45 protein-coding genes and 2 pseudogenes (2 of these 47 running past the window's edge) are annotated in these 57,671 nt (G+C 66.9%); 18 read left to right on the plus strand and 29 right to left on the minus strand.

From position 1 onward, the window contains the following. From OG520_RS00875 to OG520_RS00905, 7 genes are all read right to left on the minus strand, one after another. Window positions 1-451, minus strand: partial view of an ISL3 family transposase gene (locus tag OG520_RS00875; protein ID WP_406011779.1) — the beginning only. It extends 860 nt beyond the left edge of the window; 451 of the gene's 1,311 nt are visible here — the first part of the coding sequence; the start codon lies at window positions 449-451; its stop codon lies off the left edge, out of view. A 380-nt stretch (window positions 452-831) separates the two neighbouring features. Next, the gene (locus OG520_RS00880) at window positions 832-1,050 is read right to left on the minus strand and encodes a hypothetical protein (protein WP_406011780.1); all 219 of its coding nucleotides are present in this window, start codon (window positions 1,048-1,050) and stop codon (window positions 832-834) included. 41 nt (window positions 1,051-1,091) lie between these two features. Next, window positions 1,092-2,936: an alpha-keto acid decarboxylase family protein gene (locus tag OG520_RS00885; protein ID WP_406011781.1), complete on the minus strand. Its 1,845-nt coding sequence runs from the start codon at window positions 2,934-2,936 to the stop codon at window positions 1,092-1,094. Next, window positions 2,933-5,044 (minus strand): flavin monoamine oxidase family protein, encoded by a 2,112-nt coding sequence (locus tag OG520_RS00890; protein ID WP_406011782.1) that lies wholly within the window; start codon window positions 5,042-5,044, stop codon window positions 2,933-2,935. Before OG520_RS00890 ends, OG520_RS00885 begins: the two co-directional genes overlap by 4 nt. 16 nt (window positions 5,045-5,060) lie before the next feature. Further along, window positions 5,061-6,551 carry a Dyp-type peroxidase gene (locus OG520_RS00895; protein ID WP_406011783.1) on the minus strand — a complete coding sequence of 497 codons (1,491 nt, stop codon included), beginning with the start codon at window positions 6,549-6,551 and terminating at the stop codon, window positions 5,061-5,063. 100 nt (window positions 6,552-6,651) lie between these two features. After that, window positions 6,652-6,867, minus strand: coding sequence for a hypothetical protein (locus OG520_RS00900; protein ID WP_406011784.1), 216 nt, complete (start codon window positions 6,865-6,867; stop codon window positions 6,652-6,654). Further along, complete coding sequence (locus OG520_RS00905; protein WP_406011785.1) at window positions 6,864-7,058, minus strand: hypothetical protein; 195 nt, start codon at window positions 7,056-7,058, stop codon at window positions 6,864-6,866. Before OG520_RS00905 ends, OG520_RS00900 begins: the two co-directional genes overlap by 4 nt. A 277-nt stretch (window positions 7,059-7,335) precedes the next feature. Between OG520_RS00905 and OG520_RS00910 the strand changes: the two genes are divergently transcribed. Then, complete coding sequence (locus OG520_RS00910) at window positions 7,336-7,539, plus strand: ATP-binding protein (protein ID WP_406016387.1); 204 nt, start codon at window positions 7,336-7,338, stop codon at window positions 7,537-7,539. Then, window positions 7,479-7,852: pseudogene (locus tag OG520_RS00915) on the plus strand (ATP-binding protein); the annotation flags it as partial. The gene OG520_RS00910 and the pseudogene OG520_RS00915, both read left to right, overlap by 61 nt. Window positions 7,853-8,065: 213 nt before the next feature. Here the strand turns inward: OG520_RS00915 and OG520_RS00920 are convergent. Next, window positions 8,066-8,614 carry a GNAT family N-acetyltransferase gene (locus tag OG520_RS00920; RefSeq protein WP_406011786.1) on the minus strand — a complete coding sequence of 183 codons (549 nt, stop codon included), beginning with the start codon at window positions 8,612-8,614 and terminating at the stop codon, window positions 8,066-8,068. Window positions 8,615-8,785: 171 nt separating this feature from the next. Here OG520_RS00920 and OG520_RS00925 point away from each other — a divergent pair. The 3 genes and pseudogenes from OG520_RS00925 to OG520_RS00935 form a co-directional block, all read left to right on the plus strand. Beyond that, window positions 8,786-9,016: pseudogene (locus tag OG520_RS00925) on the plus strand (IS1182 family transposase); the annotation flags it as partial. Between the two features lie 382 nt (window positions 9,017-9,398). Next, window positions 9,399-10,190 (plus strand): IPT/TIG domain-containing protein, encoded by a 792-nt coding sequence (locus tag OG520_RS00930; protein WP_406011787.1) that lies wholly within the window; start codon window positions 9,399-9,401, stop codon window positions 10,188-10,190. A 163-nt stretch (window positions 10,191-10,353) separates the two neighbouring features. After that, on the plus strand, window positions 10,354-11,412 hold the full coding sequence (locus OG520_RS00935) for an IPT/TIG domain-containing protein (RefSeq protein ID WP_406011788.1): 1,059 nt from the start codon (window positions 10,354-10,356) through the stop codon (window positions 11,410-11,412). Window positions 11,413-12,298: 886 nt separating this feature from the next. Here the strand turns inward: OG520_RS00935 and OG520_RS00940 are convergent. From OG520_RS00940 to OG520_RS00960, 5 genes are all read right to left on the minus strand, one after another. Next, the gene (locus OG520_RS00940) at window positions 12,299-12,931 is read right to left on the minus strand and encodes a transposase (protein WP_406016388.1); all 633 of its coding nucleotides are present in this window, start codon (window positions 12,929-12,931) and stop codon (window positions 12,299-12,301) included. Then, window positions 12,838-13,281, minus strand: coding sequence for a transposase (locus OG520_RS00945; protein ID WP_406011789.1), 444 nt, complete (start codon window positions 13,279-13,281; stop codon window positions 12,838-12,840). Before OG520_RS00945 ends, OG520_RS00940 begins: the two co-directional genes overlap by 94 nt. Before the next feature lie 201 nt (window positions 13,282-13,482). After that, window positions 13,483-13,758 (minus strand): hypothetical protein, encoded by a 276-nt coding sequence (locus tag OG520_RS00950; protein ID WP_406011790.1) that lies wholly within the window; start codon window positions 13,756-13,758, stop codon window positions 13,483-13,485. After that, window positions 13,755-14,102 carry a transposase gene (locus OG520_RS00955; protein WP_406016389.1) on the minus strand — a complete coding sequence of 116 codons (348 nt, stop codon included), beginning with the start codon at window positions 14,100-14,102 and terminating at the stop codon, window positions 13,755-13,757. Before OG520_RS00955 ends, OG520_RS00950 begins: the two co-directional genes overlap by 4 nt. Before the next feature lie 233 nt (window positions 14,103-14,335). Then, on the minus strand, window positions 14,336-14,473 hold the full coding sequence (locus OG520_RS00960; RefSeq protein ID WP_406011791.1) for a hypothetical protein: 138 nt from the start codon (window positions 14,471-14,473) through the stop codon (window positions 14,336-14,338). Between the two features lie 545 nt (window positions 14,474-15,018). Here OG520_RS00960 and OG520_RS00965 point away from each other — a divergent pair. Next, on the plus strand, window positions 15,019-16,284 hold the full coding sequence (locus OG520_RS00965) for a beta-propeller fold lactonase family protein (RefSeq protein WP_406011792.1): 1,266 nt from the start codon (window positions 15,019-15,021) through the stop codon (window positions 16,282-16,284). Between the two features lie 652 nt (window positions 16,285-16,936). Continuing rightward, window positions 16,937-17,140, plus strand: coding sequence for a hypothetical protein (locus OG520_RS00970; RefSeq protein WP_406011793.1), 204 nt, complete (start codon window positions 16,937-16,939; stop codon window positions 17,138-17,140). A gap of 151 nt (window positions 17,141-17,291) precedes the next feature. On the opposite strand, the gene OG520_RS00975 is transcribed toward OG520_RS00970, so the two are convergent. The 5 genes from OG520_RS00975 to OG520_RS00995 all read right to left on the minus strand — a co-directional run bounded on the left by OG520_RS00975 (window position 17,292) and on the right by OG520_RS00995 (window position 27,798). After that, window positions 17,292-17,933, minus strand: a complete 642-nt coding sequence (locus OG520_RS00975; RefSeq protein ID WP_406011794.1) for a nitrilase-related carbon-nitrogen hydrolase — start codon at window positions 17,931-17,933, stop codon at window positions 17,292-17,294. Window positions 17,934-18,836: 903 nt separating this feature from the next. After that, window positions 18,837-19,202 (minus strand): hypothetical protein, encoded by a 366-nt coding sequence (locus OG520_RS00980; protein WP_406011795.1) that lies wholly within the window; start codon window positions 19,200-19,202, stop codon window positions 18,837-18,839. Window positions 19,203-20,377: 1,175 nt separating this feature from the next. Next, the gene (locus tag OG520_RS00985) at window positions 20,378-20,617 is read right to left on the minus strand and encodes a relaxase domain-containing protein (protein ID WP_406011796.1); all 240 of its coding nucleotides are present in this window, start codon (window positions 20,615-20,617) and stop codon (window positions 20,378-20,380) included. After that, complete coding sequence (locus tag OG520_RS00990) at window positions 20,593-20,880, minus strand: hypothetical protein (protein ID WP_406011797.1); 288 nt, start codon at window positions 20,878-20,880, stop codon at window positions 20,593-20,595. Before OG520_RS00990 ends, OG520_RS00985 begins: the two co-directional genes overlap by 25 nt. 291 nt (window positions 20,881-21,171) lie before the next feature. Beyond that, window positions 21,172-27,798, minus strand: a complete 6,627-nt coding sequence (locus OG520_RS00995; RefSeq protein WP_406011798.1) for a beta strand repeat-containing protein — start codon at window positions 27,796-27,798, stop codon at window positions 21,172-21,174. A 1,076-nt stretch (window positions 27,799-28,874) separates the two neighbouring features. Here OG520_RS00995 and OG520_RS01000 point away from each other — a divergent pair. Then, window positions 28,875-29,111, plus strand: a complete 237-nt coding sequence (locus OG520_RS01000) for an IS30 family transposase (protein ID WP_406011799.1) — start codon at window positions 28,875-28,877, stop codon at window positions 29,109-29,111. Window positions 29,112-29,261: 150 nt separating this feature from the next. Here OG520_RS01000 and OG520_RS01005 read toward each other — a convergent pair whose 3' ends face one another. Together OG520_RS01005 and OG520_RS01010 are read right to left on the minus strand one after the other, a co-directional pair. Further along, window positions 29,262-29,429, minus strand: a complete 168-nt coding sequence (locus OG520_RS01005; RefSeq protein WP_406011800.1) for a hypothetical protein — start codon at window positions 29,427-29,429, stop codon at window positions 29,262-29,264. Window positions 29,430-29,873: 444 nt separating this feature from the next. Beyond that, the gene (locus OG520_RS01010) at window positions 29,874-31,619 is read right to left on the minus strand and encodes a phage/plasmid primase, P4 family (protein WP_406011801.1); all 1,746 of its coding nucleotides are present in this window, start codon (window positions 31,617-31,619) and stop codon (window positions 29,874-29,876) included. A 2,203-nt stretch (window positions 31,620-33,822) separates the two neighbouring features. On the opposite strand from OG520_RS01010, the gene OG520_RS01015 reads away from it, so the two are divergent. Next, complete coding sequence (locus OG520_RS01015) at window positions 33,823-34,317, plus strand: ATP-binding protein (RefSeq protein ID WP_406011802.1); 495 nt, start codon at window positions 33,823-33,825, stop codon at window positions 34,315-34,317. A 179-nt stretch (window positions 34,318-34,496) separates the two neighbouring features. Continuing rightward, window positions 34,497-34,697: a hypothetical protein gene (locus OG520_RS01020; protein ID WP_406011803.1), complete on the plus strand. Its 201-nt coding sequence runs from the start codon at window positions 34,497-34,499 to the stop codon at window positions 34,695-34,697. Window positions 34,698-34,850: 153 nt separating this feature from the next. Here the strand turns inward: OG520_RS01020 and ltrA are convergent, their stop codons facing one another. The 5 genes from ltrA to OG520_RS01045 all read right to left on the minus strand — a co-directional run bounded on the left by ltrA (window position 34,851) and on the right by OG520_RS01045 (window position 38,708). After that, window positions 34,851-36,113, minus strand: coding sequence for a group II intron reverse transcriptase/maturase (gene ltrA, locus OG520_RS01025; RefSeq protein ID WP_331749232.1), 1,263 nt, complete (start codon window positions 36,111-36,113; stop codon window positions 34,851-34,853). Window positions 36,114-36,625: 512 nt separating this feature from the next. Then, window positions 36,626-37,159 (minus strand): hypothetical protein, encoded by a 534-nt coding sequence (locus tag OG520_RS01030; RefSeq protein WP_406011804.1) that lies wholly within the window; start codon window positions 37,157-37,159, stop codon window positions 36,626-36,628. A gap of 88 nt (window positions 37,160-37,247) precedes the next feature. Further along, window positions 37,248-37,586 (minus strand): IS3 family transposase, encoded by a 339-nt coding sequence (locus OG520_RS01035; protein WP_406011805.1) that lies wholly within the window; start codon window positions 37,584-37,586, stop codon window positions 37,248-37,250. Between the two features lie 30 nt (window positions 37,587-37,616). Further along, entirely contained in the window at window positions 37,617-37,871 is a 255-nt protein-coding gene (locus OG520_RS01040) for a hypothetical protein (protein WP_406011806.1), read from the minus strand. Between the two features lie 252 nt (window positions 37,872-38,123). Further along, window positions 38,124-38,708, minus strand: a complete 585-nt coding sequence (locus OG520_RS01045) for an IPT/TIG domain-containing protein (protein ID WP_406011807.1) — start codon at window positions 38,706-38,708, stop codon at window positions 38,124-38,126. A 1,284-nt stretch (window positions 38,709-39,992) separates the two neighbouring features. On the opposite strand from OG520_RS01045, the gene OG520_RS01050 reads away from it, so the two are divergent. The 4 genes from OG520_RS01050 (at window position 39,993) to OG520_RS01065 (ending at window position 48,948) form a co-directional block, all read left to right on the plus strand. After that, window positions 39,993-40,286 (plus strand): DUF5988 family protein, encoded by a 294-nt coding sequence (locus OG520_RS01050; protein WP_406011808.1) that lies wholly within the window; start codon window positions 39,993-39,995, stop codon window positions 40,284-40,286. A 178-nt stretch (window positions 40,287-40,464) separates the two neighbouring features. Further along, the gene (locus OG520_RS01055) at window positions 40,465-41,748 is read left to right on the plus strand and encodes a beta-ketoacyl synthase N-terminal-like domain-containing protein (RefSeq protein ID WP_406016390.1); all 1,284 of its coding nucleotides are present in this window, start codon (window positions 40,465-40,467) and stop codon (window positions 41,746-41,748) included. Between the two features lie 170 nt (window positions 41,749-41,918). Continuing rightward, a complete protein-coding gene (locus OG520_RS01060; protein ID WP_406011809.1) occupies window positions 41,919-48,269 on the plus strand; it encodes an SDR family NAD(P)-dependent oxidoreductase in 6,351 nt (2,116 codons plus the stop codon). Between the two features lie 556 nt (window positions 48,270-48,825). Continuing rightward, the gene (locus OG520_RS01065) at window positions 48,826-48,948 is read left to right on the plus strand and encodes a hypothetical protein (protein WP_406011810.1); all 123 of its coding nucleotides are present in this window, start codon (window positions 48,826-48,828) and stop codon (window positions 48,946-48,948) included. On the opposite strand, the gene OG520_RS01070 is transcribed toward OG520_RS01065, so the two are convergent. From OG520_RS01070 to OG520_RS01085, 4 genes are all read right to left on the minus strand, one after another. After that, complete coding sequence (locus tag OG520_RS01070) at window positions 48,945-49,256, minus strand: NIPSNAP family protein (RefSeq protein ID WP_353793704.1); 312 nt, start codon at window positions 49,254-49,256, stop codon at window positions 48,945-48,947. The two genes, OG520_RS01065 and OG520_RS01070, sit on opposite strands and share 4 nt — an antisense overlap. A gap of 7 nt (window positions 49,257-49,263) precedes the next feature. After that, a complete protein-coding gene (locus tag OG520_RS01075; protein WP_406016677.1) occupies window positions 49,264-49,443 on the minus strand; it encodes a hypothetical protein in 180 nt (59 codons plus the stop codon). 357 nt (window positions 49,444-49,800) lie between these two features. Next, window positions 49,801-51,951, minus strand: a complete 2,151-nt coding sequence (locus tag OG520_RS01080; RefSeq protein ID WP_406011811.1) for a DUF6351 family protein — start codon at window positions 51,949-51,951, stop codon at window positions 49,801-49,803. 240 nt (window positions 51,952-52,191) lie between these two features. Continuing rightward, the gene (locus OG520_RS01085; RefSeq protein ID WP_406011812.1) at window positions 52,192-53,334 is read right to left on the minus strand and encodes a mandelate racemase/muconate lactonizing enzyme family protein; all 1,143 of its coding nucleotides are present in this window, start codon (window positions 53,332-53,334) and stop codon (window positions 52,192-52,194) included. Window positions 53,335-53,569: 235 nt separating this feature from the next. Between OG520_RS01085 and OG520_RS01090 the strand changes: the two genes are divergently transcribed. The 4 genes from OG520_RS01090 to OG520_RS01105 all read left to right on the plus strand — a co-directional run. Next, window positions 53,570-54,571, plus strand: a complete 1,002-nt coding sequence (locus tag OG520_RS01090; protein ID WP_406011813.1) for a LacI family DNA-binding transcriptional regulator — start codon at window positions 53,570-53,572, stop codon at window positions 54,569-54,571. A 119-nt stretch (window positions 54,572-54,690) separates the two neighbouring features. Next, a complete protein-coding gene (locus tag OG520_RS01095; protein WP_406011814.1) occupies window positions 54,691-56,031 on the plus strand; it encodes an ABC transporter substrate-binding protein in 1,341 nt (446 codons plus the stop codon). A gap of 7 nt (window positions 56,032-56,038) precedes the next feature. Further along, complete coding sequence (locus tag OG520_RS01100) at window positions 56,039-56,989, plus strand: carbohydrate ABC transporter permease (protein ID WP_399330632.1); 951 nt, start codon at window positions 56,039-56,041, stop codon at window positions 56,987-56,989. Beyond that, a protein-coding gene (locus tag OG520_RS01105) for a carbohydrate ABC transporter permease (RefSeq protein ID WP_406011815.1) crosses the window boundary here: on the plus strand, window positions 56,986-57,671 show its 5' portion. The gene runs 193 nt beyond the window's last position; only the first 686 of its 879 coding nucleotides appear in the window; its start codon is at window positions 56,986-56,988; its stop codon lies beyond the right edge, outside the window. The genes OG520_RS01100 and OG520_RS01105 overlap by 4 nt, the downstream gene beginning before the upstream one ends.

Genomic DNA, 57,671 nt, shown 5'->3' on the forward strand with positions numbered 1-57,671 from the left:
GTCGGCCCACGACGCGTTCGACTGCTTCGGCCAAATTGTGCAGTAGGTGCCAGGCGTCGGCCACCTGCCGGGTCTGCGGAGCACCCGCTTGGGCTCCGTCGCGGAAGGAGCCGGCGCGGTCGCGGCAGATCATCCGCACCTCGGGATGATCTCGCAGCCAGGACGCGAAGGTGCTCGCAGCGCGATCGGCAAGCACGTCGACCGGACGGTGGGTGGACATGTCGATGAGGATCGTCGCGTAGGTCCGTCCGCGTCGCACGGCGAACTCGTCGACGCCGAGAAGCGGGACCGGGCCCGAGGACGGGAGCGGCAGCGCGCGGATCAGCCGGAGCAGAGTGTGTGGAGGGCTGACGGAGTGTGATGTCGGTGGTGTGTGGTGGGATGGCCGGGCTCTACTGCCGTGGCCTGCTGGGAGCCCGCATTGATGTCCGTGTACTCGACTCTGAGCCAAGCCCTGACCGAAGCCTTGGTCGACGTCTTGTGGTTCGTCGAGGGCAGCGAAGACGAGCAGATCGATCCGGACGACGCGGTCAAGGTCCGGGAGGGTGTCGCGCCCACTTGGCCGGCAAGTTGTCGAGCGGCCAGCGGAGCGAATTGATCGACCTGCTCGGGATGACGGCCGAAGCGGAGTCCGACCTCGTGCGGCGGGAGTTCTTGGAACTGTCCCCGGAGGGCTTCGGGCTCCTTGACCGTGTGGTCTTACCTGTGCTTCACGAGTAGAGCAGGACGCGTTGACGGAGTAGGGCGAAGCCGGCTGGGCCGAACGTCTGGCGTTTGAGCATCTTGATTCGGTTGACGTGGCCCTTGCCGACGCCTATCTCCAGGGCAGGGTCAGGCCGACGACGACAACGTCGCGATCGTGGCCCGCGGCGAGGGTGCGGAGGCCGGACAGGTCGTCTTGGCGTACGGCGTCGAGCCACTCGGGGAGCCGTTCGCCTTGGCTAACTCAGGCCGGGTCGCGAGCGGTTCGTCGTGGAGCCGACGGGCGGCGCCGGTCCTGCGCCAGGGAGTGCGGACCATCAGTTCGCTGAGCGCGGACGCAGCGCGCACCGGCCCTGTTCCTTGGACCGGGGCCGGTGCGCGTACGGCGGCTATTTGCACTTTTCGTCGATCTTGTACTGGAGTGCCCGCGGGTAGTCGTGCCGGTTGAGCCGGACCCGGACCAGGATCGGGGCGTGGTTGATGTCACTGCCCGGATCGGCGATGTCGAGCAGCAGTGACTCCAGCTCGGTGTGGGTGGTGAGCTCCCGCCCGTGCATCCGGTCCTTCTCCGAGCCGAAGACCTCTGCCAGCTTCTCGTACTGCCACGGGTGCAGCACGTTGTAGAAGTCGGCCCCGTCGGACGGCTTCTCCTTGTAGTAGCAGGGGCTGACCAGCATCTGCTCGATACCGTAGAAGCCCTCGTTGTCCAGGACGAAGACCACCGGCCGCAGGTGGTGGCGCACGTGCGTGGACAGCTCCTGGCAGGTTTCCTGGAACGATCCGTCCCCGACGAACACCAGCGGCCTCTTGAGCGGCTGCTGGCGGGCCAGCGCCACCCCGGTGGCCGCGCCGACCGAGTAGCCGATGGACAGCCAGCTGTTCTGCGCCACGAAGCTCGCCCGCTCCGCCATCTGTAGATTCATCGAGCCCAGCAGTGCGAACGCTGCGTCCGAGACCACCGTGAACGGCGAGGTGGCCTCCGGGCCGTCGCCCTGCGCTTGGCTCAGCAGGAAGGCGTTCATGTGCTGGAAGAACCCGTCGTACGTGAGCTCCTCGGGGTAGTCCGTGCTGCTCAGGCCGGTCAGGAAGGCGATCGTGCTCGCCGGGACCTGCCGGTCCTTGGCGTGTGCCAGCGCGAAGAGGTCGGTTTCGAACGCCCGCTTACCGAAAGCGACACCCAGCGCGTCCCGCAGTGCCGGGACGAACCGCGCCAGCTGGACGTCCGGGAAGTACTGCGCGCCGACGCTGACGCCCTCGTGGGCGGCCACGATCCAGTCGTCGCCGATCGACTTCTCGCCGCCGAGGTTCTTCGACGTCGACCAGGTGCCCAGGCCGATCCGGCACCCGGCGGCCTTGAAGGCCTTGCGCACCTCCGGCAGGCTCGCCTTGCCGTTGTAGACGCCTGTGAAGCCCGGGGTGTTCTCGGAGACCACGGACTTCGCGCCGACGGTGGTGCAGAACGGGATGCCGGTCAGCTGCACCAGCGAGACCAGCTCCCGCTCCAGCCGGTTGCGCTCGATCTCCTCGCCCGCCCACAGCACCGGCGTGCCGAGCCGTTCGACCAGCTGCACCGAGGCCTCCACCGCCTTGGCGAGCATTTCCTCGTTCTTCTTGGTGAACGGCCTTTCCTGACCACGGAGTTCTCCCTGCGGCTCGGCGCACGGGGCATTCCAGAGGTCGTCCATCACCTCCAGATAGACCGGCCTGCACTCGGTCAGGCCGGCGATGATCGCGCTGTCGATCTGCGAGGGCGCGAGCCCGGGGTTGGAGATCACCTGCGCGTCCACCGTGACCTGCCGGTAGACCTCCAGATTGCTCTCCCGGCGCTGGCTCATGTGCGAGGTGAGCAGACCGACCGCCTGGTAGTTGAGCCACTGCTCGTACGACGGCGCCGCGTTGATCGCGATCACCGGCACGTACTCGACGTAGGCGCCGCCGATCGGGTTGAGCAGGCTGAACGCGCCCACGCCGTAGGTGACCGCGACTGCGGCGACGCCCTGCTCGCCCTTGGCGAGGTCGGCGTCAGCGGCCCGCACCCGGGCGTAGGCGTCGGCGGCGTAGCCGCCACCGATCTCGGTCGGGGTGCCGACCCAGCGCACCCCGGTGGTGGCGTGCATGATCGTCAGGAACGGGCCGAGGTGGTCGCCCGGCACCCCGAACAGGTGCCGGATGCCCAACTGCTCAAGTCTCGTGGCCAGGTAACGGCCCACCGTCCATTCGCCGTTGCCGCTCATCCGCTCAGCACCTCCGCTCTGCGTGCGCGTCCGGCCCGCACCTCTGGAACGAACTCCGGTTTGGCGCGGGGTGGTGGTGTGGGCGCCTCGTGCACGGCGATCGCCGCGCGGACGGCGGTCTCCACCGCGCCCTCGATCCAGGCGTGCTTGAGCGAGACGTGCTCGCCGGCGAAGTGCACCGGGCCCTCCGGCTTGACCACGTCGAGGTGGAAGCTGGTCATCTGGTGCGGGGTGTACACCGCCGCCTCGCCGAAGGCGTACGGGTCGCGCAGCCAGCTCTGGGTCTGGCCATAGCCGGTGTAGAACACCTCGATCCGCCGGCCGTGCACCGACTGGAGGTTGCGCAGCGCGTACACGTACCGCTCGGCGTCGGCCATCGAGTCCCAGCGCACCGCGTCATCCGACCAGCTGTAGCTCGCCAGCACCACGCCGCCGCCGTCGCTGTCGGGCACCGGGTGCGAGGGATAGTACATGAAGCGGTTCGGGTTGTCGGTGGTCGAACCGCCGCCGAAGCAGTTGGTGGCGGGGCGCACGCTCGCCCGGCGCAGCGGGGTGTGCCGGAAGACCTCCAACTGCTCCTGGCTGATCCGGCTGGAGTCCACGCTCCGGTGGGCGCCGAGCAGCACCCTCGGTAGATTGGGCGGTGGCCGGTGCCCGTTGTGCGCGGCCAGCGCGGCCGCCTCGGCGTCCTCCTCGCCAGCCCGCTGGTAGTACTCGTACAGGCCGGGCTCGATGGAGTCGAGCTCGTCCTTCCAGTCCGCCTCGGTGAACTCCCACCACCGGCGGGAAAACTCCAGCAGCACCTTGGTGGCCTGGTCGTAGTGTGTCTCGATGATCGCCCGGCGCTTCTTGTACGAGTACGGGGGTGAGACCTGGACGAACCGCAGCGCCGAGAACGGGACGGTGACGATCGCGAAGTCACCCTTCCAGACCGAGGGTTCGGCTTCTGGGTCGCCCTCGGGCACGGTGTGGACGGCGACCTGGGGCCCGTTCGGCCCGACGTCTTGGCCGGCCCCGCCGTCGCGGCGCGGATCCCAGTACTCCATCCGGATCATCCGCTCGCCCATTTCAAGTTCGTCCTGGAGCTCATCGGCGAGGGCGTAGGGCAGCTGCCAGCTGCCGCCCTCGATCTCCCAATAGGTGGCGTCCGGGTTGATGTCGCTGCGGCCCAGGAAGGTGTGGAAGAAGGACAGGTGCAGCCGCGAGGTCATGTTCTCGATCGTGCCGATCGCCTCGATGGCCTCGTCACTGAAACCCGCGTACTCGCGCAGGAACCGGCCCATCGAGTAGCCGTCGAAGTCGCGGATCACCCGGGCCCAGCCGTCCAGCCACTCGGCGAACGGCTTGCGCACCCGCTTGCCGTTCTCGATGTACGAGTAGTAGTCGCGGACCGGCTCCAGCGCCTGGTTGACCATCTCGCCGGCTGTGATCCGCACCTCGTCGCCGGTGAGGTGGAAGCCCTCGTTGACGCTGCTCGGGTCGGCGGCGTACTCGCTGCGGCGGGCCTGGATCCGGTTGGTGCGGATCCAGCTGTTGAAGCGCTTGACCGGCTCGCGGAAGTCCGGGCTGTCCTCGCCGTACTTCCAGACCTTGCCGTCCTCGAAGGACTCGTAGACCACCGGCGGGACGGGCGTGTTCTGGTTGCCGGTGTCGGGATCGACGTCGACGTTGCAGAACAGCTGCCGTTCCAGGCCGAGTCTGTCGACCAGGGCCAGGGTGAGCGGGTGGAAGCTGGGCAGCCGCATCGCTCCGGCCTCCCCGTACTGCACCGGGTCGTAGAACGGGCCGTCCTGCTCGTCATCGGTGGAGCGGAAGGTCTTGATCCGCCCGCCGACCCGGTTGGCGTTGGCCTCCAGGATGGTGACGTTGTGCCCGGCGTCCTTGAGTAGCTTCCCGGCAACCAGACCGGCGATCCCGGCGCCGACGATCAGCACGTCCTTGGGCTCGTCGGTCTCCGGGATTCCCTCCTTGATCAGGATGTCGAGGTAGCGCAGCTTCAGGTCCTTGTCGTCCGGACCGACCAGCAGCAGCTCGCGGGCCAGCTGCCAGCAGGTCTGCTGGCGGGCACGGTCGTTGGCCGTGCCCTCGTCGGTGGGTCTCTCGTTCATGGCTTCTCCTCGCCGCTCAGGAGCCGATTGGCTTGTTAGGAAGGTCCTCGCCCTCGGCGAGCAGCCGCAGCGTGCTGATCGAGGGGGTGAAGGCGTAGAGCGCGCCCGCGGTGCGGACGAAGCGCTTCATGTCGACCGTGCCGAAGGTGCCGTCCGCCAGCTCGATCGAGGCCTTGCCGGCGAGGCCGGTGACCTTGTCGAAGCCGTTGGCGACCACCTGGTCGGACCGGCTTTCCCCGGGGGTGAACGCGTCGTCGTTGGACCAGTGCTGCTGGACCAGTTCGAACTGCTCTTCCAGCGAAGTGCCGTAGCAGACGAACATCAGCCCGCGGTCCTTGCCGTCGTCCGGGCCGCCTTTGAACTCAGGGCCGTACGGAATGCCGCGGCGCATCAGGCGGTGGCTCTTCGGCTTCTTGTCGACGATTCCGGCGAAGGCACGCGGATGGGTGCGGCGGATGTGCGCGGCCCAGGGGGTGTGCTGGCCGATGGGGTCGTTCGCGTAGTCGAAACCGTTCCGGTCCGAGCCGAGGCCGGTCACGGCGCTGCACGGCGGGGCGAGCGGTGTGCCGTCCTTGGCCCGGCCGACCAGACAGGCACCGAGCCGGTTGGCGTCCATGTTGCCGGTGAAGTTCTTGGCGCCGTCCACCACGGCCTTGTTCCAGCCGGCGACATCCTGGCGAAGGCGGCGCACCACTTGGAGGGAGCCGTTCTTCATCCACGCCGGCGCCTTCCGGTCGCCCTGTTCGCTCTTGTAGCCGAAAACGAACTCGCCGGGTTCGATCAGCTCGGTCCCGGCGTGGTTGTCGCGGAAGCCCTCGCGGCTGGCGTCCTCGCGGTGGAAGTCCTTGACGCCGGGCTGGGAGATGCCGTCCTTGTAGCCGAAGTGCTCGTGACCTTTCAGATCGCCCTTCAGGGTGCGGCCCTCGTCCACATGGACGCGCGTGATCTGGTGGGTCTGCTCGACCGTGTCGAGGTTCTTCAGCTTCTCCTTCAGCAGCGCCTCGGTGTCCGCGGCGACGATGAGGACCGCGTGCACGACCTTGTCGCCGGTGCCGGCCCCGAACAACCAAGTCTTGGGGTCGCTCTCGCCGGTGTCCCCGAGGTCCTTGGCCCGTGCGGCCGCGCCCGCGCAGAACGACGTGAAGGTGCTGAGGTCCTTCTTGATCTGATCGGGTTTGTTGGCGATCGTCACGAGGCCCTCGAAGGTGAGGGAGACCCCGCAGCGGACGGTGGTGATCGACGGGTCGCGGCCGAAGGCCCGGCGGGCCAGCGAGAACTGCTCGTTGAAGTCTTCCGTCTCGTTGGTTGTGGCGACGGTGTTGAGGATCGCGGAGAGCCAGCCGCGGCCCTTGGCGGCGTCCGGGAAACGCAGGTAGCGGAAGTCCATGAAGTCCTTGTTGAACGCGGCCAGGATGTTGCCCTGGATGTCGGTGGACCCGCGCAGCTCCGGCTGGGGCAGCTGCTCGATGGACGGGACGGCGGTGGGACGGGTGGGGGTCGTGGTCACGGTGGGGCTCCTCGCGTGGGGTGGAGGGCGGCGGCAGATTTGTAGGGACGACACGATCACCATCGATCACACAACGTAATGAATCAGATACTTTAAGTAACTATGCCGTCGCCCTGAGCTCTGTCAAACGGAGGCCCCGCCCTAGCTGCTCCAGCAGGGCCCGCTCGGTCTCCTCGGCCGCGACCGCCGCCTTGTCCTCGCGCCGGGCCTCGATGGGGCCGGTGGCGATCAGCCGGTTCAACTCCTGGTCGGTCCGGTCGCCGTACGAGCGCCTGGTCCACGGGCTGACCCGGGCCAGCTCCCGTTCCTCCTTCATGTCGGCGAGCTGCGGGGCTTCTGCTCGTCAGTCAGCCGGTACTCGGGCTTCTGCTGGAGGGCGGCTCGCTGCCGCTGGTTGTGGACCGTCGTGGACACCGACCGTGGGAGGGCGGCCCGCCTGTCGATGGTGCGGGTCGGCGACGGCACGGGCGCGGGGGCCGGCGGTTCGTGGAGCAGGTCGGAGACCATCGCGTCCGGGCGCGACTGCCCGAGATACCGGGCGAAGGCCGCGACGGCGCGCTCCAGGCGCTCCTTCTCGGTGCGGCGTCACCGAGCCGGGCCCGGGTGTCCTCGCTCTCGATGACGGCGAGCGGCAGCCACAGGTGGTTGGCCTTCTTGCCCCGGGTCAGGCCCGGGTACGTCGCGAACGCGTTGGCGCCGTGTCCGTACAGCAGGCTCGTGTCGCAGGTCATGCCCTGCGAGGCGGCGCCTACGTCTGCCCGAGTTCCGTGAGCGGTTCGTCGAGATCGCCAGCAACGCCCGGCGCGAGCAGGCGACCTACAAGCAGTTCCTGCTGGAGCTGTTGCAGGCCGAACTCGCCGACCGGGACGTGCGCCGCCAGCAGCGGCTGGTCCGCGCGGCGAAATTCCCCCGCTCTAAGCTAAGCGGCTGGAGGACTTCGACTTCGACAAGAACCCGAACGTCACCCCGGAGGTCGTCGCGGACCTGAAGTCCCCCGCCTGGGTCCGCGAGGGTCGCCCGCTGGCGATGATCGGCGACTCCGGCACCGGCAAGTCGCATCTGATGATCGGGATCGGCACCGCGATTGCCGAGGCCGGCCTGTCGGTGCGCTACACCACCACCTCCGCGCTGGTCAACGAGCTCGCGGAGGCCGACGCCGGGCGCCGGCTGTCGTCCGTGATCGCCCGTTACAGCAAAGCCGATCTTCTCTGTCTGGACGAGTTCGGTACCTCAACCTCGACCGCAAGGGCTCCAAGCTACTGTTCCAGATCTTCACCGAGCGGGAGGAACGCAAGGCCACCGCGGTCGCGACGAACTCCCCGTTCGCGGAGTGGGACAAGACCTTCGCTGCCCCGGCTCTGTGCTGCCATCGCCGACCGGATCACCTTCCGCTGCACCCTCATCCAGACCGGCACCGAGTCCTACCGCTACCAAGCCACCGCCGCCGAACACGCCCAGCAGGGCGCCTGACCGGGGGCCGGGGAAACCTGTGCGATCGTCGACCGCGGAGCCGATCAACCGGACGGCGTGAGCGAAGACCACACGCCGAACCACTGCTCGGCGCCCCACGCCTCGAACCGTTCCAGCTCGGTGAATCCCAGCTTCGCCGCGAGGCGCATCGAGCGGGCGTTGGTGGTCTGGGTGTAGAGCACCACCGGCTCACCGGGCAGCGTGCCGGCAAACCAGTCGAGTGTCGCTGTGCACGCCTCGGTGGCGTACCCGTGGCCCCACGCCTCCGGTAGAAACAAATAGCCGAGCTCGGTCTCCCCGGCCTCCAGACGGCGGTTGCTCGGACTCTCGGGGGCGTGCGGTTTGAGCTGGATCGTGCCGATCATTGCTCCGTCGAGCTCGACCACGAACCAGCCACGGCGCTGGCCGGGCACCTCGGGCACCGTGCGTTCGAGCTCGGCGCGCGGTCGAGGACCACCAAGGTAGGTATTCACCTCTGGCGAGGCGTTCAGCTCGATGACCGCCGCGCGGTCCCGGGCCTCGGACTCGCGGAGTACGAGCCGCTCGGTCTTGATCGGGGCAGGTGGCCAGGCGAGGGCTCTGTGGTCGGTCATGCCGACCAACCTAACCAGCAGGCTCGGAAGCGATCAAGACTCGCCGACCGATCAACCCACCGACCCGGGCCTCGCCCTCACCAACGGACGCTGTTGGTTAATTCGGGCCTGTGCGTGACGTCGGCCTTCAAGACCCGGTTGTGGTCTTGAAGGCCGACGTTGTCGTATGGGGTGAGTGCGGGTGTCGATGCAGCCGAAGGAGTCGGGGGGGAAATCCCGGCGGAGACGGTGCGGATCGCACGGGCCGCGTTCCCGAAAGGGAGCCTGGCGATCCGGGTCCGGGACGAGCTGGGGCCGTTGTTCACCGACGAGCAGTTCGCGGATTTGTTCCCAGTGCGGGGAAGGGCGGCCTGGTCGCCGGGGCGGCTGGCGCTGGTGGTGCTCTTGCAGTTCGCCGAGGGTCCATCCACCGCGACCTGAACCAGACGCCACCACCCCGGCCAGGCACGCCCATGCACCCCGACGCCCAACTCACCCTGACAGTGCCCCCGGGAGGGGCGCACGACGGTAGTGCAAATCACCTAGGCAGGATTTAATCCTACGTCCATATGAATTCCCCAATGCATCAATTGCACCTTCCGCGCTTTTAGCTCGATCGCTTAAATCGTAGCAAGCGAGAATTATGGCGCCCCGTGATGTGGAGCCGCGTCGCTTCACCTAGGACGACCCGCCCAGGCGCCCTGAAGGCGACGGGTCTTCACATGTCCTTCTCGCCCCACTGCCCACTGGGACATCCATGCGGTTGTGCGCCCAGGCAGAGCGGTACGTACGAAGGAGAAAGATCATGGCAACCATCACTTCGTTGGTGGACACGACGACCACCACGAACCAAGGCAGGCCCGGGAACACCGTCCAGATCAACGGAACCGGTCTGTCCACCACCACGAGGGTGAACTTCGGTTCGGCGGCGGTCACCCCGGCAAGCGTCACCGCCACGCTGGTCACTTTCGTGGTGCCCAGCACGGCGCCGTGCTCCGGCCAGGTTTCGGTCAGCGTCACCAGCAGCGCCGGCGTTACCAGCAACGCGCTACCGTTCTTCGTCATCGCCACGCCGACCACCACAGGGCTGAGCGTCACCTGTGTGCCAGCCGCCTCGGGCGGCTCGGTGACGCTGTTCGGGACCAACTTCCTCTCCGGAACGCAGGTGGGGGTGGGCACCGTCGGCAACGTAGCGGTCACCCCCACCCAGGCGAGCCAGGTCACCTTCACCGCGCCGACCAACCCGGGCCAGGTCGGTACGGTGTCGACCCAGCCGGTGACGATCACCACCGCCGGCGGTACCAGCACCTCGGGCACCACCCAGATCGACTACTACCTCACGTCGGCCATCACCTCGGTGCTTCCCACATCGGGTACGGCGGGGGACCAGATCACCGTCAACGGAACCGGTTTCGTCAACGTCGACACCGTCACCTTCACCGACAGCGCCACCGCCACAGCCACCGCGGTCTTCGCGCCTATCAGCGACACCCAGCTCGCCGCCACCGTGCCCGGCGGACTCGCCACCGGGGCCGGAACCATCACGGTCCACACCTGTGGCGGCAATTCCAACGCCCAGGCCTTCACCATCACCTGATCGTCGGGGATATCCGGGCACCCCGACGGCACGATCACCAAGTCGCGGTCCGTCCGCAGAACGTGGTGCGGATGGGTGGCAACGTCCCGTGACCTGGCCGACGATCGTCGGCCAGGTCACGCGGCGTTGCCGCCCCAAGCGCTAGGAGAAGGAGAAGAGCCTCATGGCCCCTGTAGTGACCAACGTCAGCCCCGCCCAAGGCACTCCAGCCGGGGGTACCAGCGTCACCATCACCGGCTCCGGCTTCACCGACGCCAGCTTGGTGAGGTTCGGCCCCGTCGGCGCCGACTTCGTCCTCGTGAGCGATACACAGATCACGGCCAAGACCCCCACAGGAACCAGTACGGTCAAAGCCACGGTCACGACGCCGACAGGGACCAGCACCCAAAACGTGCTCTTCACCTACACCTCAGTCCCGGCTCTCAGCAGTCTCAGACCTGCCTCCGATCCGACTTCGGGCGAAAACACCCTCTCCGGCGGACTCATCCCCACCTCAGGCCCCACCTCAGGCGGCAATACAGTCACCGTCAACGGGACTAACCTCTCCGGCGCCATCTTGGTGAAGTTCGGTAATAACTCGGCGACTATCCTCACCAACACCCCCACCCAGATCACCGTCAGTGCGCCAGCCGGGCCACCGTCCTCGGTCAGCGTTACGGTCACCACGGCCGGCGGCACCAGCAATCCCCTGCCCTACTTCTACATCGCCGCGCCCACCATCAACGAGCTGTCCACACATCTCGGCCCAGCCACCGGAGGCAACACCGTCACCGTCTTCGGCAGTAATCTGACACTCACCAGCGCCGTGAGCTTCGGAGGGAATCAGGCCACCACCATCAACGTGGTCTCCGATAGCCAGCTGACCGTGACCGCTCCGGCCGGGTCTGGCACGGTCACCGTCACCGTCACCACACCGGGCGGGACCAGCACGGCGACGACCACCGGGAATCCGCACTACACATATCTGGGAGCCCCCGTCCTAACCAGCCTCACCCCCTCCAATGGCTCTGATCTCGGCGGCGACGCAATCGTGCTGGGCGGCAGCAGCCTCACCTTCACCGACGCAGTGACCTTCGGCGGCCTCCCGGCCTCGTTTTCAGCGATCTCCGACACCCAGGTCGTCGCGACCTCCCCGGGCGGAACGCCCGGCACGGTGAATGTCGTGGCACACACCCCGGCCGGGAACAGCAACGCCCTGCCCTATGTCTACGACCCGTCCTGAGCCCAGCCCTACGCGGTGGTATTCGCCGCCGACCGCTACCGGATCCGTCTGCCCCTGGGGGCGGCTACCGGATCGGCCGGCTGGGCGCAGATGCAGGAGCTGCGGCGCAGTTCCTGCCGCACGCCCGCCAGTTGCGGCGCGAGACCCAGGACCCGGCCAGCCCTCACCGCTACACCCACGACTACTACCTCAAGGCGTGGGCCCTCACCGAGCCGAAGCTCAAGGCGGATTTCGTGGTCTTGGACGAGGCCCAGGACTCCAACCCGGTGGTCGCGCACCTGGTGCAGTCCCAGGCCGCTCAGTGCATCGCCGTAGGCGACTCGGCCCAGGCGTGCAGGCCCTGCCTTCTGAGGAGATATCTATCTCCTCAGAAGGCCTGCATGTCCTGCCCCTGCCTGATGCGGAATGCGCGGCGTCGGAGGTCTTCGTGCTCAGTGCGGACGACCGGGTCGTGGCGGCCGTGGCGGTGATTGACCAGATCTCCGGGCCCAGGTGGACGGACACGGAGAGACGGCAGGAGGCTGTCGGGCTCGGTGCCGTGGTCACCGATCCGCTGTACCCGAGCGTGCCTCTCAGCTGGGCCCTCGCCTGTTGGACCGCGGACCGGGCCGCCCGGACCGAGCGGGAGTGGGTCCGTCCGGGCAGTCGTGCCCCCGAGCGCCTGGCACTTCACGGGCAGATCGCATGCGGGTGGCAGCGCGTCCGCGCCCATCGTCATGGCCGTGTCGAGACGGTCCTGATGCAGTGTCCCGCCGGACGCAATGACGGACTCCCAGGTCTCGTGGAAGACCGGACGGCTTCGGACAACAGCCAGGGTGATGTCCTGTCGGCGCGCGACCTCGTCCGTATTGCCGCCGAGTCTCAACAGGAGCTGTCGGTGCCGGGATCACCGGCTGTGCCCGCCCGGGACACCGGCGCTGCTGGTGAGCGCGATGTGCGCGAGTCGGAGGTTCCGGGGACCGCCGGTGCACGAGGGTGCGTTTCGAAAGTGCTGGCCACAGCCACTCGTTGATGACTGCGACCAGTACGGTCGCCTCGTAGCGGGCGGCGAGTTTGTCGTATCGCGTGGCGACTGCGCGGTGCCGCTTGAGGCGATTGATTCCGCACTCCACCGCGTGGCGCTCTTTGTAGTCGGCCTTGTCGAACTTCGGCGGCCGCCCACCGTGGTAACCGCGCTTCTTGCGGTTGGCGATCTGGTCGCGCTTCTCCGGAATCGTGCAGCGGATACCCGCTTGCGCAGGTAGGCGCGGTTCGCGCGGGAGCCGTACGCCCTGTCGGCACGAACCCTGTCCGGCCGGGTGCGCGGGCGGCCCGGCCCGAGCCCGGGCACCCGGATACGCCCCAGGACCACCTGGAACTGAGGGGAGTCACCACATTGCCTTGCCGTGATCACCAGTGACATCGGCTTCCGGGCCTGCTCGACCGTCAGGTGGAGCCTGGTGGGCAGCCCGCCCCGGGAGCGTCCGAGCCCGTGGTCGTCGGGCTCGGTGAAGACACCGCCCGGCGGTTCGACCTGCAGATCCCCGTTTTACAGGCTCCCGCCGCATGCTGGTGGGCGCGGGCGATGGTCGAGTCCACCGGGACATCCCAGGTGATCAGCCCCTCGACGTCGGCCCGGGCCTGCAACCGCTCGAAGATGCAGTGCCATGTGCCGTCCCGCTGCCAACGCCGGAACAGGCCATGGACCGTCTCCCAAGGGCTGTACCGCTCGGGCACGTCCCGCCACGGAGCACCAGCGCGGGTGCGCCGGCGTATGCCGTCTATCAGCTGCCGCTTGGTGTGCACCGGCGGCCGCCCAGTCTTTTTCCTCACCGGGAGCAGCGGCTCCAGCTTCGCCCACTGCGCATTCGCCAGATCACACCTTCCCACGAAGTGGATCTTGAAACGTCGAGATCCACTTCTGAAACGCAGCCTGGAGTCACGAATCGGGGATCCAGATACAGGCAGTAGGTGACGGCGCCCCTTGGCCCGCGAGGAAGGCCACAGTGACTCCCAGACGCGGTTCTGGCACAGAACTTGGGGAGCGGTCGTGGAGCGTTACCTCGGTGTTCGAATGCGCTCGTTGATTGGCTACTCAAGGGCTCGGTAGTCAGGTGACGGATGAACCAGCTCGGGGTGTTCGGCTACGTACCGATCGCTGTGGATCGCCAGCATCGCCCAGTGCCACGCCTCGTCGTGAAAGATCAGCCCGCGGTACGGCGCCTCAGCCGGTTCGTATGGGTATCGCTCCAGGGCGGCCTCCCTGGCCTCCTTCGGCGCCAGCCCGCCGTGATGCTGCATCACCCATGCGTAGCCACGCCGCTCGGACTGCAGGCAGTCGAGATACTCAGCTTCGTTCCATGTCACGGCTCAACGGTAGACCGGTCGCCGAAGGCGGCGGCGTGTCGCTGAAGCAGGATCATTTTTCGGAGCAGCTCGAATCCGGCTCGCCCGTAGAGCTGCCGCTTGATCTTCTTGATGCGGTTGACGGCGCCCTCGGTGCTGCCGGAGCTCCAGTCCAGGGTGAGACCGGCTGCCACAGCGTCAAGGTCTCGGAGCAGGCGGAGTGCGAAGCCGGTGAGGCCCGGTAGCTGGCTGGCGTCGACTGCGGCGATCCAGGTGGGGAGTGTGGCGCCGAGGCGGGCGGTGAGGATCTCGCTGAAGTCGCGGACATGCCCGGCGGCCGTGTCCAGTTCGGGGCAGCGGGCCAGGACGTTCTACAGGGCGGCGCGGTCGTCTTCGGTCAGCACGGTGGGGTGCCGGGTGAGCCAGCCGGTCACGCTGGCCGCCCTGTTCGCCACCGCGGCCCCCAACGAGCAACCGGAACGCACCGACGAAGACCGGCTTCGCGCCCGCCTCGACTGGAACACCTGGCCCGACGTCGCCCACCACTACACCACCGACCCGACGACGCTCTTGACCTCTACGGCATCCGCCTGTGCACCTACGCCGTCCGCATGGACTCCCGGCAGGAGGCACGGGCGTGACCGAGCAGGCCACATCCGGCCGCGACCTTGCCCGCCTTGCGCTCGCCCAGTACAAGGCCCGCCGGGTCGGACCTGACAGGCTCTGTACTGGGCATACGGGACGCTTCTCCTGCCGTGCTCGCAGGCTAACCCCGCAGAACGGGATGTCTCACCCGAGGCTGACAGAGAGGGGCGCAGTCAGGGCGACGGGCTGGTGGGCGCCCTGGGGGCGCTCGGTGGCCTCAGCATCGTCCTCATGGCGACGATAGTGCACGCCTGTACTGGACAGTTCTACACATATATCAGATGGACCGTGTCAAAACGCGCGAAACAACTAGCCGACCCATAGCCTGACAGGTGATCACTGTAAGTGATCTATCCCTCGCTGTCAGTGCCATCGACGTGGTTGACGGCAGCTGACCCTATTCATGACGTGGAGGTGCCGGTGATCAGGCGCAGGAGTAGGCAGACCGGGTTGGGCAGTGGCCCGGGAGCCGAGAAGAACGAGCTTCGACCAAGGCCACGGGTGTGGGCGCGGACCTGCATGGCGGGGCTGGCCATGTTGGCGGGACTGACCTTGCCGGCCATCGCCCCACCCCTGGCCTGGGCCTCGCCAGGGCCGAACGCTTACGTCGCCAACGGGGTCTCGAACAATGTGTCAGTGATCGACACCACGACCAATACCGTCGTGGGCAGCCCGATCCCCGTCGGCAACAACCCGTTGGATGTGGCGATCACTCCGAACGGCCAGCGCGCCTACGTCACCAACGTAGGCTCGAACAATGTGTCGGTGATCGACACCACGACCAATACCGTCGTGGGCAGCCCGATCCCCGTCGGCAGCCTCCCGGCCGGTGTGGCGATCACTCCGAACGGCCAGCGCGCCTACGTCGCCAACGGGGTCTCGAACAATGTGTCGGTGATCGACACCGCCACCAATACCGTCGTGGGCAGCCCGATCCCCGTCGGCAACAACCCGTTCGGCATCGCGATCACTCCGAACGGCCAGCGCGCCTACGTCACCAACGTAGGCTCGAACAATGTGTCAGTGATCGACACCACGACCAATACCGTCGTGGGCAGCCCGATCCCCGTCGGCAACAACCCGTTGGATGTGGCGATCACTCCCAACGGCCAGCGCGCCTACATCACCAACGAGCAATCGAACAGCGTGTCGGTGATCGACACCGCCACCAATACCGTCGTGGGCAGCCCGATCCCCGTCGGCAGCCTCCCGGCCGGTGTGGCGATCACTCCCAATGGCCAGCGCGCCTACGTCACCAACGGGGGCTCGAACAATGTGTCGGTGATCGACACCGCCACCAATACCGTCGTGGGCAGCCCGATCCCCGTCGGCAACAACCCGTTGGATGTGGCGATCACTCCCAACGGCCAGCGCGCCTACATCACCAACGAGCAATCGAACAGCGTGTCGGTGATCGACACCACGACCAATACCGTCGTGGGCAGCCCGATCCCCGTCGGCAACAACCCGTTCGGCATCGCGATCGCCCCGGCCAGTCAAAAGAAGCCGTCCTTGACCATCGCCAAGAGCCGCACCGGAGAGTTCACCCGAGGCGATAAGGGCACCTACACCATCACGGTCGGTAACACCGGGCCCGCCCCCACCGACGGCACCACGGTCACCGTCCGCGACACCCTCCCGCGGGGGCTCACCGCCGACCGCATCAGCGGCTCCGGCTGGAACTGCACCCGCTCCACCCTTACCTGCACCCGCCGCGACGTCCTCCCTGCGGGAAGCAGCTACCCACCCATCACCCTGACCGTCCGCGTCTCCTGCAGCGCGCCCGCCCGCGTCACCAACAAAGCGACGGTCACCGGAGGCGGCGACACCACCACCCACACGGCCACCGCCCCCACCACCACCAAGCCCGACAAGCACTGCGGCAAGCACGACCACCGCTGATGACGGCAAAGAAGGGCCAGCGCCGGCGATCCACATCCGCGACCGAACTCCTCATCGCGATGGCCACCGCCAGCCCTGTGCAGCAGCGAAATGCAGCAACCAGCTCCGCCCAGTAGTGCGCCTTGGAGGCTTCGGCGAGACCGCAATGACCGTCGTTGACCGATCCAGACAGAGCTACGGATCATAAGGTCGCCGGTTCGAATCCTGCCAAGTGCCCAGCGGCCCTGTGGAGTGATCCACAGGGCCGCTGGCTTTTTGTAGCCGCCAACAGCACCATCTGCTCCCGCCATCAGGTCACCACAACCCCGGTGCTGATCAGCAAAGAACTGACACGTCGGCTCAACGCAACGCGGCCCAGGCATAGCAGGGATCGTCCCCGTTACCTCGCCCATTCGCATCCTGGTACTCGGGCCCGCGCAGTGCCCGCACTACGAACTGTTGACCGGGTCGCTGGAGACGGCCTGGCACGACGTCACTCAGGAGTACGGGCGCTTGAGCTTGCCCGCGTTCGTCCACGGCCTTCCCGACGGGGCTCGGAATCGGAACTGCGGTGGCCTGCTGGGCGCGATCCGACGGACTCACAGCCGAGGGCCACACCACCGACTGGGACACCTGCAGGCCCGACTGCCCCACCGACGACCCTGAACACCGCATGCAGCGAAAAGACCGGACCACGTTTTACCGGGACGCCGCGTGCCGTCTCAACCGGCAGATGATCGACCGGGGCGCCGACCTGGTCATCGCTGTCACCACCCCAAACCGCCGCTTCGCCACCGATCTCCGCTACGCGCACGCCGCACAGATCCCCGTGCGGGAAGTCCACGCGCCTGATGCGTCCTCGAGGAGCACGAGCTGATCGGCAGCCGGGCCGACCGCTATGCAGCCGCCTGCACCGCACCGCGGTGTTGATGAATCGACTGATTGATGAGCAAGATCGGCAAGCGCGGGTTCGAGTTAGGACCGGCGCCAGATCATGCCCATCAAACGGAGTCAGAAAGTCGATGTGCTCATGAACTTGAGGAACACCGCTCTCTGTACGGGCTGGCGAGTGCGGCCACCTCAGGACGACGGCACCGCCGATCCCCTCGCACCCGTTCCGACCCCGCTGGCTCTTCCCCGGCTTGCGGGTCGCGACTTCCGTAGTCGCTCTGGCTCGGACTAACGAAGACCGCCCGCGCAACCTCATCGGGGGCGGCGCCCGCCTCGGCGATCAGCTCACCATCGGCAGACCAGATGCCCGAACGGCCGGACGTGCGGTCGAAGCCGCCACCGGTCGGCCCCGCGAAGGCCGTCGTGACGACCCACACGCCGTGGTCTGCGGCGACCCGGCGGGCGCGCTCACTGTGGACCTCAGCCTCGTGATCGGCGTGAACAACCCCAGCCACATACCCGTCGATGCCCAGTGCGGCCGTCTTCGCGGCGTGCTCGGGGACACCGGTGTCACGACAGATGGCAAGCCCCAGCCGCCACCCGTCCACTTCAAGCACGGCAGGCTCGCCGGGCACGAAGCGGACAGCCTCGCTGCCGTGCAGGCAGACCTTTCCATGGACCACACGCGCACGATGCCGATACGCGGACCCGGCACAGGCGCGCCGACCAGGGCAAGTGACCTGGTCACGGCACACGCGGCGACGATCGGAGCCAGCCATTCGTCATCTGGGAAAACCAGCCTTGCGTCCAGTTCGTATCCCGTCAGCGACATCTCGAAAAACACCACCACCCGCGCACCCTCCGCCCGAACGGCCCCCGCATGGGTCACCTCGTTGGACAACACGTCGTGCGCCACGCACCTCGGCTGCGCCACCGCGATGCCCAACGGCTGAACCACCCTGCACCCCTCGTCGAATCGCAGGATCACCCTATACAGCGGCTGCACGGCCGACACGGATCCAGCACCGCCACCGAGCCCACCGGACCGGTCCGCACCACGGAGGCCGCCTCGGCCGGCTACCACCAGACCGCGCACTGCGCCACTGCGCCACGCCCGCGCCAAGAAGGCCGGCCGCCAGGTGAAACCGCAGCGCTTTCGGCAGACGGCGTGACCGGTCGACGGTCAGTCGGCAACGGCGCGGGCCCGGCCCTCGCGACGGGAGCGAGAGGACGGGCCCGGTTCGCACAGCCAGCGGATCGCTCTCACGGACCTGTGGGCCGCCTCGTGATCCACCCTCGGGCGGCTTTCTCGCGCACTGGTCAGAAGAGCAGTGGATCACACCCAGACGTAAAGTCGTACAGGCCGCTGGCGTTGCGGACGCACTTGGCTGAACCGGCATAAGAGTCCCGCAGCTATGCATGCCGACTGTTGTCCCACCCGGGACGCCGCTGACGCGCTCGAAGCAGTCACCGATCAGCCGTCTACCGACGCCACCAGCGGTGATGAACCTGTGGCCGATGCCCCTCAGGACCAGTCTCAACGCTGACCTCCGAAACCTCCGCCGTCCATGTCCGGACCACGGCGTCACACGTTGATGCAAAGACAACCGGCCCGGGCGAGACTGCTCTACCGTGAACAGGTCACTTCGTGAACGGGGGCTCCGGGATGGATCTGCCGGCCGTCAAGCAAATCCGTGACCTGAGGCTGCGCCAGGGAAGCCTCCAAGCTGTGCGGGATCACAACCGACGACCTCTCCCGAAATGAGCGCAGCCTCAAGCCTCCGTCCAGCGAAGTAATGGTCAGGCCGGTCGCAGAGCTCGACGTCCCCCTCGACTGCCTGCTGGGCGATGACACGACCACCAGCACCAGCGGCGAGCGTCGCGAAGTACTCCGCGCGACCGCCGTCCTTTACCGCCTGCTGCGCTCTTACACACGCAGAGCCGGCCGACCCGACCTCTCTTTCATGGTTGCCGACCGAGCGCTGCGCGCCGCCGAGGACGCGGATGACCCCATACGGATCGCCGTCGCCCACTGGGATCTGGGCCACATCCTGCTCCTCAGACTCGGGCCAGGAAGCGGACGCCGCCCACATTGCGATGGCGGCCACCGATCAGCCCGACCGGACGCCTGGGGCCACCGCAGCCCGCACCGTTCTGGAGTTCGTCACCGCCGTCACCGAAGCCCGCAGTCGCCGCCCGCGGGCAGCACGGGAACGGCCGTCCGAGAAGGCAGCCCTGCTCGCCGACCAGGTGAGCGAAAAAGACAGCACCTTATGGAGCGCGTTCGCCCTGGCGGGCACCGCACTGCATGCCGTGTTCGTCGAGATGAGCGCTGGCGACGCTACCGAGCTTCTGCGCCTCGCCGACCGGATCGACTCCGGCAGGCTCCCGTCCAGGAGGCGGCGGTTCACCTTCGGTCTGGAGGCCGCCGCCTGCTACCACATGCGGCGCGACGCCGCCACAGCCCTGGCCCATCTCCTGGAGCTTGAGGACCCCGCCCCTGAGGAATTCGAGTGGAGCCCTCTCGCTCGCTCCCTGGTGATCTCCCTGGCCAGCCGGGCCCCGCCCACACTCCGCAGACAAGCCACCGCACTCGCGAAGGCATCGACCTGCTGGGACGAGAACCGGACCTGCAGCGGTCCCGGACCCGCAGTTTGGGCCGGTGCCGACACTTCGCCGTACGGTCCCCGTTCCAAACACCCCCGACACCAGGGCCGCGATGAACACCACAGACACCTCCCGCCCGGCACCCGGATTCGCAGGAACCCGCATTGCCCCAGCCAGCCAGACCTGGGACGCCATCCGCGTGTCCCGATTCCTCGGACTCCAGACCATCGGAGAACTCGGCAACCGCGCGCGCCCCGTCACCATGCACCCTGCCGCCCGCATCATGTACTTCCTTGTGCCCACGGCCACCGCCAGCGCCTGGAACCTTCCCCAGACCACTGTCCTGAGTGCAAGGAACCACGTCGTTATCCCGCCCAGGCCAAAGAAACCCCGCCTGGCCGCTACTGGCAGATCACTTCACGCCGGCCGCTCACCGACACCGCCGCACTGCACCACGCACTTCAAAAAGTCCAAGTATCAAGCCCGGACAATTCGCTGCCCATCGACCTGACCAAGCTGACACTCGAGCAGGCCCGCGGCTGGAGCTGCGCCCTGTGCGGAGCCCGGCTCTACGCCGACCGGTCACTCGGCATCCACACCGCAGACGCTGGCCTCCTCACCGATCCCACCGAACTATGGGCCTGCGCACCTGCATGCCGCACGAACCGCTGAAAACCGGCTCTGCGCTCACGCTGGGGCCGGGGCGGTCGAATGCCCACCGGGTCGCCGCGACCTCATTCTCCAGCCAGCGCAGCACAGTGGCGATGGCCCGCTCGTGCGCCCGCTCGATGACCCGACGGGTGTGGTCATCTCTCAGCGCCCACAGCACGATCAGGGACGCCTGCGGCCGGACCACGAATCAACAGCGAGCAACGGGGTCTGCTTCCGCTTCTTGACCCCTTCGACCGGCTTCCCGAGAACGGTGTCCAGCCACGCCTTCTCCGGGTCGGCGCCGTCGCCCAGGCGCTTGCGCTCGATGCGGTCGGCGTCCGGATGCCGGCCTTCGCCGAACAGCAGCTCCTCCTGCCGCTCCGTCACCACCGCGCCCGGGCAGCTGATGCCGCAGGCGAGGACGACGGGCAGTGGACACCGGCCGAGGCCGAGGCATTCGTCAGCCATCTGCGCCCTGGCGTTCGGCCGATCATGGTGTCGACGGCAAGGAGTACGAGGTCTCGGGGCCTTGTGTCAAGGACCCACATGCGTCGACCACGGCGCTGTGCACGGGAGTGTCCGTCGAGTACCGCACCATGTTGCTGCGCCGGGCACTGGCCGAGCGTCGGGGTGATCTGTCGGGTGAGCTGGGATGATCCGAAAGATGGGCTGCCGTGTCTGGAGGCTGCGGCTGAGGTTCAGGCAGAGCGGTGCCCCGACCGGATGGAGCCGGCCGGGGCACCGCTGGCGCGACAGTGGTCACGGTGTGACCGTCTGGGTGTCCACGGGGGATGTGGAGGCGTTGAAGTTACCGCTTCCGTTGTAGACGGCGGTGAGGGAGTGAGTGCCGATGGCGAGGGTGGAGGTGGTGAACACGGCCACCCCGCCGGAGAGACTCGTGGTGCCGAGCAAAGTGGCCCCGTCGAAGAAACTCACCGTCCCGGTGGGAGTACCAGTTCCCGGCGCCACCGCCGTCACCGTCGCCGTCAGCGTCTTCGCCTGACCGAACACAGACGGGTCAGGGGCCGAGGTCAGGGCCGTACTGCTGTTGGCCTTGTTGACGGTCTGGCTGAAGGTGGTCGAGGTCGAGGTGGTGAAGTTGCTGTCACCGTTGTAGGTGGCCCGGATGGACCGTGTTCCGACCGGCAGGTTCGAGACGGTCAGGGTGGCGACACCGCCGGACAGCGTGACCGGTGCCTGAGGGATACCACCGATGAAGAACGTCACCGTTCCTGTCGGTGTACCGGACCCGGGTGCCACGGCGGCCACCGTGGCCGTGAGGGTCACCGGTTGTCCGAAGACGGAAGGGTTGGGCGACGAGCTCGCCGTGGTCGTCGTGCTTGCCTTGGTCACCGTCTGGGTGTCCACGGGGGATGTGGAGACGTTGAAGTTACCGCTTCCGTTGTAGACGGCGGTCAGCGAATGCGACCCCGCCCCCAGGCTGGAGACGGACAACGTCGCCACCCCGCCCGACAGAGGGCTCGTACCCAGGAGAGTGGCCCCGTCGAAGAAACTCACCGTCCCGGTGGGAGTACCAGTTCCCGGCGCCACCGCCGTCACCGTCGCCGTCAGCGTCTTCGCCTGACCGAACACAGACGGGTCAGGGGCCGAAGTCAAGGCCGTGGTCGTACTTGCCTTGGTCACCGTCTGGGTGTCCACGGGGGATGTGGAGGCGTTGAAGTTACCGCTTCCGTTGTAGACGGCGGTCAGCGAATGCGACCCCGCCCCCAGGCTGGAGACGGACAACGTCGCCACCCCGCCCGACAGAGGGCTCGTACCCAGGAGAGTGGCCCCGTCGAAGAAACTCACCGTCCCGGTGGGAGTACCAGTTCCCGGCGCCACCGCCGTCACCGTCGCCGTCAGCGTCTTCGCCTGACCGAACACAGACGGGTCAGGGGCCGAAGTCAAGGCCGTGGTCGTACTTGCCTTGGTCACCGTCTGGGTGTCCACGGGGGATGTGGAGGCGTTGAAGTTACCGCTTCCGTTGTAGACGGCGGTGAGGGAGTGAGTGCCGATGGCGAGGGTGGAGGTGGTGAACACGGCCACCCCGCCGGAGAGACTCGTGGTGCCGAGCAGGGTCGCCCCGTCGAAGAAACTCACCGTCCCGGTGGGAGTACCTGTTCCCGGCGCCACCGCCGTCACCGTCGCCGTCAGCGTCTTCGCCTGACCGAACACAGACGGGTCAGGGGCCGAAGTCAAGGCCGTACTGCTGTTGGCCTTGTTGACGGTCTGGCTGAAGGTGGTCGAGGTCGAGGTGGTGAAGTTGCTGTCACCGTTGTAGGTCGCCCAGATGGGCCGTGTTCCGACCGGCAGGTTCGAGACGGTCAGGGTGGCGACACCGCCGGACAGCGTGACCGGTGCCTGAGGGATACCACCGATGAAGAACGTCACCGTTCCTGTCGGTGTACCGGACCCGGGTGCCACGGCGGCCACCGTGGCCGTGAGGGTCACCGGTTGTCCGAAGACGGAAGGGTTGGGCGACGAGCTCGCCGTGGTCGTCGTGCTTGCCTTGGTCACCGTCTGGGTGTCCACGGGGGATGTGGAGGCGTTGAAGTTACCGCTTCCGTTGTAGACGGCGGTCAGCGAATGCGACCCCGCCCCCAGGCTGGAGACGGACAACGTCGCCACCCCGCCCGACAGAGGGCTCGTACCCAGGAGAGTGGCCCCGTCGAAGAAACTCACCGTCCCGGTGGGAGTACCAGTTCCCGGCGCCACCGCCGTCACCGTCGCCGTCAGCGTCTTCGCCTGACCGAACACAGACGGGTCAGGGGCCGAAGTCAAGGCCGTGGTCGTACTTGCCTTGGTCACCGTCTGGGTGTCCACGGGGGATGTGGAGGCGTTGAAGTTACCGCTTCCGTTGTAGACGGCGGTGAGGGAGTGAGTGCCGATGGCGAGGGTGGAGGTGGTGAACACGGCCACCCCGCCGGAGAGACTCGTGGTGCCGAGCAAAGTCGCCCCGTCGAAGAAACTCACCGTCCCGGTAGGGGCGCCGGCTCCAGGCGCTACGACCGCCACCGTCGCGGTCAGCGTCTTCACCTGACCGAAAATGGAGGGGTCAGGGGCCGAAGTCAAAGCCGTGGTCGTACTCGCCTGATTCACCGTCTGGGTGTCGACCGGAGACGTCGAACCCGCGAAGTTCGAATCGCCGGTGTAGACCGCGGTGAGGGAGTGAGTGCCGATGGCGAGGGTGGAGGTGGTGAACACGGCCACCCCGCCGGAGAGACTCGTGGTGCCGAGCAAAGTGGCCCCGTCGAAGAAACTCACCGTCCCGGTAGGGGTACCGGCTCCAGGCGCCACCGGCGTAACAGTCGCGGTCAGCGTCTTCGCCTCACCGAAGACGGACGGGTCAGGGGCCGAAGTCAAAGCCGTGGTCGTACTCGCCTGATTCACCGTCTGGGTGTCGACCGGAGACGTCGAACCCGCAAAGTTCGAATCGCCGGTGTAGACCGCGGTCAGCGAATGCGACCCAACCGACAACGACGACGTCGCGAACGACGCCACCCCGCCGGAAAGAGTAGTGGTGCCGAGCAAAGTCGCCCCGTCGAAGAAACTCACCGCCCCGGTAGGGGTACCGGCTCCAGGCGCCACCGGCGTAACAGTCGCGGTCAGCATCTTCGCCTCACCGAAGACGGACGGGTCAGGGGCCGAAGTCAAAGCCGTGGTCGTACTCGCCTGATTCACCGTCTGGGCGTCGACCGGAGACGTCGAACCCGCAAAGTTCGAATCGCCGGTGTAGACCGCGGTCAGCGAATGCGACCCAACCGACAACGACGACGTCGCGAACGACGCCACCCCGCCGGAAAGAGTAGTGGTGCCGAGCAAAGTCGCCCCGTCGAAGAAACTCACCGCCCCGGTAGGGGCGCCGGCTCCAGGCGCTACGACCGCCACCGTCGCGGTCAGCGTCTTCACCTGACCGAAAATGGAGGGGTCAGGGGCCGAAGTCAAAGCCGTGGTCGTACTCGCCTGATTCACCGTCTGGGTGTCGACCGGAGACGTCGAACCCGCAAAGTTCGAATCGCCGGTGTAGACCGCGGTGAGGGAGTGAGTGCCGATGGCGAGGGTGGAGGTGGTAAACACGGCCACCCCGCCGCTGAGTGTCCCGGTGCCGAGCAGGGTCGCCCCGTCGAAGAAGTCGACTGTCCCAGTGGGAGTACCGGCTCCGGGTGCCACGATCGCCACCGTCGCGGTCAGCGTCTTCGCCTCGCCGAAGACGGACGGGTCAGGGGCCGAAGTCAAAGCCGTGGTCGTACTCGCCTGATTCACCGTCTGGGTGTCGACCGGAGACGTCGAACCCGCAAAGTCCGAATCGCCGGTGTAGACCGCGGTCAACGAATGCGACCCAACCGACAACGACGACGTCGCGAACGACGCCACCCCGCCGGAAAGAGCGGTCGTGCCAAGCAAAGTGGCCCCGTCGAAGAAACTCACCGCCCCGGTAGGGGTACCGGCTCCAGGCGCCACCGGCGTAACAGTCGCGGTCAGCGTCTTCGCCTCACCGAAGACGGACGGGTCAGGGGCCGAAGTCAAAGCCGTGGTCGTACTCGCCTGATTCACCGTCTGGGTGTCCACGGGGGATGTGGAGGTGTTGAAGTTACCGCTTCCGTTGTAGACGGCGGTGAGGGAGTGAGTGCCGATGGCGAGGGTGGAGGTGGTGAACACGGCCACCCCGCCGGAGAGACTCGTGGTGCCGAGCAAAGTGGCCCCGTCGAAGAAACTCACCGCCCCGGTAGGGGTACCGGCTCCAGGCGCCACCGGCGTAACAGTCGCGGTCAGCGTCTTCGCCTCACCGAAGACGGACGGGTCAGGGGCCGAAGTCAAAGCCGTGGTCGTACTCGCCTGATTCACCGTCTGGGCGTCGACCGGAGACGTCGAACCCGCAAAGTCCGAATCGCCGGTGTAGACCGCGGTCAACGAATGCGACCCAACCGACAACGACGACGTCGCGAACGACGCCACCCCGCCGCTCAACGTCCCCGTACCCAGCAATGTCGCCCCGTCGAAGAAACTCACCGTCCCGGTGGGGGCGCCGGCTCCAGGCGCTACGACCGCCACCGTCGCGGTCAGCGTCTTCACCTCACCGAAAACAGAGGGGTCAGGGGCCGAAGCCAAAGCCGTGGTCGTACTCGCCTGATTCACCGTCTGGGCGTCGACCGGAGACGTCGAACCCGCAAAGTCCGAATCGCCGGTGTAGACCGCGGTCAACGAATGCGACCCAACCGACAACGACGACGTCGCGAACGACGCCACCCCGCCGGAAAGAGTAGTGGTGCCGAGCAAAGTGGCCCCGTCGAAGAAGTCGACTGTCCCAGTGGGAGTACCGGCTCCGGGTGCCACGATCGCCACCGTCGCGGTCAGCGTCTTCACCTCACCGAAGACGGACGGGTCAGGAGCCGAAGTCAAAGCCGTGGTCGTACTCGCCTGATTCACCGTCTGGGCGTCGACCGGAGACGTCGAACCCGCAAAGTCCGAATCGCCGGTGTAGACCGCGGTCAACGAATGCGACCCAACCGACAACGACGACGTCGCGAACGACGCCACCCCGCCGGAAAGAGTAGTGGTGCCGAGCAAAGTGGCCCCGTCGAAGAAACTCACCGTCCCGGTAGGGGCGCCGGCTCCAGGCGCCACGACCGCCACCGTCGCGGTCAGCGTCTTCACCTCACCGAAAACGGACGGGTCAGGAGCCGAAGTCAAAGCCGTGGTCGTACTCGCCTGATTCACCGTCTGGGCGTCGACCGGAGACGTCGAACCCGCAAAGTCCGAATCGCCGTTGTAGACCGCGGTGAGGGAGTGAGTGCCGATGGCGAGGGTGGAGGTGGTGAACACGGCCACCCCGCCGGAGAGACTCGTGGTGCCGAGCAAAGTGGCCCCGTCGAAGAAACTCACAGTCCCGGTAGGGGCGCCGGCTCCAGGCGCCACGACCGCCACCGTCGCGGTCAGCGTCTTCACCTCACCGAAAACAGAGGGGTCAGGGGTCGAAGCCAAAGCCGTGGTCGTACTCGCCTGATTCACCGTCTGGGTGTCCACGGGGGATGTAGAGGTGTTGAAGTTACCGCTTCCGTTGTAGACGGCGGTGAGGGAGTGAGTGCCGATGGCGAGGGTGGAGGTGGTGAACACGGCCACCCCGCCGGAGAGACTCGTGGTGCCGAGCAAAGTGGCCCCGTCGAAGAAACTCACAGTCCCGGTAGGGGTACCGGCTCCAGGCGCCACGACCGCCACCGTCGCGGTCAGCGTCTTCACCTCACCGAAAACAGAGGGGTCAGGGGCCGAAGCCAAAGCCGTGGTCGTACTCGCCTGATTCACCGTCTGGGCGTCGACCGGAGACGTCGAACCCGCAAAGTTCGAATCGCCGTTGTAGACCGCGGTCAGCGAATGCGACCCAACCGACAACGACGACGTCGCGAACGACGCCACCCCGCCGCTCAACGTCCCCGTACCCAGCAATGTCGCCCCATCGAAGAAACTGACCGTCCCCGTCGGAGTACCTACCGAGGAAGTCACGGTAGACGTGAACGTTTTCGCCTCACCGAACACCGAGGGGTCCGGTGCCGAGGCCAGCGTCGTCGTGGTGGGGAAAGGGACGGTGGGAGTGATGGTAACGCTGTTGTCGGAGTTGTCGGTGATGTAGAGCGTCGACCCATCCGGTGTGGTCGCCAGCCCGAACGGTCCCGGCCCCGTGGGGATTGCGAAGGTCGTCGTGTTGGTGCTGGTGTCGATGACACTGACCGTGTCATCGGAGTTGTTGGCCACATACACGTGGGTGCCCGCGACCGTTACACCGACTGGTCCGGTTCCGACAGCGATGGTGGCGGTGACGGTGTTGGTGCCGGTGTCGATGACACTAACCGTGCCGTCACCGTTGTTGGCCACGTACGCGTTGGTTCCCGCGATCGTCACTCCGAGGGGCGTGGTTCCGACAGCGATGGTGGCGGTGACGGTGTTGGTGACGGTGTCGATGACACTAACCGTGTTGTCGCTCGCGTTCGTCACGTACGCCTGAGTGCCGGCGATCACTACGCCGAAGGGGCCAGTTCCGACAGCGATGGTGGCGGTGACGGTGTTGGTGACGGTGTCGATGACACTGACCGTGTTGTCGCTCGCGTTGGCTACGTACGCGTTGGTTCCCGCGATCGTCACTCCGAGGGGCGTGGTTCCGACAGCGATGGTGGCGGTGACGGTGTTGGTGACGGTGTCGATGACACTAACCGTGTTGTCGCTCGCGTTCGTCACGTACGCATGGAGGCCGTCGCCGGTGATGGCGACCCAGAAGGGTGTTGTTCCAACGGGCACGGTGGCTGTGACGGTGAGGGTACCGGTGTCGATGACGCTGACGTCGTTGCTGCCCTCGTTCGTCACGTAGGCGTGCAGCCCGTCCGGAGTGATCGCCACTCCTGCCGGTGTCGTGCCCACTGTCACAGTCGGGTCCGATGAGACCGCCGCAAGGGGACGACGATAGCCCCTCCACGGAAGTCCGAGGAGCTGCCGCCAACTACGCTGAAGTGCTGAGGTCATGATTTGCCCTTCCAGATCACAGGTCTGTCTGATCCGGATGGGCTGCATTGAGTCTGGTGACTCAGCGGTGCAGACTGCGCACTGAAGGTAAGGGAGCTCACCGACGTCCGTCAGCCCATCCACGTGCTGGTCGGCCTTTCGGTAGGTCGACCGGAACAGTCCCCCGAGAAGGATGGGCGGCCTTCGGGTTCCCCTACTACAAGTACTCCATCGGGACCGGGATGAGAAAGAGAGGATGGGGTAAACATCACCCGTATGGTCGAATCATGGATGAGTCCAGGGCCTTCAGAGCACCGGAGTAGGTCAGGGTCCACTCCCACGGGGTCGACTCATGGCGGGCGTCCGGCGTGGGCGCCGGCCCAAGCAGGCCAAGCTCGCCCAACGGCCCGCTCTGCGCGCGCTGGTGGAGGCCAAGCCGGCTCTGTGCTGTCTCCCGAGCAGATCGCAGGATGGCTGCGACGCCAGTTCCCCGGTGACGCCTCCATGCAGATGCCGCACGAAGCGATCTGCCTCTCGCGCTACGACCCTCGTCGGCGCCGGGCGATTTGACCGCAGCCTCACCCAGCGGCTGCGGTCAGCCAGGCCCATGCGCCGCCCGTAGTCCGCCCGTAGTCCGCCCGTAGTCCGCCCGTCGGTCCACCGGGCGGGGCATCATCCGCGGCATGGTGTCCATCACTGCCCGCCCCGCCGAGGTCGAGGACCGCAGGGTCCCCCGCCAACGGGGAGGGCGACCTCGTGATGGGCACCCGGCCCTCGGCGGTCGCCACGCTCGTCGAGCGCACCAGCCGCTACACGGCCGTCGTTGCGCTGCCCGACGGCATCAGGGCCGAGCAGGTCACTCCACACCTCACCGGGAGTCTCCTCGGCATCCCGCCCCAAATGCGGCGGACGCTCACCTGGGACCGGGGCCGGGAGACGGCCCCGAGCACCAGGCCATCACCGCCGAGACCGGGATGCCGGTCTACCTCTGCAAGCCGCGGAGCCCATGGCAGCGCGGCACCAACGAGAACACCAGCCGGCTGCTTCGGCAGTACCTCCCCAAGGGCACGGACCTCCGCACGTTCAGCCAGGCCGACCTGGACGCCATCGCCCATGAGCTCAACCATCGTCCGCGCAAGACCCATGGCTACCGCACTCCAGCAGAGGTCTACGCTGACCTCCTGAACAGCGGTGACGCGCTGACCGCTTGAGCTCGCCTACGTTTGCCACCGGCGGCTCAGTACAACGCGACGGCGTCCTTCCGAAACCCTTCCGGGCACGGAGACTGGCGTCCCCACCTGGACATCCCTTCCTCGACCTTCAAGATCCATTGTGAGGGTGTCCACTCCAAAGGGTCAGCCTCAGTCGGGCACGCTCCAGCTTATGAGGGCACCTTGGCGGGAAAAGTAGAAGCCGACCCGGTTGATCGCATGAGTGTCGTCGTAGTCGAGCAGGAGGTAGCCGGCGAGCTGCTGTACCTCGGCTCGGCCGATCTTGTGGGAGCGGATGGTGGCTTTGCAGTCCGCCAAGAGCCCACCACGATGAAGTCCGCATCCGCTCCGCCGAGGTCGCCGCTGCCGACGAAATCAGGCCAGCACCCCGCTCCCCCATCGGCATCTCCCTGAACGGGGTGAAGAGATGTTCGGCAAGCTGCATCTGCTCGGCGATGTCCTCCAGCACGTACAGGGGAACCGCTGATGTCAGCTGCTCAAGGGTGGTTTCGCGTTGGCCTGGGCAAGCAGGTTGCGGCACCCGGCCCACTTCGCCTTGTAGGCGACGACCGTGCCGAAGTGCGCGAACGGCCAAGAGCGGGTGTGGTGCGTTGGGGCTTCCTCAGCCGTGCCGACTCGCGGATCTGTTTCTGATCCCCGTGCCTGATCGGTACGTAGCGGAGCATCCTCGTCACCGCGGCAGCGGCCGCGCACGAAGCAAGGCGTTCCCGCAGGCGAGTCGGGCGGGCCCGATGAGAACATTCATGCTTGCTCTTCTAGTTCGGGGTTCAACGCGATACCGGGGTAGAACTTGCGTTGGTTGGACAGGATTATCTCCTTGGGTGTGGTGATGCCGACGGTCTCACGGACACGTGCGGCGAACGCTCGCGAGGAGACCGGGTTGGCTCCCTCCAGCCGACACCAGTTCCGGTAGCTGGTGTAGAGCTGGGTTTGCTCCGCACGCAGGGCGGGGTCCACGGTGCAGCACTCGCTCAGGAACCGGCCCGTATGGTCTTCGGTCCTTGCGTACGTGTGGGTGGCGATGCGTACCCGCGGGGGGCCCGTCAGGTCGCGAGGACCATTCAGATAGCGGCGCGCGCCGGTGACGAGCCAGTGCAGGATGCCCGGTCCTTCTTCGGTGACCAGGGCGTCGGCGAGGTTGTCGATCTTCCGGTCGTCTGCGACGACCCGGTCGAACGGGATCAGCCTCATCCGGCGCCAGAACGCGTAGCCGCCGGTGCTGACTTCAGGGCGCTGGTTGCCGAGCAGCCACAGTGTGTGGGTGGGGGTGAAACTGAAGAAGTCCTGTCGCATCCTGCGGGCCTTGATCCGGTCTCCCCCGGTCAGTATCTTGACGCGGGACTCGTCGAGGCGGTCACCGGGCTTGGGTTCGGAGCAGACGATAATGCGCCGGCCATGCAGCTCGGCGAGAACGGTGGCGTGCATGACGCCAGACCGGGCCATCAGGAGACTGGGCGGGGCGGCATCCGCGTAGTCCCCAAGAAGTCTGACGATGACGTCCAGAAAGACGCTTTTGCCGTTTTTTCCCTGTCCATAAAAGAATGGCATGATCTGCGCACCGACATCACCGGTGATCGAGTAGCCCAGCAGCTCGTGCAGGAAGCCGATCATCTGATGGCCGTCGGCGTCGTCGCCGAACGTGTCGGTGAGGAACTGCTGCCAGCGGGGTGTTCCCATCGGCCGGGCTTCGACGCTCGTGGCACGCGAGTGGCAATGTCTCTCCGGATCCGGCGCGGCGACCAAGCCGGTATGGAGGTCGACCACCCCCTCCGGAGTGCACAGTGCATAGGGATCCGCGTTCAGCAGCGCAGCGTTGAGAGTCATCCCAGGCGCGGCCTTGGCCTGTATCAGCATGGCCATCATTCCGGATGTTGTCAGAGCCCGCCGGCGGTGTCGGCGCAGCTCTGCTTCGCCGTGCCGCCCGTGCGGGTCGGTCTCCGCCAGCCTTTCGGCCATCTCGCCGGCTGTCCACAGTACGGTGTCGGCCTCGTCGATCTCCCACCGATAGCCCGACCACCGGTACCAGCCCAGGCCCGGCACATGCCTGAAGCCCCGCCCGTACAAGGCGACGAACAGCTTAGCGTTGCCACGGTCGCTGAGGGTGTCGGGCAGCAGACCGTGCTCGGTTGCCCGCATCGCCGTCGGCGCAGCTCTCTTGGCGGCCTGCGCGGGGACGGTGCTGGCAGGGGAGCCGGAGCCGAGCAGAATCTGACGTACGACCTTTTGAGGGTCGAACGGTCCGTCATCATGGCTGGGTACGTGGTTCACCTGCGGTCTCCCGGATCGAGCGGAAGGCGGCTGCCCGCAAGCAATCCCGGACTGGATGATGTGCGGAGTTCGGCGTTCCTGGCCCGGACGCATGTGTACCGCGGCCGCCACCAGGGCCGCTTCCGCGTCTTGCGCCGCCAGACGGCCGGTGGTGGCCAGGCCGCCCGCGGTGTAAGCGGCTCGGCTGAACGTGGCACTGACGTTTGCCTCCTCTGCCATGACAGTGCAGTCGAGGACCGGGGGCCACAGCGTCGAAGCGATATGGGCCGGGTACTTTGCACCGCGCAGCGCCGCGAAGCGGTGACATCCGTGCAGTGACCCCGACGGGGTAACCGCGATGCCGGGCAGCAGCCGGTTTCGTTCGGGCGGCGATGTCGCATGGACATCGATGACGACCGGACCGGCATCACCGCCCGCGACACCCACCCCGGACTCAGGCTGATGCGCTCACGCACCTGGATACACCACGCACAGGTCGTCGAGGCGTGGAAGCAGTGACACCAGCGGCCGGCTGGGAGACGCGGGCACTCGCGGAAACTGTGGCCCGGGCTCTGGCAGTCGTGGCAATTGGCGGGCATGCCTTGCGACGGACAGTTGGCCGGTTGTACTGGCCAGGCGCGTCGCAGCGTGGTTGACAGCACGTCAGGCAACCAAGTTGCCGGTCGAGAAGCTACGGTCCGGCCTGAGTTGCTGTCACGTAGGTGCAGATCAGGAACCATACGTACTCCTTTCAGCGACTGAAGCGACTCAAATTGCAAATTGGTGGAGCATGGATAGGGTCGAATGCCTGGGGGCTCCAGGAGGCCCACCCAGCTCCTGTTGCCCCGCGTCCATCCGGTTGCGCCGGGCAATATTCAATCGAGGAACCATATGACTGAATCGATGCCGGTGGTGACAAGGATCCGCCTCGTGTTTCATCTGTAAGATCCAAGCTCGATCAACTTGTACGTTAAAGGAACTTTTCTTTCGTATGGACGTGGGTACTCCGAGGGATCCGAGCGGCGCAGCACGGAAACGACTGGTGGTTATACAGCTGTGGCTTCTGAGTGTCGCATGACTCAATCGCCCGGCCTGAAGGATCCGTTGGAAGCTTGCGCTCGGGCGTCAGTTCCACGGCTGAGTCCCTCGTCGGCACGCGACTTCATAGGCTACAGAAATGAGGCTGCACTATTCCGCGACCCGGCGTCAAACGATCACCACAGTGCCGCGGTTACGAGTCGATGGCCGACTGTACGGATCGCGCCAAAATGCCTGCTCGCGACGGCTGGTAGGGCTGTCTCACGCCGTCTGCGGACTGGGTGATTCGCGGCGTCGGGGGCGATCTGGCCCGTGACGGTGCGGATTTCAACCGAGTCATTGGTGTCGGCCGCAGCGCCGGAGTGCGCACAGTGCAGTGCACACAGCGCGGGATGCGATGTTGCGACACCTTATGGCTTTGACGTAGGGCGTTACCGGCCGTCGAATTACCCCAAGGGATCAGACCGAACAGATCACGCCAAGAACTGGCTGGACAGCCGGTCATTAAAGGAAGTCAGAAGAAGCGATTCGCCAAGCAGAATTGTTGCGTCGCGTGGCACCGATTCCGCGACATCGCGTGCTGCTCACGTGCATGAAACACTTCATCCAGATGCATGATGGCGGCCTGCCCGGTGAGTCTTCGAGTGGCCCGAGGCGGAAGGGTACGAATTTTGCCACAGGTACGCCATTCGGGTGACATTGCGTCGGCTTTGTTGCTGTCATGTGCGCCCGAGAGGATAACTATCACTATCCAAACCGGTGGGCCGCCCACCCTCCCCGGGGGAGTGGCTGCTCAATTCTCTCGTAGCTGTCCAGGTGAGGTGAAAGCCTGGGCATCTGCCGGGTGGGGCTGCCGCAATGGGCACCCCTGTGGGAGGGGTTTGGATCCGCCAGTCGGTGCCGGTGGCACCGACTGGCGCGGCGGCCCAAGTGACCTCTATGGGGACACCATGCGAGCTTCCTTGGCGACGGTTCCGACGTCCAGTGCCCGGTCTCGGACTCCTGAGCTCTACGGTGAGACCGCTCAGGTCGACGCGGCGCGACGCCAGTCGGCAGGGTGCCCGTCGCTCTCACGCTGTGCTCGGCCAACCCGCTCACCGTCGCGCACGGCGCAGGGACTTTGCCGGAGCACGGAGTCTGCCGCCTCCCCACGGCACCGAATCATCTCCAGGGCCGGTGGCCGGCATCGTCCGGACCCCCGCCCGCCGTGTCGGCTTCGGGCGGGTGTGCCCCGCTTACCGTCACTGAACCGCCCACTCAGCTCTCGGCACGGTTGTCCCTCGCCCGGCGAGCGCATCGGTACGGCAGGAATCCGCAGCCAGCGGTTGGTGCCGCGTTGTGTCCTGAAGCGCAAACCTGCCACCCCGCCATCCTGGGCAAGGCCCAGGATGAGAGAGGAAGGACTATGCTGCCGACTGCTTGGTCGGGGGTGCAGATCGCACTGTCCCCCCAAGAGATTGAACAATGGCCGGATACGGCGTCAGCCCGGGCCCTGGCCGACGGTTGCCCCAGCAGACGACCGGCCTCGTTCCGGGTGCCGCCATTGGAGCGGGCGGTGCCGGTCTGCCGCCAACTGGCCCGGCTGTGGATGGACTCCGAGGATATAACGGACGAAAGTGCCCGGTGTGCGGCCTTACTCGTGATCTCTGAGCTGATGACCAACGCCATCGTCCACACCAACAGCCTCTCGATCACGGGCCGTCTGCAAAAGGACGGTGACTGGCTTCTCGTGGAAGTCCAGGATGAGGGTGGAACATCGTCCGTCCCGCACCGTGTCGGCAACGCCAACGAGTACGGTCGAGGCCTGGTGATGGTTGCGCAGTCCGCGCAGGCACTGGGAACGCGGCAGGAGACCGACGGAGGCCGCACGTTCTGGGCACGGATCGCACTGGCCGGGTGAAATCCGTCGCCAACTCACGTCCCCAGCCCGGTGAACAGCGCCCGCGGCGCCGGTTCACCTCGTCGATCAGGCCCTCGATGGCGAGCCCGGTCGTCCGGTGGCCTCGGTCACGTTCCGTATTCCGGAAACATGAAGCACCTGAGAGCGAGGTCATTCTCGTGCCGCTGGAGGAGCCCCGCATGGTCCGGTTGAATCAGGGCCTTGAGCTGGTTGATCGCGGCGGTGGAGGCGAGGACAGCGCCGTGACGGGTGGCAAGGAGGACCCGCAGGGCCTCGCGTTCGCCGCGAAGCCGGGGTTAGATCAGATGCTCGGTGGCCAGCTCCTCGCGGCCCGGATGGCGTCGAGCATGTCCGTCTTGCGCCCGCTCCGGTCTGCATAACGTGGATGCGCGCGTACGGCGCCAACGCCTTGGCCGGCACTGCACGAACCCAGGATGGGCCTTGCCCGCCGAGTAGCCGAGGGGATTCTCACCCCTCGGCCCTCACAGATCCGTACGTGACGATCTCTCGTCATACGGCTCTTGTCGTTCTGGTCACCAGACGCGGGGGGCATGGGTGGTCCAGACCCAGTGGGCGAAGAACCGGGGTCGCCGTGCGACGGCCTGGTTCCACGCCGTTTGGGCTTTCTTCCTGCCCCGCAGCCGTTTGAACTTCTTGCGCATCCACCGCATCACGTAGGCGTTGACGCGTTCCAGGAGGGGATAGAGGGCCGACTGGCAGAAGGCCCCGTAGTACGCCATCCACCCGCGAATGATCGGGTTGATGAACCGTGCGAGATCCGCTTCGGTCAGGCTGGTGCGGTGGTGCAGCCGCCAGGACCGCACCTCGGAACTGATCCTGCGCAGGGCTTCCCCGCTGATGGCGGGGAGGAACGACCGGAACATCTGGCCGTCCTTGCGCACCGCGGAGCGGGTGCGGAAGGTGAACCCCAGGAAGGTGAACTCGGTGTGCTCGTACGAGGCACGCCGGTTGGCATCCTGGCAGTACACGATCCGTGTCTTCTCCGGGTGCAGCTCAAGCCCCACCTCGGCCATCCGCTTCTCGATCGCCGCGAGCACGAAGCATGCCTGGCGTTCGCTGACGCAGTGGACCACCGCGTCGTCCACGTACCGTTCGAACCCGATGGCGGGGAAGTTCCGCGCCATCCAGGCGTCGAAGGCGTAGTGGAGGAAGAGGTTGGCGAGGACCGGCGAAACCGATGAGCCCTGGGGCGTCCCCCGGTCCCGCTCGCGCCGTGTCCCGTCGGGCAGTTGCAGCGGTGCGGCGAGCCAGCGTCGCACATACAGCAGGACCCAGGACTGGGACGGATCAGTGTGGGCGGCGACCGCCTTGAGGACCAGGTCCCACGGAACGCTGTCGAAGAATGCGCGGATATCCAGGTCGATGACCCAGTCCGCCTTCCAGCAGCGCTCTCGGCACCGGCCCACAGCATCAATCGCCGACCGCCCAGGACGGTAACCGTAGGAGTCGGGATGAAAGACCGGCTCGGCCTTGGCCTCCAGCACCCCGGCAACCACCGTCTGGGCTATACGATCCCCGATCGTGGGCACGCCCAATATCCGGACGCCCCCTTTCTTGGGGATCTCCACCGCACGCACCGGAGGCGGAAAATAGGTGCCGGAGGAGAGACGATTCCAGATCTTGTATAGATTGTTCTTAAGATCCTTCTCAAATTCTTCCATCGACACCGCATCCACGCCCGCTGCGCCCTTATTCGACCTGACTTTCTCGTACGCCTCCCAGACGGACTGCTTGGAAATATTGAACGGCTTGCCTGACGCTTTCAACTCGTTCACGCGACTCCTCCCGGGTAACGCCCGGTTGATCGAATAAACACAGTCACGAACGACCCGGCCCCTTCGCTCCGCCCCCGTTACAGGGGTTTCATCACTACTACGAGCCGGTCCGCCGGCGTACTTGGCGTCGGTACTCAGTCCCTCACGGCTTCGGACCGCCCGGGACGCTCCCTCTCTCCCCGCTCACCAGCGGAGACGTATCCAAGCCCGCCTTCTCCTGTTCCGTACGAAGGCCGCAGACCGGGCTCGCGTCGCCTGCATGCCGGACACCGCCTGGCCAATAAACGGGCACCCGCCAGACTCATCCCGGGACTGCCTTGACACCCCGGTTCTGATGTCAACTCTACTTTTCGACACGTCAGCAGCGATTCGCTTGCGCTCGCCTTCCCGATCCCCACCTGACGTCTCAATGGACGCCTTTTCCTCATCGTTCACCACGGCAGTCTTCAGCTAGCGCAGCATGAGGTGGTTTAAATTCTCCCCCCGCAGGGCGAATTTGAAGGGCCATACCTTCATCCTCCGTACAGCATCGCTACAAGAAGAGTTCCTACATGCTTCTTCCTTTCACGTTCAGGACACAACAAGGCCGGGTAGTTAACGATCTGTTTCCACTCTGGATTGTCGCCGACGGTGACCAGCACCTCGGCAGCAGTGTCGGCGCCGATACCGAAGGCGTCGATCAGATCGGGCGCGTGGGCTTTGGTGAGCTCGCCCAGCAGGGTGTCGTGTTCCTTGGCCTCATCGTTGAGGCCTTTCCAACGGCGGGCCATCGCGCGCAGGGAGTACTTCGCGGACGCGGTCGGGCTGGTGACGGGTCCGGGGCGCAGGCCGGCGCATCGCTCGATGAGTGCCATCTTCGACAGGCCCTGGAGCTGCTGGCGCAGCTCGTCGGGAACCGTCACGATCAGGGCTTTGAGAGGGACCATGGCCTGGGTGCGGGCCTTGACCGCGCCATCGCGGGCGACCTTGAGGTGACGGATCATCTCCATGCTGCCCTCGGCGCTCTCCGCGTCGATGGGGTCGGACTTGCCTCGCTGGCGGCGCACGCGCCGGTCCGGCCGGTTGACCTCGACCGGCCGGTGACCGTGCCTGCGCAGATGGGATGCGAGCCCGACGCTGTAGGAGCCGGTGCCCTCAATATCGAACGCGCGAAATGGCCGAACTACCGTGCCTATGAGTCAGGGTGCGCTTCTTCTTCCGCAGGTGACGGCCGACGATGCCGTGCTTGCTTATCGGCCTGGCCACGCGCTTGTGGTTGACCGTGTGGCCGAAGCCGCGCAGTTCGGCATGGACTCGAAGCGCGCCGTAGTTCCCGCGGTGTTCGGCATGGATTTCGCGGATCTCCTCGCCCAGGGCGTCCTCCTCGAAACTGCCGCCCCGCCCACGCCTCGGCGCCGGTGATCCACCGGTAGTAGCCCGAGCGGGAGACCTCCAGCACCCGGCATATCCGCTTGATGCCGAACATCTCGGCATCGACGGAGGCGAAGTCCCAAGCGGCGGTCCTCACTTCATCTCCCGGGCGAAATAGACCGCTGCCCGACGCAGGATCTCCCGCTCCAGCTGCCATTCCTTCTCCGCCTTGGCCAGCCGCGCGTTCTCCGCCCGCAGCCGGACCAACTCGGCCTCGCTATCCTGCGACGCGCCGACGGCGACTGGACGACCGTCGGCATCACGCACCCAGGTCCGCAGCGTCTCGGGGTTGACGTACGCGATCACGTCGGACCGGAACTCCGCACTGTGCTTCGAGGGTCGTGCCACGTAGATCTACACCTTCCAGCATCAACAAGATCCATTGTCAGGTGTGTCCACACCACAGGGGTCACCTCATACGCAGCGTTTTCTCTGCCATTGCGTCCTCGCGTCCGTCGCCGCCGGGTGGGCTGGTCGCTACAGAATCGTCCCTGGTTCCGAACAGCGCCGGCCTGCGCGAGGAACTCGCAGGCCGGCGCTGTTCACGGCCCTGGCCAGTCGGCGTGGCGACGTGGAGGGAGACAGGCCGTGAGGGGGTGGTCAGATGTAGGTGTACCCGCCGGGGACAGTGGTGGTGCCAGCCGCGGTCGTGACCACGACCGGGACGTTGCCCGCGGTGGCGCCGGCCGGGATGATCCCGAACAGCAGGATTCCTGTCGGGTCGCTGCCCAGCACGGTGGCCGGAACGCCGTTGACGGTGACAGTGCCGCCGTTCAGATTGGTGCCGGTGATCACGAACGGGGTGCCGCCGACGACCGGGCCCGAGGCCGGGATGATGCTGGTGGCGGTGGGAGGCGCAGGCGTGGACGGGCTCGCGTAGGTGTAGGGAACCGGGTTGCTGGTACCACCGCTCGTGGTAACGGTGACCGGTACCGTGCTTGCGGCGTGCGCCGGGACCAGGACCGTGACGGTGAGCCCCAGCACGTCCTGGGAGACGATGGTGGCCGGCGTGGTCCCGAACAGGACGCTGGTGGCACCGCTGAGGCCCGCTCCGAGGAGATGGACCGTGTTGCCGCCGGCGACCGGTCCGGAGTTGGGCAGGACCGCCAGGAGCAGCGGACCGAAGGGGAAAGGCAGTTGGGCGACCGATTGTGACTGGCCGGACGAGGTTGCGATTGTGGACATGACGGATCCTCCTGTGACAGGCGGACCATTGCGGTCCGCACGGGAACCGGCCGAGAGCGGGACGGGCTTCCCTCATGCCCGACGGGGGCAGGGGTGAGAGGAAGATCGGCTCTCAGTTCCGGGAAAGGCAACCGGGCAGTGGCTCGCGGCGATGAGTCCGCTCGGGACGGGGCGGATCCGACGGCGATCGGGGGCCGACGGACACCAGCCGCGACGTGCGCACCACTGCCCGGTCTCAAGCACGGCGAGACGCTTCACCAGCCGATGTCGGGGAGCACCCACCGGCCGGTGGCTCTCCGGAGCAGCCTTGCAGTGGCTCTGCTCGCCGAAGCCCTGCCAGCAGGGAGGGCTGAAACGGGCGGGCCAATTGCCGAGCTCCCCGGAGAGGGATGGGCGACCCACCGGTTCAACGACTTCAGTAACTCCAATGAATGAACTGCCATCAACCCCTGTGCCAATTAGTCACCCGATTGGCCCAGTCCGAAACTTGCTCCGAGAGTGGTGGCCGGCTGCGGGCCACTGCCGCCGTGACGGCGGCAGTCACGCCAAGACCATTTCACCGCAATCAGCCACTGCCAGATAATTACCGGAGTGCGGGCCATCTCCATTCGTGCGCGACATCTCGGCGACAAACCGTCACGAATGCGACTTCGTGACCAGTGAGGCTGGATTTGCGAAGACCCGACGGAAAGATGGAGTCCGCCGTTCACCACATTGCGCCATACGGGTGAATTGCAAGCGGCCTCATTGCGAGATTATTCAGCCCTGTGGGATAACCGATTTGAATCCAACCGGTGGGCTGCCCTCCTCTCCGGGGAGCGCGGCAACCGACGATCCACCACACAACTGGCCAGCCAGTCGTGTGCAGCATCGAGATCGTTCGTCGCAATGAGCGCCCCCGGCAAGGAAGAGGCGGCTCGCATCACCTCGCCAAAGGGGCGCCATGCGAGTTCCCAATGCTGTCCAATCCGTCATCAGGGCCTACCTCCCGCCATCAGGGCCCGTCGTGATCTCGGCGGCCGTCTACGCCCGGACCCCCGCGCGACGCCCTGGAACCGCGCTGGTCAATGCGGTCACGATGGCGCACGCTGTCGGCTTCGACCCTGTGGCGGCCACGTCGTTTCGTACGCGAGGCCGGTCGCCGATACCGTCCGCGCCGCCTCCGGACCAGCTCCCGCACGATGGGGAGTGACGCGCCGAACATGGGATTCCTGGACCAGTTGCGCGGCATGGTGACACTCACCGTTCTGTGGTGGAAGCATTTTCGGCTGCACTCGGGGCGGCATGGCGGAAAACAATCAAGCCAACGTCTCCGCTGATCACTCAGCGCTGATCACACAGCGCCGATCCTCCCGACTGGAGAGCGCTATGCCTCAATCGATTCGTGTAATGCTCAGCGGAGGACCGGAGGGATCTCCGTCGACCTGGGAAGTGAAATCACTGAAAAATGAAACAAGAGTGACGGTTCCCCACCGGAACGGTTATGAGCATTTTGAGTTCGTGGATCACTATGCCGAACTCGATGGTGAAATGCTGCCGATCTATCGATGGATCTACCACACGTACATTGCCGAATAGATACCTGTACGAATCCGGCCGCTGCGGGATCACTTCCTCAGCAGCACACAGCCGATTACGTGCGGGTCCTACCAACTGATCCGAAGGGGATCACCATGACGACTTCTCTGTTGCACGTAGGTGTGTCGTGAGCGGGGCGGCCTCCCTCTCAGGAGGCGGCCGGCACGCACGGGATGCCGTGGTCACCGGTATCGGGTTCTGCCTTCCCGGTGACGGGCGACCCGTCTTCACCGCGGACGACCTGTGGAACATCGCCTCCCGAGGGGCCTCCTGCCTCATGCAGAGCAATGCCTACTACGGCTCCGTGGACCTCTCGGACGCAATGTTCGACGAACGCCTCCCCGATATCGCCCCTTTCTTCTCACGCCACTACACCGCAGCGCATCGGTTCGGCCTGATGTCCATGGCGCAGGCATGCTCGGACGCCGAACTGGATCCCTACTCGGGCGACCTGGCCGACGCGGCGATCCTGGCCGGACGCGGCGGCGTCGACGCGAACATCGACAGCTACCTCGCCGTGCTGCGAGCCGATCCCGAGAGCATTCGCGTGTCGGAGGCGATGGAACTGTTCGTCGCGGCAGAACAGGCCGTCACTCCCTCCGACGTTGCCCTGGTCCAAGGCGCACTGTCCCGATCGAAAGGCCCCAACTTCACGGTCTCGTGCGGCTGCGCGTCATCCGCAGTGCAGATCGGCAACGCCCGACGTCTGATCGCCGGCGGCGAGGTCGACATCGCCGTCGTGACCGGCGTCGACATCTTCAGCGTCAAACTGATCCGTAACATCCAGCGCCTGCTGCAGGGCGCGCAGAAGACGTACGAGAACATCCGGTCCGACGACATGCCCGCGCTTCTGCCGTCGTTCGACTCCCTCATGCGCCCCTACGACCGTCGTGCCGACTGCATCAACCACGGCGAGGGATCGGTGACCGTCATCATGGAAAGCCGCGAACACGCCACCCGGCGCGGGGCCCACCTGTACGGTCAGGTGCTCGCCCAGGCCACGACCCGCGACGGGCTGACTAACCCTCTGGCTTCCGACGAGACGGGCCGCGAGCTGGTGTCCGCCGTCCGCCGGTGTCTCGCAGACCGCTGGGAGATCGGCCAGGTGCCCTACGTCCACGGTGGCAGCGACGGCAACGTGGTGGTCACCGCCTTCGAGGCGAACGCGATCAAGGAACTGTACGGCTCCGCCGCCCAGGACCTTCTGATGACGTCCCAGGAAGGCTGCTTCGGCCACAACGGCGCGCCCGCGGGCTGTCTCGGCGTCGCTCTTACCCTGCTCATGATGGAGCGCGGCGAGGTATGTCCCACCGCGAACTGCGAGCAGCCGGCAGACAACCTCACCTTCGACCCCGTTCCCGGCGTGCAAACCCGGCCTCTCGACTTCGACTACGCGCTGAGTTTCAACTACCAGGTCGGCGGGGTGAAGAGCGCGATCCTCCTGGGAAGCCCCGACGTCTGAGGCCCGCCCCGATTGCCCTCAGCCCTCCATGGCACCCGGTCCGGCCCCTGCCCGTGCGCGTTGCGAGCCCGGATGAGCCGTCAGCAGAACGGGAGCTCAGCGCTTCCTTGCGCAGTCAATCGATAAGGAGAACCACCGTGGGCCGACACAGGCATCCCTCGAACAAGGCAATGGACCCCGTCGCTGTGATTGGCATGGGCTGCAGGCTTCCTGGCGATATCGACTCCCCCGCAGCCCTGTGGCAGCTGCTCGCCGAGGGGCAAGAGGCGGTCGGGAATCCGCCGCCGGGACGCGAGACGCTCTGGGCACAACACGGCGCCGGGCGAACCCCCGGCGTGCCCACACCTCCTCAGCAGGGCGGCTACCTGAGTGACGTGTCCGTTTTCGACGCGGACTTCTTCGGTGTCTCCGGCCGCGAGGCGGACGTACTCGATCCCCAACACCGGCTGCTGCTGGAGGTGGTCTGGGAGGCGTTGGAGCACGCCGGATTGCCACCGGATCGATTGACCGGCTCGCCGACAGGCGTCTTCACCGGTCTCAGCTACAACGACTACATGGATCAGCTCGCCGGGCAGCCCCAAGAACTCGAGGGCTCCATTCTGACGAACGGGCACTGCGTCGCCGCAGGCCGTATCTCCTACCTCTTGGGCCTGCACGGCCCCTGCATCGCCCTCGACACGGCCTGCTCGTCCTCGCTCGTCGCGTTCCACCTGGCCTGCCGGGCGCTGCTTCAGAACGAATGCGATCTCGCTCTCGCCGCCGGCGTCACACTCATGCTCCGCCCCAGGACAACCCTGTCCTTCGCCCGGATGGGGATGCTGTCGCCCACAGGGCGCTGCCACACCTTCGACGCAGCCGCGGACGGCTTCGTCCGAGGTGAAGGCTGCGGCGCGGTCGTACTCAAACGTCTGGCCGATGCCGAACGGGACGGCGACCGCGTCCTCGCCGTCGTCCGCGGGTCCGCCGTGAACCAGGACGGCAGGTCCGACGGCCTGGCCGCCCCCTCTCCCACCGCCCAGCAGGCCCTGTTCCAGCAGGCAGTCACAAACTCCGGGATCGACCCGCAGGACGTGGGGATGATCGAGGCTCACGGAACGGGAACCCCGCTCGGTGACCCGATCGAATTCGCCAGCCTGGCGCAGGTGTACGGCACCGGCCACGGCCGGTGCGCTCTGGGTTCCGTCAAGACCAACCTCGGCCACCTGGAGCCCGCCGCCGGAGTCACCGGACTGATCAAAACCGTCCTGTGCCTCCAACACGGGCTCATCCCCCCCAACGTGAACTTCACCCGCTGGAATCCGGCCATCGCCGCGGACAAGACACGCTTCTTCGTACCCACTGAGCTGACTCCGTGGCCCGTGCAGGCGCCGACGAGGCTGGCCGCGGTCTCCTCCTTCGGATTCTCCGGCACCAATGCCCACGTCATCCTGGAACAACCGCCACAGGACAGCCGAACGGCCCTGTCACGCCGACGGCAGACCCCTCCTGCCGCCGCATCCGAAGTGGTACTGGTTCCGGCCGGCTCCCCCGCCGTGCTACCGGCCGCGGCACTGCGTCTGGCCGACTGGCTGGAGAGCGACGGCGCGATGGTACCGCTGCGCGATGTCGCGCACACCCTGGCCCTGCGACGCAGCGCAGGGCGGGGACGTCTCGGAGTCGTGGCCCGTTCGACGCGCGACGCGGTCGGCGCACTGAGGTCATTCGCAGCGGGCCGGGCCCACCCGGCCGTGGTGACGGGGCCGACCAGCATCACCGCCTCCCGGCAGCCCGTATGGGTATTCTCCGGGCAGGGCTCGCAGTGGCCGGGCATGGGACGGGGACTGCTGCAGCAGGAACCGGCTTTCGCAGCGGCCCTGACCGAAGCCGACGCTCACATCTTCGCCGAGGCCGCGTTCTCCGTACTGGACGTGGTACGCGCCGGTGAACCGGTGACGGAATGTTCCAAGGTGCAGCCCGTGCTGTTCGCCCTGCAGATCGCGCTGGCCGCCGCCTGGCGCGCCCATGGAGTCGAGCCAGCCGGTGTCATCGGCCACTCCATGGGAGAAGTCGCAGCCGCTGTCGTGGCCGGGGCCCTGTCGCTGAAGGACGGCGCCAGGGTGATCTGCCGGCGCTCCGCGCTGCTCACCCGGATCGCTGGGGCCGGTGCCATGGCAACCGTAGGACTGGACCGGGCCGCGGTGGAGGCCGAACTCGCCGCGAACAATGCCGAGTCAGTCTCTGTGGCGGTCCTTGCCGCGCCCAACTCCACCGTCGTGGCTGGCGACCCTACCCAGGTCGCAAGGCTCGTCGCCGGCTGGCAGGACCGTGGTATCCCGGCACTGACCGTCGCGGTAGACGTCGCCTCCCACAGCCCGCAAGTGGACCCACTGCTCGCAGAACTTCTCACCAGCCTCGGCGACCTGACTCCTCAGCGCCCCAGGATCCCTTTCTACTCCACCGTGCTGAAGGACCCGCACGAGGTGCCGGCCTTCGACGCCGCCTACTGGTGCGCGAACCTGCGCAACCCGGTGCGCTTCTGCCCGGCGGTGGCCACGGCCGCCGCGGATCGCAACCTGGTGTATCTCGAGATCTCCCCGCACCCAGTGGTCACACACGCCGTCGCGGAGAGCCTGCAAGACCTGACCGGCGAACCGGTCGTGCTGCCCACGCTACGCCGCGGAGAGGACGAACCCACCACGTTCCGCACCCAGCTCGCGGCCTTGCACTGCGCGGGTGTGAACGTCGACTGGTCGCCGCTGTACGCGCGGGGCGACCTCGCTGACGTCCCCACCATTACCTTCGACCGCAAGTACCACTGGGTGGATGCCGCCCGGCTGGCCACCCCCGCCGAGCGGCACGTCGCGCGCTCGACCGTCGCCCTGCCGGGCATCCACACCGAGGTACCCGGCGAACAGGCTCGCCACTGCTGGCAGGGGGACGCCGGAACCACGGGGCTGCCCTGGCTGACCGACCACCGAGTGCACGGAACCCCGGTACTGCCCGGCGCCGCCCACTACGCCATCGCACTGACCACCGCCTGCGAGGTGTTCGACGCCACCCCCGCCGACGTGGAGATCACCGACGTCTCATTCCGGGAGCTGCTACGTCTGACCGAGCACACCGACCTCAGCACGACCGTCACCATGACCGCCCCGGACCACGCCACATGCGAAATCTTCGGACGCGGTGATGACGGCCAGTGGGTGATGTACGCCTCAGCCATGCTGCGCCGTCTCTCCCGCCCCACGCGCGCCCACACCGCGTCCGTCGCCACCTTGGCACGGAGGCACTCGGTCACCGCCGATCCCGCAGCTCTCTACACAAGACTCCGCTCCCGCGGACTGGAACACGGTCCTGCGTTCACCGGCATCACGGATCTGCACGCCTCCAGCAGCCGAGACAGTTTCTGGGCCCGCGTCGTTGTCCCGGAGCCCGCGCGGACCGGAGATCTCTCCTTGCGGGTTCACCCTGTTCTCGTCGACCTCTGCCTGCAACTCCTGGTCGCAGGGCCCGTCGAGGACGTCGGCCAGGGGCTGATCCTTCCCGTCCGGATGGGGACAGTACGGATTCTGGGGGATCCCGCGACCGCTGTGTACTGCCACGCCCGGATCGTTGAGACCACAGCCGACAGCGCCATGGGGCATGCCCGTCTGCTGAGCGAAACAGGCAAGCCGGTTATGGCCATCGACGGAGTGAAGTTTGCACGCCGAAGCACACGGAAGGCCGATCAGGTCGACCAGTGGTTCCTGGAGACCGGCTGGCATCCGGTCCCGCGTCCGCAGGCCACCTCGCAGTCAGCGCCCGGAAATTGGCTCGTCATCGGGGAGGGCCAAGGAGACGCCGAGGCACTGGCCACCATCCTGCGCGAGGCCGGAGCCCAGGCCGAGGCGTGGGAAACCCCGCTGCGAGATGAGCGGCTCGGACCGTTCGCTGAATCCGTCAGCACACACCTGGAGGCCATCGCGTCCCCGGCGCGCGCCGTCGTGATGCTGTGCGGAACATCGCCCACCACCACGGACGATCCCACCGTGGGCGCTCAGCGGCGTGCCCGACGAATCCTCGCCACTGCCCAGGCAGCCGCCCGCAGTTCCACCCCTCCTCGCCTGTACGCCGTCACCCGGGCCGCCCGCGCGGTAGCGGCCGACGAGACCGTGGATCTTGAGCAAAGTGCCCTGCGCGGCGTGATCCGCGTCCTGGCGTTCGAACACCCGCACATGCGCGCCACCCTGGTGGACACGGACCACGGTGACCCAGGCCTGCGGAGTCTGGCCGAGGAACTGCTCGCCGATGGCCACGAAGACGAAATCGCCCTACGAGGCACCACCCGGTACATCGCCCGTCTCGATCACGCCCCCCTTGCCGCCTCCGAACAGGTCACGGCCGCCACCCGCACCGTGCGCTACGGGGTGGACGGATTCCGCCTCCGGGCGGGGCGGCTCGGGGATCTCGGCAGTCTGGAACTCGCCGCGACCGGGCGGCGGACTCCAGGACCGGGCGAAGTGGAGCTACGCGTCCAGGCAGCGGGCCTCAACTTCCGCGACGTACTCACGGCTATGGGCCTCCTGCCCGGCGAGCAGGACATCCGGTACCGGATCGGCTTCGAGTGCGCAGGCGTGGTGACCGAAGTCGGGCCTGGCGTCGAGCACCTACGCGTCGGCGACCCGGTGCTCGCCGTTCACCTCGAAGGCGGCGCCTTCTCCTCGTTCGTCACTGTGCCCGCGACCGTGGTCGCCCCGATTCCGGCCATGCTCGATCCTGTCGCCGCGGCAGGAGTGCCCACGGCCTTCCTCACTGCCTGGTACGCGTTGCGCCACGTCGCCCGGCTGCGCGCGGGAGAACGCGTCCTGATCCATTCGGCCAGCGGAGGCACCGGCCTGGCGGCGGTCGCCGTCGCCAAGCTGCTCGGCGCCGAGGTGCTGGCCACAGCCGGCAACGAAGAGAAGCGACGATACCTACGCGGCAGCGGGATCAGGCGGGTGATGGATTCCCGGTCCCTGGACTTCGCCGAGCAGACCCGCAACGCCACCCACGGCCAGGGCGTCGATGTCGTCCTCAACTCGCTCTCCGGTGCGGCCGTCCGCGCAGGGCTGGAGACGCTTCGGCCCTTCGGCCGCTTCGTCGAACTGGGAGTGCGCGACATCCTGGCCGACGCCCCTGTCGGGCTGGCTCCGTTCCGGCACAACATCACCTTGAGCACCGTTGATCTCATCGAACTCCAGCGGACCCGCCCCGACATGTTCGCGACCGTGCTGCGTGAGGTCGTCACCGAGTTCGCCGAAGGCCGTCTCAAGCCGCTGCTCTGCTCCCCGTATCCGCTCGCCGAAGCCACCGAAGCCTTCCGGCTGATGGCCAGCGCCCGCCACATCGGCAAGCTGGTCCTGACCATCCCGAACCGAGGGAAGACCACTGCGGTCCTTCCCGAGGGACCGCCTGTCGTGCACACAGATGGCGCCTACATCGTGACCGGCGGCCTGCGCGGCCTCGGCCTGGCAATCGCGCACTGGCTGGCCGAGCAGGGCGCGAGTCACATCGTCCTCAACGGCCGCACACCTCCCTCCCTTGCCGCCGCGCGCGCGATCACGGAGCTGTCCGCCGGCGGCACCCGGATCACTGTCGTACTGAGCGACATCGCCAAACCTGGTACCGCAGAACGCCTGGTGGCCACCGCCACCGAAGACCGGACACCCCTGCGCGGTGTCATCCACTGTGCCATGGTCCTCGAGGACGCCGTGATCGCCAACATCCGAGACTCCCAGCTGAAGCGCGTATGGAACCCCAAGGTCACCGGCGCGTGGAAACTGCACAACGCCACCGCAGCACACACACTGGACTGGTTTGTCGTCTTCTCCTCCATGGCCTCCCTGCTGGGCAACCCTGGACAGGGCGTGTACGCAGCCGCCAACTCCTGGCTCGACGCCTTCGCCGCATGGCGGAGCCGCGCCGGCATGCCCACGCTCGCCGTCAACTGGGGGCCATGGGGCGAGACCGGTGTCGCAACCGACTTCAGCAGCCGGGGCTACGAGACAATCCCGACCGACAAGGGATTGCTGGCGCTCCACTCGCTTCTGGCACACGGACGCGTCCAGACCGGGGTGATTCCCGGGGAGCCGGGCACCTGGATTCCCCTCACCGGACGGCAGTCCTCGTTCTTCAGCCTCCTCGCCCCGGACAACGAATACTCGGTAGACGCACCCGAGGATTCCCGCGACATCCGGGGCCATCTCGAGGGCCTCGCGCCAGGTATCGCCCGGCGCGAGGCCCTCGAGAACTACATGGCCGAGCACATTCGCGGAGTTCTCCGGCTGGGCAGCACCACTCTTGACGCGCAGACCCCTCTGAAGGCGCTGGGTTTCGATTCGCTGTTGTCCATGGAATTACGGGTCCGTCTGGAATCCGACCTCGGGGTCGAGCTCGCCAACAACTTTGTCTGGCAGCATCCGACGCTGTCGGCACTGGCCACAGGCCTCGCCGAGTGCATGGGCCTGGAACTGCAGAGCACCGATCCTTCGAGCTTGCGCTGGCGGAGTCCCGGCGAGGCCTGACCAGGGGCTTGCAGGGCGGCTCCGTGGAGGAAGTCGCGCGTGACCCGGGCCCGCGCCCCGGTATCCGGCCTCCTACATCTGCTGGGACGTTCTGCAGTACCCGGACCCGACGATCGGTGACTCCCGAAGCCGCCGCTACACCGGGCGCCGCGTCCTCCTGCTGGAGCTCCTCGCCGATGTCGGGCCGCCGATCCAGGCCGTCCCGGCAACCGACGACCGTGACGTCTCCGTGCTCTGGTACGACGCCCTGCGTGAGCAGGGCGTCGAGGGGATCGTCTGCAAGCGGGGCGGCGCGGGCTATCCGTCGGGACGGCGCGGGTGGTGTGCTAACCGCACCTTCTCTGGCTCGTTGGGCAGGTCCCGAGCCTCAAGGAGAGGTATGCAAGACCCCCACCGAGACCTCTTACTGATCAGTGCGAGCCGTGGCAGGCCCATACCGTGTCCACGGCATAGGCAGGCTGGGACAGGACCCGCACGAGCCCGGGACGGTGCCCGGACGGCCATCGCCCCGGCCACACCCGGAATCCGCGCGGCGCCCATCACGGATCGCCCGATCATGCGCCTGCTGTTCGCCGCGACGCGTCACACCCAGACCGCGAACCCGACGACCACGGCCGTCATCGCAGCGCTGCGCACAGCCGCGCAGCAGGGTCGCACCACGTCGCTCCCGCCGGCCTAGGACAGGCCGTCGAGCGGCCGGAGGAAGCGGCGCTCGTACCGCTTGATGCAGCGGGTGTCACGAGCCAGTTGGAATGCTTCCTGGCACTCCGCGTCGGACATGCTGTCCGTGCGGTACTGCTCGTAAGCGGCCAGGCTGGGAAAGGAGAAGAGGGCGTAGGCGATGTCGCTGTCGCCCTCACTCGGCAGGAAGTAGCCGTGGTGCGTCCCGCCGAAACGGTTGACGAGCCGGACCCAGCGGCGACCGTACTCTTCGAAATCCTCGAGCTTGTCGGCGTCGATCTCGTACTTCAGATGAACAGTGATCATGCCTGCATCATGCCGGGTGCCGGACCCTGGGCCAGTGAGCGATGGCCGTGGCCAGTTGTTGGTCCGCGCGGGCGCGGGTGGTGGCAAGTCGGTAGGAGCAGGTGCCGGTCTCGATGATGTTGCCGCCGAAGGTGAGGCGGTCGAAGATGGCCACGCAGAGGCGCGGCACAATCTTGATCTTGCGCATGACAACGGCCCAACGTCAGAAGACCTTCAGTCTTCCTCTGGGAGTGTCCATGACTCGCCGGTCACCAGGCGAGATCGGAGCCCAGCTCCCTCGCCGAGCCGTTCCCACCATCCGCCGCAACGGGTCCCCGGCGGGCGCTGGACACGGCCCGCCGGGGCTGGGAAAGCCGCCAGGCCGCCCCGTACTCCCGGTGCTCTCATCCTCACTGACAACAGGGAGGGAACCAGCTGGGTGTGACTACGCTTCAGCGGCCCGGAACAGGTGCCGACCTGGGCGAAGACGGGAATTCACCACCACTACTGATATCAAGGCGAGAGGTCGCACCTGCCCCCAGGTTGGTCACCTGCCGCGATCCTGTCACTTCCGGTCGAAGGAGAGCCATGTACCGGCGAGGCCCTGCTGACCCGCCCCGGGCTTGGACCAGTCGCAGACACCGTCCCGGAAGATCGCCTTCAGATCCTGGAACTGGCCATCGGTCACCGGCACGCGGTAGTCGGAGCTGATCACGGGACGCTTGCGGCACTTGACGATGTCGTTGGCCACATCGGCTCCGGCGACCATCCGCGGCGATGTCCACACCGGGTAGAGAGTGTTGCACTCGGTGTTGTCGATGCCCTCGACCTGGGGCTCCGCGATCTTCTTCGCACCGATGCCACGGGTCCAGCAGGCGTCCGTGAGACCCTGCGGCTGGTGGCGGACGATCTTCTCGATGGGGGCCTCGTTGCTGGAGTCTCCCTTGATGCCGGTGAGCCACTGGTCCATGTCGGACAGCATCCCGGCGAGAGTGAATCCGTGCCCGTTGGAGCGGGTGAGCATGACCTGGTTGGCGTGGGTGCCGTTGGCCTTGTCCAAGCGCGCCCGGGTGGAGAAGGAGTGGAAGCGCATGTGCATGTCGCCGGCCGCCGCGTCGTCCGTGTAGTCGCGGTAGTCGATGATCGGAACGTCGGCGAGGCCGCCACCGCCGTTCAGCATGCGGCCCGTGCGGTAGGCGAGCCGTACCGCCTTGAGATCGGCGACGGTCCGCTCCGCAGCGGGCTTGGCATCGTCGTCAAGGCCGCCGATGCGCCGGTTCAGGTCGATGAACTGGTCCATGTCGATGGTCCCCTTGTTCAGGGCCTCGAGTCCGTACTGGATACCGGTGTTGTCGAGCGGCCTGCGCGCCTTCCCGGTCTCCGGTACCTCGCCGTAGACGTTCACGGTGTGGCTGTAGACGTCACAGCGGGCACCGTCCGGGTTGGTGTCGGGGTCGTAGCGCTGTCCCTCGGGCAGCTGGGCCGGACAGAACACCGTGGGGTCGATACGGCCGGCGGCCCTCGCCAGGCTGCCGATGCTCTCCCACTTGCCGAACCCGGAGACCGCCCTCTGCTGTTCCTGGGTGAACGTGTCCGGCGCGACCTCCTTGAAGTAGTGGTTCAGGAGCTGGGCGTCGCTGAGCGTCTGAATCGTCCCGAAGCCGACGTCGGGGAAGCTGCAGCCGGAGAGGATGCCGTCCAGCAGACCCGGGTAGTTGTCGGCGATCTGGTGGGTCTGGTATGAGCCGCCGGAGCAGCCGTTTCCGATGGTGAAGGCCGGGTCGCCGTACGTCTCCACGAAGCGTTCCTTGACCATGCTCATGGTCTCGGCGGCCAGCAGGTCGTTGCAGTTGTTGCCGAAGACGTTCAGCGTGGAGGATGCGACGCCGTAGCCCTTGCTCAGATACGTGTCGTTCATGATGCCGACGGTGTTGCGGCCCTGGACGTACCAGCCGCCGTTACAGCCCCCGCCGAAGCCGTACACGAGGCGCCCGTTCCAGCCCGGCCCACGCTGCAGCGGGTCGGGGGTACCGGCGTTCGGGTCGTGCAGCACGGCCGTCTCGTAGATGCCGCGGTTGATGGTGCCGGTCTCCACGCGGACGATGTACGGCACCTTCTTGCCCGCGCTCGTCGTGGCGGTCGCCAGGTCGGCGGGACGGACGTTCTCGTCGGGCAACGGAACGAACTTGCCGGCCGTGGTGCGATACATGTAATCGACGCGGGTCTTGACCGAGCAGTCCTTGTCGATCGGCTGCCCGAGGGTGTCGCCGGTGACCGTCTTGAACTCGGCGGTGTCACAGACGAACGGCTGCTCGTGCGGCCCGGCGAACACCGGCCCCGTGATGGGGTGGTTCTTCAGGGTCAGTTGTCCGGAGTCCGCGCCCTGGGCCCTGGCCGTGAGCCTGTTGTCGCCCTTGGACAGCTCCTTCACCACGCCCATCAGCGCGTTGTTGCCGGCGGGCCGGAAACTCGAGGTCACGTCCCGGCCCTCCACCTCGACCCGGACGTTGTCGGCCGCTATGGAGGCGGGCACCTCGACACGTATCAGGGCGTCGTCTCCCGACACCGTTCCGGGCCGCGACGACACGGCCGTCACCTGCAGCTTCTCGCGTTCCTGACTGCCGGCCGGCGTCGCCGACACGCCGACCAGCACGCCCATGAACGCTATGCCGACAAGGCCCAGTTCGACCGGCCTCGCGGCTCTTCTGAACGACACGACGAAACTCGCCCCACTTCCTGGAATCGGAAATTCGTGCTCAGTGTGCGGACGCGGGCCGTGGGCCCGCCGGGACGGTGATGCGAATGTCCCGTTGTCCTGGTGTGCGGCTTCCAGGCCAGTAGCCGGAAGAGGCCCGCTCCCTGTCCGGCGTCCCGTTCGGTACCGGATGGGACACAGGGGTTGTACGCCGTCGATTCCGCGGGGGACGGGCCCGCGCGGCCGACCGGCCCTGCTCGGCTACCAGTTGGTGAACGCCCCGTCCGCCGTGCGCAAGTGCGGGCGCTCGGCCGCCGTGGCCTGGTACCGCCGCGCCCCCTCCCGGTCGATATCGACGCCGATGCCCGGCAGTTCACTCAGCTCCACCCGCCCCGGCAGGATCGTCGGCCGCGCGGTGAAGAGGGCGGCGACGGCCGGATCGAGGTCGGTCTGGTGCTCCTGGATCGCCACATTGGGGCAGGCCAGGTTGAGTTGGAGCGAGGAAGCGGCGGTGACCGGGCCGAGCGGGTTGTGGGTGGCGAGCTTGATGTGGTGGGTCTCCGCCATCGCCGCGATCTTCTTCGCCTCGGTCAGGCCCGCGGCCACCCCGACATCCACGCGCGCGTAATCGATGAGGTCGTCCTCGATGAGTGTCCTGAACTCCCATTTGGAGCCGTACTGCTCACCTGCGGCCAGTGGTACGCCGGTGCGGGCCCGCAGCATGCGGTAGCTGTCCGGGTTCTCACAGCGCAGTGGGTCCTCGACGAAGTACGGGCGCGCCGCCTCGATCTCCCGGCACAGGGTCAGCGCCTCCGGCGGATCCAGGCGCGTATGGACGTCGAGGATCAGCTCCACCTCGTCGCCGACCGCGTCCCGCACCTGGTGGAAAAGGTCGACCGAGTCGCGCAGGCAGCGGCGGGCGTCAAGCGTGCCGTCGGCGTCGTGCGGCGAGGCGAACCGCAGATGGCGCCAGCCCTCGGCGACCAGGTCGCGACAGCGATCCAGGAACCACGCGCGGTCGTGGTAGCCGTCGCCGACATGCACATAGGCGAATACGTGATCACGCACCCGGCCGCCGAGGAGCTCATGCACCGGTACGCCGAGCGCCTTGCCGCGGATGTCCCAAAGGGCCACGTCCACCGCTGCGATGGCAGCGCCGAGTATGCGGTCGGCGGGGAAGAACCCGCGCCGGAACATCACTTGCCAGAGGTGCTCGATCCGTCGCGGGTCCTCGCCGACGATCAGCTCCGCGAGGTGCTCGAGACCCCCCGCGACCGCCCGTTGGCGCGACCTGATGCCGACCTCGCCCAGGCCGTGGATGCCCTCGTCGGTGTCGACCACGACCAGCATCATGCTGTCGCCGTGGTCGGGGAGAGTCAGCACTTCCAGGCCGGTGATCTTCATTCCACTCCTCTATGAAAACGTTCCCGCAACTTCAGTGCCGTTCTTGAGAACACATCATCGGCAGCAGTCGACTCGAAGCGCAAGACCCGCGCATCCAGAAGGTTTTCCTCGATGAAATACTCCTGACACACGTCTTGACACGTCATGGGAACGTTCGCAAACATCAACCGCATTCGCAGAGTCCAGATGCGAGACGACCGGGGTCCCCCGGCTCAAGACGACGAGGAGGCCGTCCGTGGCAGTCACGATCCGGGAGGTGGCGAGCGCCGCGGGCGTCTCGGTGTCGACGGTGTCCCGTGCGTTCACCGCACCCGACCAGGTGCAGCCGACGACGCGGCAGCGCATCCTCGACGCCGCGGCCAAGCTCGGCTACTCCCCCAACCCGGCGGCCCGTTCACTGCGCGGCGGCGGCACCGGAACGCTCGGCCTGATCGTCCCGGACATCGCCAACCCGTTCTTCCCGCCGATCATCAAGGCGATGCAGGCCCGCGCCCGGCACCTGGGCTACACGGTCCTGGTCGCCGACAGCGACGAGCGCGAGGCGGACGAGCTGGCCGCCATCGCGGCCGTATCGAAGCGGGTCGACGGCCTGATCCTGTGGGCCTCCACCCTCACCGAGGACCGGCTCCATGAACTCGCGGGCCGGATGCCACTGGTGGTGGTGAACCGTCACGTGCCGGGCATTCCCGAGGTCCGGATCTCACTGTCCGCCGGCATCGCGCAGGCCGCCGAGCAGTTGAAGGCGTACGGTCATCGGCGCTGCGTCTTCATCAACGCGTCCCGCGCCGAGCTGAGCCGCGGGAAGTCCATCCAGGAGTCCTTCGAAGCGCTCGACCTCTCCCTGTCCGAGCTCGGCCCGTACGAGCCACGGTTCGAGACGGGCGTGCACGCCGCCACCCTCGTCGCCGCCCACGATGCGACCGCCGTGATCGCCCACAACGACCTGGTCGCCCTCGGCGTGCTGCACCAGATGGCCAACCTCGGCGTAAGCGTGCCGCGCGACGTCAGCGTCATCGGCATCGACGACACGCTGCTCGCCTCCGTCTCCACCCCCAGCCTCACCACGATCAGGATCGACCCCGAAGAGATCGCCACGCGGGCGGGGGACCTCCTGATCGAGACCATCGCAGGAACAACAGGACGTACTGAACATGGACTTGACGTCACTTCCCCCTTCGTGGAGATCGGCTCCCGCCTGATCCCCCGCGCCTCGACGGGCCCCGCACCCGCCCACTGATCCACGGCGCACACCACCGCAACGAACAAAGCACCGCGCTACACCGCACCGAGCCCACTCCTGCCCTTCTTGGAGCCGTTATGCCCAGAAACTCCCGCTGTGCGGCCATACTTGGCTGCATGGCGCTGACCGCGACCCTCGCGGGCTGTTCCTCCCTCACCCCGAGCAGCGCCGGCGGGGACGGCGATCTCCTGCTGCGGGTGCAGGGCATGCCGCCGGCCACCGACAAGCCGGGGGTCGCCCTGTTCAAGAAGCAGGTGGCCGACTTCGAGAAGGCCCACCCGGGCATCAAGGTCAAGGGGTCGACCACGGTCTTCGACCCGCTGACGTTCTCCGCGAAGCTGTCCGGCGGCAATGTCGAGGACGTCATCAAGGTGCCGCTGACCGAGCCGCAGCGGCTCATCCAGCAGAAGCAGGTGCAGCCGATCACCGGGCAGCTCAGGGAGTGGGAGCACTTCAAGGAGTTCAACCCTCAGGTCCTCCAGCCGCTCACCGACAGCGCCGGCGACGTGTACGGCGTACCGCAGAATCCGTACGCCCAGGGCCTGGTCTACAACCGCGAGCTCTTCGAGAAGGCCGGCCTCGACCCCGACAGACCGCCGACCACCTGGGCGGAAGTCCGTACGGCCGCCAAGAGGATCAGCGACAGCACCGGCAACGCGGGCTTCGTCCACGAGTCCAAGGACAACCAGGGCGGCTGGCAGCTGGCGATGCTGTCGTACGCCTTCGGTGGCGAGCTGGAGAAGGAGCAGGGTGGCACGTACACAGCCACGCTCACCGGGGAGCCGACGAAGAAGGGGTTGCGGCTGCTCAAGGACATGCGCTGGAAGGACGATTCGCTCGGCAAAACCCTCCTCAACAATCAGAACGACGTGATCAAGCAGTTCGCGGCCGGGCAGGTCGGCATGTTCATGGGCAGCCCGGGGACGTACCGACTGGCGAAGATGCAGTTCGGCATGGAGAACACCGACGCCTTCGGAGTGGCCCCGATGCCGCAGTCCGGCGGCGACGCGACACTCACCGGCGGCGACATCTACATGGTCCCGAAGTCCGCCGACAAGAAGCACGCGGCAGCCGCCGTCGAGTGGCTGACCTTCGCCTACGCCAAGCCGCAGTACAGCACCGACATGGCCGCCGAGCAGGCCAAGGCGCTTTCTGCCGACCCGAAGTCCGCGGTGGGCGTGCCGACGCTGCCGGTCTTCGACAAGAAACGACAGACCGAGATCGACGCCGCGATCAAGCCGTACGTCAATGTAAAGCTGCAGAACTTCAAGCCGTACATCGACGGCCTCTCCACGCTGAAGCTGAAGCCGGAGCCGCCGTACCAGGCGCAGAAGCTGTACACCGTGCTCGACCCGGTGGTCCAGGCTGTGCTCACCAAGCGCGACGCCGACATCGACTCCCTGCTGGCCTCGGCCGAGAAGGACGTCAATGCCAAGCTCGCCGCGGACCAGAAGTAGCCGGCCCATGGCCCTGCTCACTCCGTCCCGGCGCCCGGCCGCTGTGTCCAAGGAGCCCGTGCCGCCGACCCTGCCGCAGCGGCGGCGTGGCACCGGCGCCCGCAAACAGCTCACGGCCTGGCTGTTCCTCGTTCCCGCGCTGCTGGTCTTCGGGCTCTTCGCCTGGTGGCCGATCGTGCGCAGCCTGCTGATCAGCTTCCAGAAGACCAACCTGGTCGAGCCCGCGGTCTGGGTCGGCCTGGACAACTTCCGTACGCTGTTCGACGATCCACTGCTCGGCACCGCCGTCGGGAACACGCTGTTCTTCGTGGGCCTCGGCTTGCTGATCGGCTTCCCGGCGCCGCTGATCCTGGCCGCGATCATGTCGACGGTACGGCGCGGCGCGGGCGTCTACCGCTTCCTGGTGTATCTGCCGGTGGTCATCCCGCCGGTGGTGGCGATCCTGCTCTGGAAGTGGTTCTACGATCCCGGGAGCGGGCTCTTCAACAACGTCCTCGGCAAGGTCGGGCTCGGCCCGTACTCGTGGCTGGAGTCCTCCGACAGCGCCATGCTCTCGCTGGTCCTGGAGGCCACCTGGGCGGGAATGGGCGGTGCCGTCCTGATCTACCTCGCGGCGATGGTCGGCATCCCCGGCGAACTCTACGAGGCCGCCGAGGTGGACGGCGCCGGGATCTGGCGGCGGATCTGGCATGTGATGCTGCCCCAGCTGCGGTCCGTCATCGGACTGTTGCTGCTCGTCCAGCTGATCAACACGGTGCAGGTCTTCACCGAGCCGTACATCTTCACCGGCGGCGGACCCGAGAACTCCACCCTCACGGTCCTGCTGCTGATCTTCCGGTACGCCTTCCAGGACGGCGAGTACGGCCAGGCCGCCGCGCTCTCCTTCCTGATGGTGCTCACCCTCGCCCTGCTCTCCGCGGTGTATCTGCGGGCCACCCGCAGCTGGAGCACGTCATGACCACGCTCACCACCTTCGTCTCCACCAGCGACCGCCAGCGCCCCGGTGTGCGCGCCGCGGTGCGCTCCATCCAGGTGTTCACCCTGATCCTGCTGCTGCTCATCGGCATCGGACCGCTGTACTGGATGGTCAAGGGCGCGGTCTCACCGCCCACCGAGCTCACCACTCAGCCCCTGGCCCTCTGGCCGGACCGGCCGGCCCTGGGCAACTTCTCGGCGGCGTACACCGATCTGAGTGTCGGCCGCTATCTGATGAACACCTTCCTGGTGGTCGGCGGATCGTGGTTCGTGCAGCTCTTCGTCTCGGCCACGGCGGGCTTCGCCCTTTCGGTACTCAGGCCGAAGTTCGGCAAGGTCGTCTACGGGGCGATCCTCGCCACGATGTTCGTGCCGTACACGGTGAACATGGTCAGCCTGTTCATGACCGTGATCGATGTGCCGTTCCTGCACCTCAACCTGGGCGACACCTACTGGGCGATCTGGCTGCCGGCCGGCACGAACGCCTTCACGGTGCTGCTCGCCAAGCAGTTCTTCGACGCCCTGCCGAAGGAGCTGTTCGACGCGGCGCGGGTCGACGGGGCGAGTACCTGGCAACTGCTCACCAAGATCGTGCTGCCCATGAGCAAGCCGGTGCTCGCCGTGATCAGTCTGCTCGCGGTGATGCACTCCTGGAAGGACTTCAT

This window comes from Streptomyces sp. NBC_00984, from assembly GCF_045162475.1.
In the GTDB taxonomy this organism is placed as follows: Bacteria; Actinomycetota; Actinomycetes; order Streptomycetales; family Streptomycetaceae; genus Streptomyces.

What these genes read in the sequence shown, in the direction of transcription:
- OG520_RS00885 (WP_406011781.1), bottom strand. Translation starts at nt 2,936, where the DNA reads ATGAGCGGCAACGGCGAATGGACGGTGGGCCGTTACCTGGCCACGAGA.
- OG520_RS00890 (WP_406011782.1), bottom strand. Translation starts at nt 5,044, where the DNA reads ATGAACGAGAGACCCACCGACGAGGGCACGGCCAACGACCGTGCCCGC.
- OG520_RS00900 (WP_406011784.1), bottom strand. Translation starts at nt 6,867, where the DNA reads ATGAAGGAGGAACGGGAGCTGGCCCGGGTCAGCCCGTGGACCAGGCGC.
- OG520_RS00905 (WP_406011785.1), bottom strand. Translation starts at nt 7,058, where the DNA reads ATGGTCTCCGACCTGCTCCACGAACCGCCGGCCCCCGCGCCCGTGCCG.
- OG520_RS00920 (WP_406011786.1), bottom strand. Translation starts at nt 8,614, where the DNA reads ATGACCGACCACAGAGCCCTCGCCTGGCCACCTGCCCCGATCAAGACC.
- OG520_RS00930 (WP_406011787.1), top strand. Translation starts at nt 9,399, where the DNA reads ATGGCAACCATCACTTCGTTGGTGGACACGACGACCACCACGAACCAA.
- OG520_RS00935 (WP_406011788.1), top strand. Translation starts at nt 10,354, where the DNA reads ATGGCCCCTGTAGTGACCAACGTCAGCCCCGCCCAAGGCACTCCAGCC.
- OG520_RS00960 (WP_406011791.1), bottom strand. Translation starts at nt 14,473, where the DNA reads ATGCCCAGTACAGAGCCTGTCAGGTCCGACCCGGCGGGCCTTGTACTG.
- OG520_RS00970 (WP_406011793.1), top strand. Translation starts at nt 16,937, where the DNA reads ATGCAGCGAAAAGACCGGACCACGTTTTACCGGGACGCCGCGTGCCGT.
- OG520_RS00975 (WP_406011794.1), bottom strand. Translation starts at nt 17,933, where the DNA reads ATGGCTGGCTCCGATCGTCGCCGCGTGTGCCGTGACCAGGTCACTTGC.
- OG520_RS00990 (WP_406011797.1), bottom strand. Translation starts at nt 20,880, where the DNA reads ATGGCTGACGAATGCCTCGGCCTCGGCCGGTGTCCACTGCCCGTCGTC.
- OG520_RS01000 (WP_406011799.1), top strand. Translation starts at nt 28,875, where the DNA reads ATGCCGGTCTACCTCTGCAAGCCGCGGAGCCCATGGCAGCGCGGCACC.
- OG520_RS01010 (WP_406011801.1), bottom strand. Translation starts at nt 31,619, where the DNA reads ATGGCAGAGGAGGCAAACGTCAGTGCCACGTTCAGCCGAGCCGCTTAC.
- OG520_RS01015 (WP_406011802.1), top strand. Translation starts at nt 33,823, where the DNA reads ATGCTGCCGACTGCTTGGTCGGGGGTGCAGATCGCACTGTCCCCCCAA.
- OG520_RS01020 (WP_406011803.1), top strand. Translation starts at nt 34,497, where the DNA reads ATGGTCCGGTTGAATCAGGGCCTTGAGCTGGTTGATCGCGGCGGTGGA.
- OG520_RS01035 (WP_406011805.1), bottom strand. Translation starts at nt 37,586, where the DNA reads ATGCCGAGATGTTCGGCATCAAGCGGATATGCCGGGTGCTGGAGGTCT.
- OG520_RS01045 (WP_406011807.1), bottom strand. Translation starts at nt 38,708, where the DNA reads ATGTCCACAATCGCAACCTCGTCCGGCCAGTCACAATCGGTCGCCCAA.
- OG520_RS01050 (WP_406011808.1), top strand. Translation starts at nt 39,993, where the DNA reads ATGGCGGAAAACAATCAAGCCAACGTCTCCGCTGATCACTCAGCGCTG.
- OG520_RS01060 (WP_406011809.1), top strand. Translation starts at nt 41,919, where the DNA reads ATGGACCCCGTCGCTGTGATTGGCATGGGCTGCAGGCTTCCTGGCGAT.
- OG520_RS01065 (WP_406011810.1), top strand. Translation starts at nt 48,826, where the DNA reads ATGCGCCTGCTGTTCGCCGCGACGCGTCACACCCAGACCGCGAACCCG.
- OG520_RS01070 (WP_353793704.1), bottom strand. Translation starts at nt 49,256, where the DNA reads ATGATCACTGTTCATCTGAAGTACGAGATCGACGCCGACAAGCTCGAG.
- OG520_RS01075 (WP_406016677.1), bottom strand. Translation starts at nt 49,443, where the DNA reads ATGCGCAAGATCAAGATTGTGCCGCGCCTCTGCGTGGCCATCTTCGAC.
- OG520_RS01085 (WP_406011812.1), bottom strand. Translation starts at nt 53,334, where the DNA reads ATGAAGATCACCGGCCTGGAAGTGCTGACTCTCCCCGACCACGGCGAC.
- OG520_RS01095 (WP_406011814.1), top strand. Translation starts at nt 54,691, where the DNA reads ATGGCGCTGACCGCGACCCTCGCGGGCTGTTCCTCCCTCACCCCGAGC.
- OG520_RS01100 (WP_399330632.1), top strand. Translation starts at nt 56,039, where the DNA reads ATGGCCCTGCTCACTCCGTCCCGGCGCCCGGCCGCTGTGTCCAAGGAG.